This window comes from Mycobacterium sp. (genome assembly GCF_035274705.1).
Taxonomy (GTDB): Bacteria; Actinomycetota; Actinomycetes; order Mycobacteriales; family Mycobacteriaceae; genus Mycobacterium.
The window spans coordinates 1-57,671 of the sequence record NZ_DATENY010000006.1 but is presented as its reverse complement, the minus strand read 5'-3'; the positions used below and the strand labels follow the sequence as shown (position 1 = coordinate 57,671).

Genomic DNA, 57,671 nt, shown 5'->3' with positions numbered 1-57,671 from the left:
AGCGCCGGCACCAGGAAGCTGAATGCCAGCCCGCCCAGTGTGAACAGCACCGCGCCGAGGTATTGCGTGAAACCACCCGTGGGAAGGTTCGTCAGCGAGTTCGTGCTGGCGATGATCTTGCCCAGCGAATCGGACTGTCCCGCAGGCTTGTTGGCGATATCGTATCCGGCGAACAGGAAGCCGAGTGCGATCAGCAGACCACCGGCTGCCACGAACGGGATCATGTAGCTCACACCGGTCAGCAGGATCTGCCGGATGCGCGTGCCCCATCCGACCCCGCCTGCCGGAGCGGCGGCAGCTGCGGGTGCGCCCGAATCACCCTGGACCCGGGGCGCGGCGGGATTGGTGGCGGCGGCCAGCGCTTCGGCCACCATCTTGTCGGGTTCGTTGATAGCGCGTTTGACGCCGGAGGCCACCACCGGCTTACCTGCGAAGCGGCCCTTGTCCTTCACGCCGACGTCGGTGGCGAAGATGACGGCGTCCGCCTCCGCGATGGTGGACGCGGACAGCGGCGTGCTGCCGGACGACCCCTGCGTCTCCACATGCAGTGTGGCGCCTGCCTTCTTGGCCGCAGCGACCAGAGAGTCGGCGGCCATGTAGGTGTGGGCGATGCCGGTCGGGCAGGCGGTGATCGCGACCAATGTCCTGGGCGTGGCCTGCGCGGGCTCTGCAGCGGGCTTTTCGGCCGCCGGCACCGGGTTCACCACACTGTCCACCAGCTCGACCACCTCGGCGGGTGTCGACGCATCGCGCAGCGACTCGACGAAGTCCTTGCGCACCAACGCTCGTGCCAGGCTGGACAGCAGCTTCATGTGTTCGGCGCCGCCGGCCTCCGGGGCGGCGATCAGGAACGCCAGGTCGGCCGGACCGTCGGGTGCACCGAAGTCGACGGCCGGGTTCAGTCTCGCGAACCCGATCGAGGCGGTGTCGACATACGGCGATCGGCAATGCGGGATCGCGATGCCGCCGGGCAGACCGGTGGCCGACTGCTCCTCGCGCGCCATCGCGGCGGCGAGCAGGCCTTCGGCGTCGGTGGTGCGACCGGCGTCGGCGAGCCGGTTGACCAGCCGGCCGATGACCGCCCGCTTGTCGCCTCCGGCAGCCCCCTCCATATCGATGTCGAGCAGAACCAGATCGGTGTTGATGATCGGCTGTGAAGCGGCTGAGCGTGTCATGGCGATACTTTCGTGTGGTTGTTACGAGGTGGCCGGAGTCGGCGAAATCGTGGTGACCCGAACGGAATCGAGGTCGATCTGGGCGGGTGTGGGCAGAGCAGAGCCGGGCAGCGACGCCGCCGCGCTGCCGTACGCCACCGCCATCTGGAGGCGCTGCGGGGGAACGTTGCCGCCCACCTCGGCTCGGAGGTATCCCGCCAGGGAGGCGTCGCCGGCGCCGACTGTGCTGCACGGGACGATCGGTCCTGGTGTAGCCATCCAGCTGCCGGTCTCGTCGACGAGCACGGCGCCCGCGGCACCCAGTGTGGCGAGCACCGCCCGGGCGCCACGGTCCACCAGCTCACGTGCCGCCGACACAACGGGCTCTGGATCTCCTTGTCCGACGGCCGCTTCCAATGCCTGCGGCGAGTAGCCGAGCACGCCGGCCAGTTCCTCGGCATTCGGCTTGATCAGATCCGGCGCGGCTCGGCCGAACGACTCCACCAGCGCCGACAACGGGCCGTCCGAGGTGTCGACCGCGACGCGGCACGGGTACGGCGCGAGCCGTGCGACCACGTAGGCGTACCAGCCGTCCGGCATGCCGGGCGGAAGGGATCCGGACAGCACCACCCATGAGGCCCGCTCTGCGTTCGCGATCACCGCACGGGTGAGTGCGTCGACGACCGCAGGATCGAGAGTTGCACCCGGCTCGTTGAGTTTGGTTGTGGTGCCGTCATGTTCGGTGATCGCCAGATTGGTCCGCACCGCCTCGGTGGACGGCACGCACTGGAATGGTATGGCACTGGCGTGCAGCGCGGCGATCAGTGGATCGCTCTCAGGAGCGGGCAGCAATGCGACGCTGTCCACCCCGGCCAGCGTCAGCGTCCGCGTCACATTCACGCCCTTGCCGCCGGGCTCAGTGCTGACCGACGAAACCCGGTGCACCACACCGCGGGTGAGCGGCACCGTCAGCGTGACGGTGCGGTCGATGCTCGGGTTTGGTGTGACGGTGACGATCATGCGACCACGACCTCTACACCCTGCTGTATGAATTGCTCCCGATCCCCGTCGCCGATCTCAGAGTCCGTGATGAGCGTGTCGATGCTGGAGATCGGCGCGAAGCTGACGAAGTCCTCGCGACCGATCTTCGACGAGTCAGCTGCCACCACAACGTAATTGGCGGCACGCACCATGGCACGCTTAACAGCCGCCTCGTCGCTGTCCGGTGTGGACAGGCCGTGGCCGACGCTGATGGCGTTGGTGCCGATGAATGCGATGTCGACGCGCAACGTGTCGAGCACGCGCAGTGTCTGCTCGCCGACGGCCGCCTGGGTGAGACCACGCACGCGGCCACCGAGCAGTTGCAGGGATACCGACGGCATGGCCGCAAGCCGGGCTGCGATGGGCACCGAGTTCGTCACCACCACAAGCTCGCGGTCGGCGGGTAACTGCGCCGCTATCCGCGCGGTGGTCGTCCCGGCGTCGAGCAAGACGCTGGCTCCACTGAGCGGAAAGAACTCGGCGGCGGCGGCCGCGATGGCGTCCTTGTATTCGGCGCGGGTGGTTTCGCGCTCACCGACTCCGGTCTCGACGAGGTGCAATGCGCGGACGGGAACGGCGCCGCCGTGCACGCGCCGCAACACCCCTGCCCGGTCCAGGACTGCGAGGTCGCGCCTGACCGTCTCCGTCGTGACGTCGTAGGCCTGCGCCAACTCGGCCACCGAGGCACGGCCCTTGCTGATCACCAGCGAGGCGATCGCTTGTTGACGCTCTTCGGCGTACATGGCGCTCCGTTTATGTGGGTATCGGCCCGAATTGATTTGGTTATGTTTGGTTTTACTACCGTTCCTGTTGACTTGTCAAGATATTCTTGTAACCTGATTCACATGTCGACCTCGTCTCCGTCTACCTCACTCCCGTCGGACAGCGCGGTCGGCCAATTCCCGGCCGGCACCGTTCTTCGTGGTGTGCCGGTGGTCGCCGGCGTCCAATACGCGCCAGTCATCCGGCCCGGCCGGCTGCCGGTGGTCGACGAGTCTGCGTCGCCCGACGTCGACGAAACCGACCGTCCAGCCGAGGCGGCCCGCTTCGCCGCTGCCGCCACTGCGGTCGCCAACCGGCTGCGGGACCGCGCCGCGCACGCAACAGGAGCCGCGTCCGAGGTGCTGGCCGCCACCGCGACGCTCGCGCAGGATCGGGCGTGGCTCGGTGCCGCCGAGAAGCGAATCAAAGAAGGCACGCCCGCCGTGTGCGCTGTGGCTGCGGCGGTCGAGCAGTTCGTCGACATGTTCACGCAACTCGGCGGGCTGATGGCCGAACGGGTCACCGATCTGCAGGACATCCGCGACCGGGTGATCGCCGAACTGTCCGGCCTTCCCGAGCCCGGTGTGCCACTGCCCGCCACGCCGTCGATCCTGTGCGCCGAGGACCTCGCGCCTGCCGACACCGCCGGCCTGGACCCCAATCTTGTTGTCGCACTGGCCACCACGCTCGGCGGGCCGACCAGCCACACCGCGATCATCGCCCGTCAGCTCGGCATCCCCTGTGTTGTAGCCGTCGACGGACTGGATGCCGTCGCCGCGGGCACAATGGTGCTCGTCGACGGCACACTCGGCACGGTGACCGTGTCCCCTGACGAGGCCGCCGCAGCCCAGGCCGTGGCTCAGTCACGCCGCGAAGCCGAACTGGCCGCGCATTGGGCGGGCCCGGGCGCGACGGCCGATGGCCACGCGGTCGCGATCCTGGCCAATGTTCAGGACGGCGCGGCTGCGCGGGCGGCGCGGGATACCCCCGCCGAGGGCGTCGGCCTGTTCCGCACGGAGCTCTGCTTCCTCAACCGCGACACCGAACCCAGCGTCGAGGAGCAGACCGACATCTATGCCGAAGTGCTCGACGCGTTTTCCGGGCAGAAGGTGGTGGTCAGGACGCTTGACGCGGGCTCGGACAAGCCGCTGAAGTTCGTCGGCCACCCCGAGGAAGCCAACCCCGCGCTGGGCGTCCGGGGAATCCGCATCGCGGAGGGCAATCCGGGGCTGCTGGAGCGGCAGCTGCAAGCCGTCGCCGCTGCAGCGCAGCGCACGGGCAACGATGCGTGGGTGATGGCGCCGATGATCGCCACCGCTGCGGAAGCCAAACACTTTGCCGCGCAGGTGCGTTCGCACGGGCTGACAGCGGGCGTGATGATCGAGGTGCCTGCGGCTGCACTGTTGGCCGACCGCATACTGGAGCACGTCGACTTCCTGTCGATCGGCACCAACGACCTGGCCCAGTACACGATGGCCGCCGACCGGATGTCGGCCGACCTCGCCACGCTGACCGACCCGTGGCAGCCGGCCGTGCTCGCTTTGGTGGCGATGGCGGTCCGAGCCGGCGCGGCGGCCGGTAAGCCCGTCGGTGTGTGCGGGGAGGCAGCCGCCGACCCGCTGCTGGCCTGTGTGCTGACCGGCCTGGGTGTGACGTCGCTGTCTGCGGCCGCCGCCGCGATCCAAGGTGTCGGTGCGAAGCTGGCGCACGTCACGTTGCAGCAGTGCCGCGATGCCGCCGACGCCGTGCTGTCCACCGCTACGGCAACGGATGCGCGCGCGGCGGCGCTTGCCGTCCTGGGCTGATCAACCCCAGCCGAGCTCGTGGAGCCGGTCGTCGTCGATCCCAAAGTGGTGCGCGATCTCGTGGATCACTGTGATCGCCACCTCGTCGACCACTTCGGCTTCGTCCTCGCACACCTCGAGCAGCGCATCGCGGTAGATCGTGATGGTGTCCGGCAGCGAGCCGGCGTACCACGAATCCCGTTCTGTCAGCGCCACACCGTGATACAGGCCGAGCAGGTCCGGCTCGTCGGGATTGCGGTCCTCCACCAGGACGACGACGTTGTCGAAGGCCGCCGCGAGCTCTGTCGGGATCAGGTCAAGTGCATCGGAGACCAGTTCGTCGAACCGTTGCGGGCTCATCCGCACGGCCACGCGGTTACTGCCCCGGTAGTGGCGGTGGCACCGGTTGGACCGGTGCCGGCGGCGGTGCTACGTCGCCGGGAGGTGGCGCTGCCGGGCCAGGCGGGGCGCCGACGCCTTCAGGCGCGGGGGCTTCTTGTCCGGGCGGTGGTGGTGGGCCGTTGAGGAACGTGTTGGCCGGCGCAGGTGGCGCGGGCGTTGCAGATGTGGTCTGGGTGGTCGTCGTACCCGTCGACTGCTGCGGCATGTGCTGGGTCTGCTGACCCTGATCGGTGGTCTGGCTGTTGGTCACCTGGCTGGAAGTGTCCACTGGCTCGTCGGGAATCGGGATCGACGGCAGGTTCAGCCGCTCCTCCGGGATGTCGGGTGGCGCGATGGGCGGCTGTCCGTTGATCATCAGCGGGCCCTTGGCGCTGTTCAGCAGCGTCGACCAGCCGCCGTTGCCAAGCGTGGCGCCGATGCTGCACGACACCTGGTGGCTTCCGGCCGACCAGCTCGGCAGCGAGATGGTGCTGTAAATCAGCGTCAACGTGGTGCTACGCAGCTGGATCGGGGCGAGATAGGAGTCCGTCATCCTGGTGCAGGTGTCCTTGATGAAGGCGTCTTGGTCGGGTTCGGCCGGGAGCGCAGTCGGGAACTTCTCGGCCAGGTTGACGGCGCCCGTCACTTCCATCGCGTGCGGCGCTGCGCAGTCGACGGGGATGTCGGTGGGCTGGTTGGTGCTCGGGTCGATGCCGAGACACGTACCCGCGGGCCACACCTTTGACTGGTCGACGTCGGCGACCTTGCCCTTGAACGTCAGCTGCTGGTTGTTCGGACCCGGCAGCTGTAGACCACACAGCATGCGTCGCTCACCGTTTTGACGCCAGGCCTTGTCACCCGACCACAGCATCGAGGTTGTGAAGCGGCTGTTTGGATCGAAGCGGGCGCCCAGGTACCGCTTCACGGCGGCCGAGCACTGCTCCTGGCTGATCTGCTGGATACGCGCGGCCGACGGCGGCGCCGCGTCGGGGCCGTACTCGCTGCCCGGGAAAGTCCGCATATCCACCGACTCGGCGACCTCGAAACGGTGATCGTCGCGGCAGTCGACGAGCTGGGCGGCATCCGGGGTGCGTTCGGGCCAGTTCAGGCAGTCGCCGTTTTTGGCGTGGTTGAACGTGTCGTTGCCGCGGGGGCCGAGCGAAATCGCGTTGTTGTTCAGGCCCGGCACGGCGTTTTCACTCTGCGGCAGCGCTGTGATGACCCCCGCGATGAGCAGCCCGCCGAGTGCGGTCAACAGCAGCGCGCGGCGCGTCGACGCGGCCTGCAGACTCTGCCACCACGCCGCGCGCTCCGACGGCTGTTCGTCGTTCTCGGCGAGCACTTCCTCGCGCTCGGGTGCCTCCAACATCCGCTCCATTGTGACAGGCGTGTCGGGCGCTGTGACAAGTGATGCAGTTGTAATGTTATGAGGTTGTGCTCCAGCGCCAATTGACAGGTGCGTCGATACCGAGTACTCGCAGGGGCAGCCCGAGCACGACGCACCACGAAAAGTAGGGTTGCGCCCGTGATCGACCTCAAGATGCTGCGCGAAAACCCGGACGTGGTGCGCGCGTCGCAACGTGCCCGCGGAGAAGACCCGGGCCTCGTCGACGCGCTCGCCGAAGCCGACGCCGCACGGCGGGCCGCGGTCTCGGCCGCCGACAACATGCGGGCCGAGCAGAAGGCCGCGAGCAAGCAGGTGGGCAAGGCGTCGCCCGACGAGCGGCCGGCGCTGCTGGCACGGGCCAAGGATCTCGCCGAGGAGGTCAAGGCCGCAGAAGCCAAGCAGGCAGACGCCGAAAAGGCATTCACCACAGCGTATATGGCGATCTCCAATGTCATCATCGACGGCGTACCTGCAGGCGGTGAGGACGACTTCGTGGTTCTCGACACGGTCGGTGAACCCCGGGGTGTCGACAACCCCAAGGACCACGTCGAGCTCGGCGAGGCCCTCGGCCTGATCGACCTCGAACGCGGCGCCAAGGTGTCCGGGTCGCGCTTCTACTTCCTCACCGGTGCCGGTGCGCTTCTGCAGCTGGGTCTTTTGCAGCTCGCAGTGCGACTAGCCACCGAAAGCGGCTTCACACTCGTCATCCCGCCGGTGCTCGTGCGGCCGGAAGTGATGGCGGGCACTGGATTCCTCGGTGCCCACAGCGAAGAGGTGTATCGGATCGAAGCCGACGACCTCTATCTCGTCGGCACCTCCGAGGTTCCGCTTGCCGGATACCACGCCGACGAGATTCTCGACCTGTCCGGCGGGCCGCTCCGCTACGCCGGGTGGTCGTCGTGCTTCCGCCGCGAGGCAGGAAGCCATGGCAAGGACACCCGCGGAATCATTCGCGTGCACCAGTTCGACAAGGTCGAGGGTTTCGTCTATTGCAAGCCCGACGAGGCCGAGGCTGAGCACCAACGGCTGCTGGACTGGCAGCGCCGAATGCTGGCCCAGATCGAGGTGCCCTACCGCGTGATCGACATCGCCGCAGGCGATCTGGGTTCGTCTGCTGCACGCAAGTTCGACTGCGAGGCGTGGATTCCGACGCAACAGACCTACCGCGAACTCACGTCGACTTCGAACTGCACGTCGTTCCAGGCGCGCCGGCTCGCGGTGCGCTACCGCGACGAGAACGGCAAACCGCAGACAGCGGCGACGCTCAACGGGACGCTGGCGACGACCCGTTGGCTGGTGGCGATCCTGGAGAACCATCAGCAGCCCGACGGCAGCGTGCGCGTTCCAAAAGCATTGGTGCCGTTCGTCGGAACCGACGTGCTCGAGCCGAAAGGCTAAGGAGCCAGCAGCTCGTCGAGCCTGGCCAAAAACTCCTTGGGTCGCTGGGGCGTGAACGCGGGCCGTGGCCGAACACCCGGCACATCGAGCGTCACAAGCGTGGACTTGATCGGGCGCCATACGTCCAACGGCAGCCAGCGGCGCAGATCCGAGCTGCCCCAGATCCGCCATCGATGCGTGAACAGCCCCAGCGGTTCGGCCTTGTACCCGCGAATCGACCGCAGTGGGATCACCTTCGAGGTGCCCGACGGGAAGTGGTAGCGCCGCAACGTGATCGCCTCGCGGTCCAGCTGGATCAGGCCGTCGTCGTAATACTGTCGCGGGGCCGTCATATCCGCTCGGACCTCAGCTGGTGTCCCTTGGTGGTGAGGCAGCGGCCGTTCTCGAGGTTCCACTGCCAGCCATGCAGATTGCACGTCAGCGTGCTGCCCTCCACCACGCCGAACTTCGACAGGTCAGCCTTCAGGTGAGGACAGCGGCGCTGAATCTCCCAGCCGTCCAAGGCGATTGACGCGGTGTCGTCGTGTGCTTCGGCGAACCAGCCGTCGGCGTAGGCGATGCGTTCGTCGGTCAAGCATTTAAAGAACGTGTACAGGTATTCGTTGTAGCCGCCGACCCGCCACGCGCTGAAACGGGTGGACAAGAAGATGGTGTTGACCCAGTCCGGCTCGTTGTCCCGCAGCACGGTGCGCACAAGCTCGGGCGCGATCGCGAACCCGTAGCGGAACTTCTCGTCCGGAATCGGTTCGCGGACAGCGCGTTTCGGGAAGTCCAGCACTATGGTTTCCTGATGGCCTCGGCCCCGTAGCCGCAGTTCGACGGGATATCCGATGCCGTCGCAGATCTGGTCGCTTTGAATCATGATCGGCTCGAACGCCGCGCGCAGCGGCTCCAGCAGTGGTTCACCCGCCGACGGTGCCCAGCCTGCCTTCTCCGCGGCCAGCACCGGCGCCATCCGTTCGGCGTAGTCGGCGATGTAGGCGGCCTTGCCGGTGGTGAAGATCGCCCGCACCTCATCGTCGGGCAACGGATGCTCCAGCGAATTCAGCTGCGGCCCAGTGAAATCCGCTGCAGAGCCGGGGACCATCAGCAGCCCGCCGTCATGGCCATGCGCCCGCATCTGGTCCAGAAAAACCACCTGGTCGGGGAAGATGTTCGCGGGATCGCCGTGATCGTCGTTGAGGTCGCGCAACTCGGCGTCGAGGAAACACGGCGGCCCGGCCGACGGGATCACCCACGTCGCTCCGACCTGTGCGATGTATTGCCGGCAGCGATCCATCTGGCGCTGCCGCTTCTGGATTCCGAACGCCTCCTTGGCGCGGGCCGGCATGTCGTAGACCATCGGATACCAGATCGCACCCGAGTACTGCAGCATGTGCACGTCGACGTGGCCGAAATCCGCGTGCAGCATGTCCAGGTCGACCGGCCGCGCGTCGTTCATGTTGAAGCAGACCGTCTCGCCGTCGTCGACCACCAGACCCGAGTCGCCGATCGGGCCGTCGGCGGGCGCACGCAACGCGATGACCATCACGTCGAGGTCGCCCTTCGGCCCGCTGACGCGATGCTTCACCGAGTCCGTCGTCTCGAAGAACCGGTGGAAGCCCAGCTGTTCGAGTTCGCGCTGCAGGTCCGGCACGGGGAAATCGGGCAGCAGGACGACGGCGTCCTTGTTGACGTGCTCCCGCAGGTTCTTGGGATCGAAGTGGTCCTTATGAAGGTGCGAGACGTAGAGGTAGTCCACGTCGCCCAACGCGTTCCAGTCCAGCTGGCTGTTGTCCGGGAACGGGAACCACGATGCAAAGTACGCCGGGTTGACCCAGGGGTCGCACAGGATGCTTCCGGCCTTGGTGTCGATCCGGAAACCGGCGTGCCCGACGCTGGTGACCTGCACAAATGCCCTTTCGGCTGGATGGGGAGGACGGTTCGAGCTTAACGGGACGAGATGTCACCGGCGTTCCACAGGGCGAGGTAGTACGCGAGCCTCTCCTCGTCGGGCTCGATGCCGTACGCCTCGAAGAAGTCGGTGCGCCACTGGCCGCCGTAGTTGAAACCCAGCGACCACTCGGCAACCGCGAGGTCGGCCCACCGGTCCGCGATGCCAAGATCACCGAAGTCGACATGCCCGCACCACTGGCCGTCGTCATCGATCAACGTGTTCGGCGCACATGCGTCACCGTGACAGACCACCAGCTTGTCGACGGGCGGCGGCTCGGGGAGCCCTCGGCTTGCAGATTCCGACAGGCAGGACAGCCGACTGGGCACCGACCAGGTGTAGGGACAGGAGTCGACGGGCAGGCGGTCGTGCATCGCTCGTAGTCCGGTGGCGATCGCCCGCACGGCCGGGCGCGGGTGGGCCATCCAGTGCGGGTCCACCGCCGAGCGGCCGGATAGTCCGGACGTGTGTAGCCATGCCAGTGCACCGTCTCGTCCGACGCCGAGCACGTGGGGAACGGTCAGATATCGAGCCGCCCAGCGCAGCTTGGCGGCCTCGCAGTGCAGGTCGGCCTCCGGATGTGGCGGGGCCACCTTGACGAATTCGCGGCCGGCTCCGTCGCCGACCTGGAAGGTCAGGCCGCCGATCTCGTTGGCCCACGCAGGAGTGACGGAGCGTCCGGCGGCGATGTGCATGACGATGTCGGGGAGCGGTACGGCGTCGACAGGGATGCTCACGAGCGCCAGTCTGCCCGGCTACTGCGAAGGGCTGCGGCGCACTACGCTTGCGGCTGTGGAACCGGTGTACGGGACAGTCATTCAACTCGCCCGCCTGGCGTGGCGGCTGCAGGGGTTGAAGTTCACCGTTACCGGCGTTGAGAACCTGCCCCGTACGGGCGGGGCCGTGGTCGCAATCAACCACACCAGCTACTTCGACTTCACCTTCGCGGGGCTGCCCGCTTACAAGCAGCACCTTGGCCGCAAGGTTCGGTTCATGGCTAAGAAAGAGGTATTCGACCACAAGATCACCGGCCCAATCATGCGCAGCCTGCGACATATCGAAGTGGACCGCGACAGCGGCGCGGCATCCTTCGAACAGGCCTGCCTCGCTCTCAAGGCCGGCGAGCTCGTGGGCGTCTACCCGGAGGCGACGATCAGTCGCAGCTTCGAGATCAAGGAGTTCAAGTCAGGAGCGGCCCGCATGGCGATCGCCGCCGACGTGCCGATCGTGCCGCACATCGTGTGGGGCGCCCAACGCATCTGGACCAAGGGGCACCCGAAGAACCTGCGGCGCCCGAAGGTCCCGATCTCGGTGGCCGTCGGGGAGCCGATCGCTCCGACGCTGCCGGCCCAGGAGCTGACGGCGCTGTTGCATTCGCGGATGCAGCATCTGCTCGAGCAGGTACAGGACGCCTACGGCCCGTATCCGCCCGGCGAGTACTGGGTGCCGCACCGCTTAGGTGGCGGAGCGCCCTCGCTGGCCGAAGCCAACAGGATGGACGCCGAAGAGGCCATCCAGAAGGCACAAGCGAAAGCTGCGAGGCGGGCGCAACGGGCTGATCCGACCGGGGCGCCGGGGTAGCCGATGGAGCCGGTCTTCCGCACGCTGGAGATTGCCGTCAGCCTGGCGACAAAGGCCATCGGGACCAAAATCACCTACCAGGGTCTGGAAAACATCCCCGAACGCGGCGGCGCCGTGATCGGGATCAACCACACGAGTTATGTCGACTGGTGGCCCGCGGCGCTGGCGGCATATCACCGGCACCGTCGGATGCGGTTCATGATCAAGACCGAAATGCAGGATGTGAAGGTCGTCAACTTTCTGATCAAGCATTCCGGGACCATTCCGGTGGACCGCAGGGCGGGGGGAGGCGCGTACGCCGTGGCGGTGGAGCGACTCAAGGCCGGCGAGATTGTCGGTATGTATCCCGAAGCCACCATCAGCCGCAGCTTCGAGCTCAAGGAGTTCAAGAGCGGCGCGGCGCGAATGGCGCACGACGCCCATGTGCCGATCGTCCCGATGATCGTATGGGGTGCCCAGCGGCGCTGGACCAAGGATCATCCAAGGAATATGGGGCGCAACAAGATTCCGGTTGCCGTCGCGGTGGGAACTCCCCTCGATGCCGCAGACACCGTCGACGAGACGAGCGAGGCGATGCGTGAAACGATGAATGCGCTGCTGCATCGGGTCCAGGAGGAATACCCGCATCCCGAGGGTGCCTACTGGGTGCCTCGCCGGATGGGTGGCTCCGCGCCGACGATGGACGAGGCGAGAGTGCTCGAGGAGCGAGAGCTGGCCGAGCGGGCCCGCAGGCGGGCTGAACGAGAAGCAAAGAGCCGCCGGTGACGCAGGCTAGTAGCGAAGGCGGATTGCCGCGATGACATTGCCTGCTCTGATCGCCTCCGATGTGGACGGCACGCTGCTTGACGACGACGAAAAGGTCACCGCCCGAACACGTGCCGCTGTCAAGGCAGCCGTCGATGCGGGCGCGCATTTCGTATTGGCCACCGGCCGTCCACCACGCTGGGTGCATCCAGTGGTCGACGCGCTCGGGTTCGCCCCAATGGCTGTGTGCGCCAACGGCGCAGTGATCTACGACGCGTCTGCTGACCGGATCTTGTCCGCGCGCACGTTGTCCGCCGACGCGCTGTGTGAGCTCGCCGAGATTGCGACGCGCGTCATCCCTGGCGCGGGCCTGGCCGTCGAGCGGGTTGGCCGCAGCGCGCACGACGCGGCGACGCCACAGTTCGTAAGCTCGCCGGGCTACGAGCACGCCTGGCTCAATCCGGACAACACCGAGGTATCCCTCGAGGATCTACTGGCTGCACCCGCAGTCAAGCTGCTCATCCGCAAGGCCGGTGCTCGCAGTTCGGATATGGCCGCTGAGTTGGTCAAACACATTGGACTCGAAGGAGATATCACCTACTCGACGAACAATGGCCTCGTGGAGGTCGTGCCGTTGGGCGTCAGCAAGGCGACCGGCGTCGAGGAGCTGGCCCATCCGCTGGGCATCACGGCCGAGGACATCGTGGCCTTCGGCGACATGCCAAACGACGTGCCGATGCTGCGCTGGGCGGGTCTCGGGGTGGCGATGGGCAATGCGCATCCGGATGCGGTGGCCGCCGCTAATGAGGTCACGGCGTCCAACTCCGACGACGGCGTCGCCCGCGTCCTCGAACGCTGGTGGCTGTGACGCGCTAAGCCGGGCTGATCGGGTGGGTGAACCGCTCGAGTTGGATCGGCTCCGCATCGTCGGTCGGCTTGGGCAACTCCTCGGGGACACCGTCGATCACTCGGGTGACTGTGCCGTTTTCGCGGTCGAAGTTCAGCGTGCCGTGCTGGAAGTTCTGCACGATCCACTGCGGCTCCTGGATCTCGGCGCTGGTCGGCAGGCCTAGCGCGCCGCGCTCGAAGCCCAATGAGCCCCAGGCCTTGTAGATAGCGCCGGTGACGGGCTCCGCGCCGCTTTCCGGCGACCAGTACACCGCGCCCTTGTCAAAGGTGGCGTACCGCGTCGACGCCTCTCCGGCGGCCTCCGGCGACGTGGGCGCCCCGAGCATGCTGTTCATCCCGCCCAGTGATTCCCACCGCGCGAGGATGGCCCCGCCGCGCAGCCTGTCCACCAGGTCCGCGGGACCGGGCGGGTCGTTGAATCGAGCGGCGATGTCCCGCAGTTGATCCATGGCCGCATAGGCCGCGTTGCCCGGGCAGTCGGTGTTGCCGACGTCGCGGTGGGTGAAGATCGTCGGCAGCGTCGGCGTGGCGCCGAATGGGAACTTGGTGAACGAGCCGCCCGCCGACGGCAGCACGACCGTGGCGCGCGGGTCGATGTGGTCGATGCCGAGCCGCCAGCCGATCAGCCTGCCGGTAGTGCCCAACTGGATCGGTGTCGGCGGTACTGCGTCGAAGTTGCCCATCATCGCGACACCCCAGGTGTTGCGGTTGAAGCCACCGGTGTGCGAACCCTCGACAGGTTTGTCCATGCCTCCTGCGCGGCCTTCGAAGACCTGGCCGTACTTGTCGACGAGCGCGTTGTAGGCGATGTCACACCAGCCAAGAGTGCGGGTGTGGTACTCGTAGATCGACCGCACGATGCCGGCGGAGTCCTGTGGTGCGTAGTCGTTGCTGCCCGCGGTGTGGTGGACGACTGCGGCCCGAATCCCGTTGTCATACACCGTGTTTCCACACCGCATCGCCTCGTCGGCACCCCATTGGGCACGGCTGATGATGTTGGGCGGCTGACCGGGAACGGTTACCGCGGTCGGCAGCGGCAACGTGTCCACCGGCGCCTGCGGCGGGCTGATCAGCACCGCGTTGATGTTCTGGCCGAACGGCTGCTCGACGTTGGCGGGCACGTAGCCCAGGGCCGGCGTGCCGGTCGGTGTGGGCGCGACCGGCCCCGTCGTCGGTGCACCCGCGGGCCGGGTGACGGCGATCTGCACGGTGGTCGTGCGCCCGACGAACACCGGCTCGGTGCCGCGCGCTGCTGGCGAGTCGGGTCCCACGCCGTCCAACGTGTCGGCCTCATACCACTGGCCCCATGAGCCGTCGGCCTTCTCGGCCCGGATGCGGGCCGTCGTGCCCCGCAGGTCCTCGGCGGTCAGCGCGACCATGGAGAACGGGGTGTCCTGATGGACTTCGCGGATCGTCTCACCGCCGCCCAGGCCGGTCAGCGGCTGCTGTGCGAGCTGCGGCGCTGCGGCTGTCGGCTGTTTATCGCCGTCGCCGGGGAGCCCGTTGATGGCCCACGGGAGGATGACCGCCGTCGCCGCAATCGCGGTGAACAGGATCGACGGCGCGGGGCGACGACACTGCACGGCCCGATGTTACGTATGTGTCAGTTGTTACCAGTGTTCCGACACGGTAGTTGGACCGACCAAAAGTCCTGCAACGGCACCGCAGAGCCCGGATCGGCTTCTGCGGTGCCGTCTTGCAACAGGACTGGTTAGGGAATGACCGGCGACGGGCCCGCGTGAGCCATTGCCGCTGCAGGCAGCTGGGCGGCGGCCTGCGTGATCGGTGCGGCCGCTGCCGCAGCCTCCGGAGCGCCCGGCGGCTTCATGGCCGACATGATCGCCGGCATGACCATCCCCTTGAGCAGGTCGATCGCCTGCCCCGCCCCCAGCTGGTTGGCCATGCTGCTCAGGTCGCCGATGAGCCCGCCGCTACCGGTGCTCGCCGGCGCTGCGGCCAGTGACGGGTCGCCGAGGATCGGATACGTACCCGCTGCGGGGTCCAGCCCGATCGGCGCCGAGATCGGCACCTCGCCCGGCGACGGCAGGGCCGAGCCGGCGATGGGGCTGGTGAGAGCCGGATTGGCGCCAGCAGCCGGAGTCGTCAGTCCAGGAGTCGTCAGTCCAGGCGTGGTCAGACCCGGAGTGGTCAGCCCCGGAGTGGTGAGGCCGGGCGTGGTCAGCCCAGGAGTCGCGCCCGCCGGACTGGTCAGCGCGGGGTTCGTCAACGCCGGGTTGCTCAGCGCCGGATCGGTCAGCGCGGGTCCCGTTGCGCTGACAGGCGGCAGGCTAGCGCCCGGCGCGGTCAGGCCCGGGGTGGTGAGGCCCGGGGTGGTGAGACCCGGTGCGGTCAGCCCGGGTGCGGTCAGGCCCGGTGCGGTCAGGCCTGGGGTCGTCAGGCCGGGCATCGTCATCGTCGCGGGCGTCGACGAGCCCGATCCCGTGAGCAGGCCGGTGGGCATGGGCGGCAGGTTGATCCCGAACTGCGACAGCCCCTGCGACAGCGCCGACATCAGCTCATTAGGCAAATCGGTCACCATCGCGGCCTGGACGAACTCGCGATGCTGCGGCGCCGGTTTGGCGCTCGGGGACGATTCGGACACGGCGACTACTGCAACTGGACTTGCGACTGCCAGGGCGGCGACTGCGCTCATGGCTGTCGAGAGCCTGCGTCGACGTCGGTTCGGCACGGAAGTCTCCTCAATATATGGACTACGTGTGGTAGGTGCTCGTGGTTGGTTGTTCGGATATTCGTGCTAGCTGCTACGGGACCCGGTGGTGTGGAGCCCAACAGTGCCAACGTGATCGACGGTACTGCTGTGACTACTGAGACCAAAGTGGCGATACGGAATTGTGAGCCGATCGCAACCTTGGCCCGTCGTCGGATTCGGGCGAGACGAGAGCGGTCGGATACCCTTGCTGCCGATGACAGCTCGTTTTGACCTCTTTGTCGTCGGTTCCGGATTTTTCGGCCTGACGATTGCCGAGCGTGTGGCGACGCAGCTGAACAAGCGTGTTCTGGTTGTCGACCGGCGGCCGCACATCGGGGGCAACGCCTACTCCGAACTCGAGCCGCGGACCGGCATCGAAGTGCACAAGTACGGCGCTCACCTGTTTCACACCTCCAATGAGCGGGTGTGGGATTACGTGCGGCAATTCACCGACTTCACCGGCTACCAACACCGTGTGTTCGCCATGCACAACGGGCAGGCCTACCAGTTCCCGATGGGCCTTGGCCTGGTCGCACAGTTCTTCGGTAAGTACTTCACGCCCGACGAAGCCCGCCAGCTGATCTCCGAGCAGGCTGCCGAATTCGAAACTGCCGACGCGCAGAACCTCGAGGAGAAGGCCATCTCGCTGATCGGCCGTCCGCTCTACGAGGCGTTCGTCAAGGGCTACACCGCCAAGCAGTGGCAGACCGATCCGAAGGAACTGCCGGCAGCCAACATCACCCGGCTGCCGGTGCGCTACACCTTCGACAACCGCTACTTCAACGACACCTACGAGGGGCTGCCGGTCGACGGCTACACCGCTTGGCTGAAGAACATGGCGGCCGACGAGCGCATCGAGGTGAGGCTGGACACCGACTGGTTTGACGTGCGCGACAAGCTGCGCGCGGAAAACCCCGACGCTCCGGTGGTCTACACGGGACCGCTGGACCGCTACTTCGACTACGTCGAGGGCCGACTGGGTTGGCGCACACTGGACTTCGAGGTCGAGGTTTTGAGTGATTGCGGGGACTTTCAAGGCACACCCGTCATGAACTACAACGACCTCGACGTGCCCTACACCCGGATCCACGAGTTCCGTCACTTCCACCCCGAGCGGGCCTACCCGACCGACAAGACGGTGATCATGCGGGAGTTTTCGCGGTTCGCCGACGATGACGACGAGCCCTACTATCCGATCAACACCGAAGCCGATCGCACGCTGCTGGCGGCCTACCGGGCCAAAGCCAAGGCCGAAACCGCCTCGGAGAAGGTGTTGTTCGGGGGACGGCTCGGCACCTACCAGTATCTGGACATGCACATGGCGATCGCCAGTGCACTGAACATGTACGACAACACACTCGCGCCGCATCTCCGTGACGGCGCTCCACTAGACGAAAGCAGCAGAGCATGAGTGACATCCCGTCCGGCGCTCTGGACGCCGCCGGAGAATCCAGGGCCGTCAGTCTGCTGGCCCGCGTCATCCTGCCGCGGCCGGGCGAGCCGCTCGATGTCCGCAAGCTCTATATAGAGGAATCGGAAACCAACGCCCGGCGAGCGCATCCACCCACCCGCACCACGCTGGAGATCGGCGCGGAGTCCGAAGTGTCGTTCGCGACCTACTTCAACGCATTCCCTGCGAGCTACTGGCGGCGCTGGTCGACGCTCGAGTCGGTGGTGCTGCGGATCGAGCTGACCGGCAGCGCGCGTGTCGACGTCTACCGGTCCAAGGCCACCGGCGCGCGGATCACCGTCGGCGGGGCCCCCGTGTCGAGCGGGAACGCAGGACCCGCCGCTGAATCTGATGGCGACGCTCGCGCCGCAGTCGAGTTCGAGATCGGCCTCGACCCGTTCGAGGACGGCGGGTGGATCTGGTTCGACATCACCACCAACAGCAAGGCCACCTTGCACAGCGCCGGGTGGTATGCGCCGGTGCCCGCACCCGGCCGCGCCAACGTGGCCGTCGGCATCCCCACCTTCAACCGCCCGTCCGACTGCGTCAACGCACTGGCAGCCCTGAGCTCGGATCCCTTGGTAGACGAGGTAATTGGCGCAGTCATCGTGTCCGATCAGGGCACCGACAAGGCGGTCGACCATCCCGGCTTCGCGGCGGCTGCCGCCCCGCTGGCCAACCGGCTGTCGATCCACAACCAGCCCAACCTCGGCGGCTCCGGCGGCTACAGCCGGGTGATGTACGAGGCGCTGAAAAACACCGACTGCGAACAGATCCTGTTCATGGACGACGACATCCGTGTCGAGCCGGACTCGATTCTGCGTGCGCTGGCGATGAACCGGTTCGCGAAGAAGCCGACGCTGGTCGGCGGCCAGATGCTCAACCTGCAGGAGCCGTCGCACCTGCACGTGATGGGTGAGATGGTCGCCGCCGAGAACTTCATGTGGACCAACGCGCTCAACACCGAATACGACCACAACTTCGCCAAGTACAAGCTCAATGACGAAGAGGAGTACCGCAGCAGGCTCCTGCACCGGCGCATCGACGTCGACTACAACGGCTGGTGGATGTGCATGATCCCGCGGCAGGTCGCCGAGGAACTCGGCCAGCCGCTGCCGCTGTTCATCAAGTGGGACGATGCCGATTACGGGTTGCGCGCGGGTGAGCACGGCTATCCCACCGTCACGCTGCCCGGCGCAGCGATCTGGCACATGGCGTGGAGCGACAAGGACGATGCGATCGACTGGCAGGCGTACTTCCACCTGCGCAACCGGTTGGTCGTCGCGGCCCTGCATTGGGACGGCAACGTCACCGGCTTGATCGCCAGCCACTTCAAGGCGACGTGCAAACACCTTCTCTGTCTTGAATATTCGACCGTCGCGATCCAAAACAAGGCGATGGACGATTTCCTTGCCGGTCCGGAGCACATCTTCTCAATTCTGGAGTCCGCGCTGCCCGACGTGCGCAAGATGCGTCAGGAGTACCCCGACGCGGTGGTGCTGCCGAGCGCGACTGCCCTACCGACGCCGTCGGACAAGCGGTGGCGCAAGAAGGTCCGGATCCCCACCAGCCCACTGGCGATCTCGTTTCGGCTGACCCGCGGCATCATTCATCAGCTCAAAGCGCACGACCCCGCGCACCATGTGCGCCCGCAGATCAACGTCGCGACTCAGGACGCACGATGGTTCTCGCTGTCCAGGGTCGACGGCGTCACCGTCACCACCGCCGACGGCCGGGGTGTCGTGTACCGGCAGCGTGACCGCGCGAAAATGTTTGCGCTGCTTCGCGAATCGCTGCGGCGCCAGGTGCTTCTCGCCCGCAAGTTCAACAAGATGCGCAAGGTCTACCGCGAAGCGTTGCCCGTGCTGTCGAGCAAGCAGAAGTGGGAGACGGTGCTTCTGGAATCGTCCTCAGCGCATGACTGACGACCTTCGCGGCGAGGAAGCTGCGCTGGTGGCCGTGCAGTCGGCTCTGGCCGATCGACCCGGCGTACTTGCCGGCGCACGGGCGCTGTCACATTTCGGTGAGCACAGCATCGGGTGGGTAGTCGTCGCCGTGCTCGGCGCACTGTTGCAGCCTCGTCGCCGGCGCGCGTGGCTGGCGGCAGGTGCAGGTGCCTTCCTCGCACACGCGGCCGCCGTACTGATCAAACGGGTGGTGCGGCGAGAACGCCCACATCACCCAGCGGTCGTCGTGAATGTCGGCACGCCGAGCAGGCTGAGTTTTCCGTCGGCGCACGCTACCTCGACGACCGCCGCGTCGATGCTGTTGGCCCGCACCACCGGGCTGCCCTTGCCGCTCGTTTTGGTGCCGCCGATGGCGTTGTCGCGCTTGGTGCTTGGGGTGCATTACCCCAGCGACGTGCTGACCGGTGTGGTCGTCGGGGCAGTTGTCGCTAAGACGGTTGGAGCCGTCGCTGATCGGGTTGGAGGAGACCGATGAGCATCTCAAGTGAGAGCAGTGCAGAGAGCGCGCGGACGATGAGTGACGAACCGGCACCGGTCAAGGGCCCGCCCAAGAATGTGGTGACAGGTCTCATCAAGGCGATGCGTCCGCGGCAGTGGGTGAAGAACCTCCTGGTCCTCGCCGCACCAGTGGCTGCTCTGGGCGGTGCCGTCCACTACGACTACCGCGAGGTTGCGATCAAGGTGTTGATCGCCTTCGTCGCCGTCTCGATGGCCGCATCGTCGGTATACCTCGTTAACGACGCGCGTGACGTCGAGGCAGATCGCCAGCACCCGACAAAACGGTTTCGCCCGATCGCCGCGGGCGTGGTGCCCGAATGGCTCGCATATACGGCGGCCGCAGTGGTCGGCCTCGCGGCGCTGGGCGTTTCATGGTTGGCGACACCAAATCTGACGCTGGTGGTGGCGATTTATCTCGCGATCCAGCTCGCTTACTGTTTCGGTCTGAAACACCAAGCCGTGCTCGACATCTGCATCGTCTCTTCAGGCTTCCTGATCCGCGCGATCGCCGGCGGCGTCGCAGCGAGTATCCCACTCTCTCAATGGTTCCTGCTGGTGATGGCTTTCGGGTCGCTGTTCATGGCGGCGGGCAAACGTTATGCGGAGATGCAGCTCGCCGAGCGGACCGGGGCCAAGATCCGCAAGTCACTGGAGAACTACACATCCACGTACCTGCGCTTCGTTTGGACACTCTCCGCCACCGCCATGGTCGTCTGCTACAGCCTATGGGCCTTCGAGCGCGACGGTACGAACGCGTCTTGGTATGCCGTGACGATCGTCCCGATCACGATCGCGATGCTGCGGTACGCCGTCGATGTGGACGGCGGCCTGGCTGGCGAGCCGGAGGAGATCGCGCTGAAGGACCGGGTGCTGCAGCTGCTCTTCCTGGCATGGATCGGAACCATCGGTGCCGCCGTCTTCCTCAGCTGACCGGATGAGTGCGACGTTGGCCGGCCGGTTGGCCCGCTGGCCCGCATTCCGCTATGACGTGACGGTCCGGCTCAGCCTGTGGGCCAGTGTGCTGACCGTCGCGGTGCTGTTCGGTTGGGGCGCCTGGGAGCGGCGCTGGATCGCCGACGACGGGCTGATCGTCTTGCGGACCGTCCGAAATCTGTTGGCGGGCAACGGCCCGGTATTCAACGAGGGCGAGCGCGTCGAGGCGAACACCTCGACCATCTGGACCTACCTCGTCTACCTCGGCGGCTGGATCGGCGGCCCGGTGCGCCTGGAGTATGTGGCGTTGGTGTTCGCCCTCGCACTGAGCGTGCTCGGGGTGGTTTTCCTCATGCTGGGGGCGGGTCGGCTGTACGCGCCGAGCTTGCAAGGCCGCCGCGCACTGCTTGTTCCCGCCGGCGCGTTGGTCTACATCGCCGTGCCACCGGCCCGCGACTTCGCCACATCCGGTCTCGAAAACGGTTTGGTGCTCGCGTATCTGGGCTTGCTGTGGTGGATGATGGTCTGCTGGTCGCAGGCGTTGCGGGCCCAACCGGTGGCGCAACCATTACCGCCGAGGGGCGGTCCACCGACGATCCGCAGAGCGCCCGCCGCGGCGCTGCCGGCGGCGGCGCCGACGCAGAATGCAGTGAGCGGATTGTTCGATGGGGCACTGGCTTTCGTTGCTGGACTCAGCGTGCTCGTGCGCCCGGAGCTGGCGCTGATCGGCGGCGTCGCACTGGTCATGATGCTGGTTGCGGCGCGTGGCTGGCATCGTCGATTGCTGATCGTCGCCGCTGGCGGCCTTGTTCCCGTCGTCTACGAGATCTTCCGAATGGGCTACTACGGCTTGCTGTTTCCCGGCACCGCGCTGGCGAAGGACGCTTCGGGATCGAAGTGGGCACAGGGCTTCGTCTATCTGGCCAACTTCAACCATCCCTACCTGCTGTGGGCCCCGGCGATCCTGCTCGCAGGGCTGGCGGCGATGGCCCTGATCACTCACGGCCGGCCCTGGCGGATCCGCCGGGGCACTCAACGCGGATACGGCTGGGTGGCCCGCAGGGTGCAAAGCCCTTCCGCAGTAGTACTTTTCATGGTCGCAAGCGGGTTGCTTCAGGCGATCTACTGGATTCGTCAGGGCGGCGACTTCATGCACGGCCGCGTCTTGTTGACGCCGCTGTTCTGCCTTCTGGCGCCCGTCGCGGTCATTCCTGTCGTGCTGCCCGACGAGACGCGCATGCCACGCGGCGCCGGCTACTTGTTCACCGGCGCAACGGGTGTCCTGTGGCTGGCGGTGGCGGGTTGGGCACTGTGGGCGGCGAACTCGCCGGGGATGGGTTCGGACGCCACGCGTGTCACGTACTCCGGCATCGTCGACGAGCGGCGGTTCTACTCCCAGGCCACCGGCAATGCGCACCCGGTGACCGCCGCCGACTATCTCGACTATCCAAGAATGCGCGCGGTGCTTGTCGCGTTGAACAACACACCCGACGGCGCACTGCTGCTGCCATCTGGCAACTACGACCAATGGGATGTGGTTCCCGCGGTACCGCCGCCGCCCGACATGCCTCCAAATGAGCGCAAGGACTACAAAGGTCCTCACACAGTGTTTTTCACCAACCTCGGCATGCTCGGTATGAATGTCGGCTTGGACGTGCGGGTGATCGACCAGATCGGCCTGGCAAACCCGTTGGCGCAGCACACGGCTCGCCTGGTAGACGGTCGTATCGGCCATGACAAGAACCTGTTCCCCGACTGGGCGGTTGCTGAAGGGCCGTTCCTGAAGATCCCGCCGTTCATCCCGGCTTACCTCGATCAGGACTGGATCGCACAGGCCGAGGCGGCACTGAAGTGCCCTGCGACCGACGCGATGCTGACCTCCGTTCGCGGCCCGATGGGACCGCGGCGGTTCCTGTCAAACCTGCTGCATGCGTACCAATTCACGAAATATCGAATCGATCGGGTGCCGCTCTACGAGCTGGTTCGCTGCGGAATAGAGGTTCCCCCGCCGACGGCTGCGCCCTACACCGGCATGCCGGCAACGGGACCCTAACCCCCGCGATTTGTTCGCTGGGCGGGTTTCTTGAGAGTTTGGTAACGCCGCAGCCATGTTGGCGCGATAGCCATTCCAGAACTCGCCGTTCATACGGCGACGGACATATGAACGGACGGTAAGTGCAACAGATGCCCAGGCCATCGGTTGTCAACGCTGCGCAAATTTGGCTCCGCCGCACGCTTGTGGCGGCTGTCGCTGCGTTGACGCTGCCCGGCCTGGCGGCCGTCGCCGGCCAAGCGCCGAACGCCCATGCGTTCTCCCGCGAGGGTCTGCCCGTCGAGTACCTGGACGTGTACTCCAATGCGATGGGTCGCAACGTTCGCGTGCAGTTCCAGCCCGGAGGCGCGGCGGCGCCGACATCGAGCCCCGGAGGCGCAGCGGCGCCGACATCGAGCCCCGGAGGCGCGGCGGCGCCGACATCCAACTCAAGTGGATCAAAGGCTGTCTACTTACTCGACGGGATGCGCGCCCAGGACGACTACAGCGGCTGGGACATCAACACGCCCGCGTTCGAGTGGTTCTACCAATCCGGAATCTCGGTAGTGATGCCCGTCGGCGGCCAGTCCAGCTTCTACACCGACTGGTACTCGCCGTCGAGCTTCAACAAGCAGCCTTACACCTATAAGTGGGAAACCTTCCTCACGCAGGAACTTCCGGCATGGCTGGCCGCGAACAAGCAGATCTCGACGACCGGCAACGGCGTCGTCGGCCTGTCGATGTCGGGCGGCGCCGCTCTGATCCTCTCGGCCTACCACCCGGCACAGTTCAAATACGCGGCGTCGTTGTCGGGCTTCCTGAACCCGTCGGCGCTGTTCATGCAGCAGGCGATCCGCGTCGCGATGCTGGACGCCGGCAGCTACAACGTCGACAACATGTGGGGCCCGCCGTGGGACCAGGCATGGAAGCGCAACGACCCGATCAAGCAGGTCGGCAAGATCGTCGCCAACGGCACGCGGCTGTGGATCTACTGTGCGCCCGGCGGCGGCACGGAGCTCGACTCGGGTGCCGACCCCGATCAGGCGTTCAACGCCAACAGTCTCGAGGGCATGGCGATCAAGAGCAACAAGGATTTCCAAGAGGCCTACGCCAAGGCCGGCGGCACCAACGCCACCTTCGTATTTCCGCCGGCGGGTAACCACGCGTGGCCTTACTGGGGCCAGCAGTTGAACGCGCTGAAGCCAGACCTGATCGCGACTCTGAACGGATGAGGGACGACCTGGGAGGACACAGTATGAAGAGAGAGATGACGTGAAGATGTGGTTGACTACACGGGCACGCAGCAGGTCTGCAGTGCGGCATTCAACAGATGGGATAGGTAGAGGCATGACTTTCGTTGGGAAGATGCGCGGCGCCTGGGCGCGCCGGCTCACGGTCGCAGCCATAGTGGCCGCCGTGTTGCCCGCCCTGGTCGGCGTCGTCGGAGGCTCGGCGACTGCAGGGGCTTTCTCTCGTCCGGGCCTGCCGGTGGAGTACCTGATGGTGCCGTCCGCTGGCATGGGCAAAGACATCAAGGTCCAGTTTCAAAACGGTGGCGCCAACGCCCCGGGCGTCTACCTGCTTGACGGCCTTCGCGCCCAGGACGACTTCAACGGCTGGGACATCAACACCTCGGCGTTCGAGTGGTATCTCGACTCCGGCCTCGCGGTGATCATGCCCGTCGGCGGCCAGTCCAGCTTCTACAGCGACTGGTACAAGCCGGCTTGCGGCAAGGCAGGGTGCTCGACCTACAAGTGGGAGACGTTCATCAGCCAGGAGCTGCCGGCTTACCTGGCCGCCAACAAGGGCGTCGACCCCAACCGCAACGCGGCGGTCGGCCTGTCCATGGCCGGTTCAGCAGCGCTCATCATGGCGATCTACCACCCGAACCAGTTCCAATACGCGGCTTCGCTGTCGGGCTTCCTGAACCTTTCCGAGGGCTGGTGGCCGATGCTGGTGAACATATCGATGGGCGACGCCGGCGGCTACAAGGCTGACGACATGTGGGGCAAGACCGAAGACCCGAACAGCGCGTGGAAGCGCAACGACCCGATGGTCAACATGGCTCAGCTGGTGGCCAATGGCACCCGCATCTGGATCTACTGCGGTGACGGCAAGCCATCCGAGCTGGACACAGGCATGAGTTCAGGCAACCTGTTCAACGCAAAGTTCCTCGAAGGCTTCACGCTGCGGACGAACAAGACGTTCCAGGAGCAGTACATCGCCGCGGGCGGCAAGAACGGCGTGTTCAACTTCCCGGCCAACGGCACGCACCAGTGGAACTACTGGGGTAGCCAGTTGCAGCAGATGAAGCCTGACATCCAGCGGGTGCTCGGCGCTTCCGCGCAACCGTCCACACCGGTGGCGACTGCGGCCAGCACCACCGGCGGCTAAGCGGCATTCGATCAATGTTGACGGCGGCGATCCTCTCGGGGGTCGCCGCCGTCAGCCATTTCTGGAGCGGCCCGTCGCGCCAGTGTGGTTCACTACCTTCCGGCGGGGACTAGGCAAGCGACGTGAGGTGGGTAGATGCGTGGGTTCTTACGATCGATCTTGACCGTGGTGCTGGCCGCAGGATTGTGGTCGGCGGCGCCGATCACCGCCAGAGCCGCCGGCGTCGAGTATCTGATGGTGCCGTCGGCGGCGATGGGCCGGGATATTCCGGTCGCGTTTCAGGGCGGCGGCCCGCACGCCGTGGTTCTGCTCGACGCGTTCAACGCCGCACCTGACGTCAGTAATTGGGTGACGGCGGGCAACGCGATGAACACGCTCGCGGGCAAGGGCATCTCGGTGGCCGCGCCGGCGAGCGGCGCGTGGAGCCTCTACACCGACTGGGAGCAGGACGGCAGCAAGCAGTGGGAGACGTTCCTGTCCCAAGAGCTGCCGGACTGGCTGGCGGCCAACAAGGGCCTGGCGCCCGGCGGGCACGGCATCGTCGGGGCGGCCCAGGGCGGCACCGGCGCGCTGACGATGGCGACGTTTCATCCCGACCGCTACCGCTACGCCGGCTCGCTGTCCGGCTTCTTGACACCGTCCAACACGACGGTCAACGGCGCGATCACCGCCGGCCTGGCGCAGTTCGGCGGGGTGGATACTCGCAACATGTGGGGGCTGCCACAGCTGGGCCGCTGGAAGTGGCATGACCCCGACGTGCACGTGCAGTTGTTGGCCGACAACAACACCCGGTTGTGGGTGTTTTCCCCGGCGACCCTGGGGTGCAGCGATCCCGCCGCGATGATCGGCTACTGCGATCAGGCCCAGGGCAGCAACCGGGCGTTCTATCAGCACTACCGCGCCGTCGGCGGCCACAACGGCCACTTCGACTTCCCCGATGGCCCGCAACACGACTGGGGCAGCTGGTCAGGACAGCTGGCGGCAATGTCGGGTGACCTCGCCGCCGCCATTAAGTAGCCGCACCGCGGTATTCGCCAGCCGGGGGCAGGCTTTTTCAGCCGGTACCTTGGAGGGGTGCAGCACGCGGTACGGCGAACAGTCGGTCTGGCAAAGCGGCCGGCGACCTCGTTGTTGGTAGCTTCCGCCGCGGCTCTGCTGACTGGATGTTCGGTCGCGAACAACGTGATGGCCTCCGTCGGATTGCCCACATCGGAGACCGCGCCCGCACACGGGCAGGCAGGTGCGCATCCCCCTGGGCCGCCGCAGCCGGGCGGGGAGTCCAACGCCCTGATCGTGACCGGACAGCAGCGGGTTTACCTCGATGCGCTCAAGGCGGCCGGCATAAAACCGTCGAGCGACCTGCTGGCGCTGAGCATCGGCTCCTACGTGTGCCAGGCGCGGGCGGCCAAGCAGAGCGATCAGGCGGTGTGGGATTTCGTGGTGCCGCTGGTGCGCAACGACGTACGCGACGCGAAGATGAGCTCGAGCGCTCCGTCGACGGGTGAAGTCAACAGCACGACCGCCGACTACATTCGCATCGCAACTGAACGACTCTGCTAGCAGGAGACCATGCCTAAGACCAATCGGCGGAAACGCCACCGCATCCTCGCGCTCGTCGCAGCCGGGGCGATGGCCCTCGTCGTCGTGTTGATCGTGGCGATCGTGATCGTCGTGCTGCGACGGCCGGAGACCCCGCCGAGCGCCGTGCCGCCCACCGCGGCGCCCCCGACGGCTGTGCCGCCGACGGGTAAGAAGCCGCGCCCGGAGTTTCAGGACGCCAGTTGTCCGGACGTGCAGATGATCTCGATCCCCGGTACGTGGGAGTCCTCACCGACCGACGACCCCTACAACCCGACTCAGTTCCCGATCGCGCTGATGCTCAACGTCACCAACCCGATACGGGCCCAGTTCGGCAACGACCGGCTGGAGATCTACACCGTGCCGTACACCGCGCAGTTCCACAATCCGCTGTCGGCCGACACGCAGATGTCCTACAACGACAGCCGCGCCGAGGGCACCAGGGCCGCGGTAAAGGCGATGACGGATATGAACAACCGCTGTCCCCTGACCAGTTATGTATTGGCCGGCTTCTCGCAGGGGGCGGTCATTGCAGGTGACTTGGCCAGCGACATCGGCAACGGCCGCGGGCCGGTCGACGAGGATCTGGTGCTCGGTGTGACGTTGATCGCCGACGGCCGTCGCCAGGACAACGTCGGACGGGACATCGGACCCAATCCCGACGGCCAGGGTGCCGAGATCACGCTGCAGGAGGTGCCGACACTGTCGGCGCTTGGCCTGACGATGTCGGGGCCGCGGCCGGGTGGATTCGGCATGCTCAACGACCGCACCAATGAGATCTGTGCGGCGGGCGATCTGATCTGCGCGGCGCCTGAGTCCGCGTTCAACATCACGCAGTTGCCGCGGACGCTGGAAGTGCTCAGCGGCGGTGCCGGTCAACCGGTGCACGCCTTGTACAACACTCCGCAGTTCTGGAATCTGGATGGTCATACCTCGACGCAGTGGACACTGGGCTGGGCGCAGAATCTGATTGATAACGCTCCGCATCCAAAACATGGCTGACACGTGACCCGCACCGATTTGGCCTGCGACATGCGGTCGCCTAACATTAAGAAAAAACTAAGAGTGGTGGCTGAAGTCTGACCGAAACGCGCTGGTCAGAAGGCTTAACGGCGGTGAACGCCGACTCCCCGGTACGATCGCCGGGGTTTGGGTTCGCGCGTTTAGAGGCCGCGGCGTCCCGGCGGTTACCACTGCGAATCGGCTTCGAGCGACTGTGGCTTCGACAGGAGAGTGAGAATGGGCTTTCATAACCCGTTCCTGAAGGACGGACTGATCAAGTTCCCCGACAACGGAAGCGTGGTCAAGCACGTCGAGAAGTGGGCCAAGGTTCGTGGCGACAAGCTCGCCTACCGGTTCCTCGACTTCTCCGTTGAACGCGACGGCGTGGCGCGCGACCTGCACTGGGCCGACTTCGGCGCCCGCAACCGTGCGGTCGCCGCCCGGCTGCAGCAGGTCACCGAGCCCGGTGACCGGGTGGCCATCCTCAGCCCGCAGAACCTCAACTACCTTGTCGCGTTCTTCGGCACGCTGTACTCGGGTCGGATCGCCGTGCCCCTGTTCGACCCCTCGGAACCCGGACACGTCGGGCGCCTGCACGCCGTGCTCGACGACTGCCAGCCGTCGGCCATTCTGACCACCACCGAGGGCGCCGAGGGCGTGCGGAAGTTCTTCCGCAGCAGGCCCGCCAAGGAGCGGCCCCGCATCATCGCCGTCGACGCGGTACCCGACGAGGTCGGCGCGACGTGGGAGCAGATGGACGTCCAGCACGACACGATCGCCTACCTGCAGTACACCTCCGGGTCGACGCGCATCCCCACCGGCGTGCAGATCACCCACCTCAACCTCGCGACCAACGTCGTGCAGGTCATCGAGGCGCTCGACGGCGAGGAGGGCGACCGCGGGTGCTGCTGGCTGCCGTTCTTCCACGACATGGGCCTGATCACGGCGCTTCTGGCACCGATGATCGGCCACTACTTCACATTCATGACCCCGGCTGCCTTCGTCCGTAGGCCCAACCGGTGGCTGCGTGAGATGTCGGCCCGGCCCGACGACACCGGCGGCGTCATCTCCGTGGCGCCGAACTTCGCGTTCGACCATGCCGCCGCGCGCGGACTCCCCAAAGACGACGAGCCGCCACTGGACCTGAGCAAGGTGAAGTGCATCCTGAACGGCAGTGAGCCCATCTCGGCCGCCACCGTGCGCAGGTTCAACGAGGCCTTCAGCCCGTACGGGTTCAAGCCGCAGGCCATCAAGCCGTCCTACGGGTTGGCCGAGGCGACGCTGTTCGTGTCCACGACTCCCATGGGCGATCACCCCCGGATCGTGTCCGTCGATCGCGATGCCCTGAACTCCGGCACCTTCGTCGAGGTGCCCGATGACGCTCGCACGGCCGTCGCACAGGCAGGTGCAGGCAAGGTCGGCGTCGCCGAGTGGGCCGTCATCGTCGATGCGGAATCCGCATCGGAGCTGCCCGACGGGCAGATCGGCGAGGTCTGGATCAGCGGCCAGAACATGGGCACCGGTTACTGGGGCAAGCCCGACGAGACGGTCGAGACGTTCCAGAACATCCTGAAGTCGCGGGCCAACCCGTCGCACGCCGAGGGCGCCACCGACGATGCGACCTGGGTGCGCACCGGAGACCTGGGTGCCTACCACGACGGCGAGCTGTTCATCACCGGCCGCACCAAGGACTTGGTGATCATCGATGGTCGCAATCACTACCCTCAGGACATCGAGTACTCGGCGCAAGAGTCGACCAAGGCGTTGCGGGTCGGCTATGTCGCGGCCTTCTCGGTGCCGGCAAACCAGCTGCCCGAAGAGGTCTTTGAGAACGCGCACTCCGGTCTCAAGCGCGATCCCGACGACAGCTCCGAGCAGTTGGTGATCGTCGGCGAGCGCGCACCTGGTGCGCACAAACTCGACATGGGGCCGATCGCCGACGACATTCGCGCCGCGATTGCGGTGCGCCACGGTGTGACGGTGCGCGACGTGCTCCTCACGGCCGCCGGTGCCATCCCGCGCACCTCCAGCGGCAAGATCGGTCGCCGCGCCTGCCGCGCCGCCTACCTGGATGGCAGCCTGCGCAGCGGCAAGGTCGCGAACGATTTCCCCGACGAGACGGACTAACTGCTGACTGAACCGAGAAGACCAGCGGACGACGGGCGCGTGGTCCATCGAAGGTGGCGTGAAAATGACTGATAGACAAGACGATTCCCAACCCGCCGGTGAGTTCGAGCCGGACATCCAGCTCGCGCCGGGAGATATCGAACCAGCGCCCCAGCCAGATGTCGCCGCCAAAGCGGCTCCGGCTCGCACGGACATGACCGTCGCCGAGATGCGCGAATGGCTGCGCAACTGGATCGCCGACGCCACCGGCCAGCCCGCCGACGCGATCAACGAGTCCACGCCGATGGTCGAGTTGGGTCTCTCGTCACGTGACGCGGTCGCGATGGGCAGCGACATCGAGGACCTCACCGGTGTCACGCTGACCGCAACGGTCGTATTCCGTCATCCGACCATCGAGTCGCTGGCCACTGTCATCGTCGAGGGCGAGCCCGAGGTCGACATGTCCGACAGCGGCGAGGACTGGTCGCGCGAGGTTGATGAGGACATCGCGAACATAGCCATTGTGGGCATCGCGACCCGGTTCCCCGGTGACATGAACACCGCCGACGAGACGTGGCAGGCACTGCTCGAGGGCCGCAGCGGGATCTCCGATCTGCCCGAGGGCCGCTGGGAGGAGTTCCTCTGCGAGCCGCGCATAGCGGAGCGGGTCGCCAAGGCGCGTACCCGCGGTGGCTACCTTTCCGACATCAAGGGTTTCGACGCCGAGTTCTTCGCACTGTCGAAAATGGAAGCCGACAACATCGATCCGCAGCAGCGGATGGCGCTCGAATTGACGTGGGAAGCGCTCGAACACGCCCGCATCCCGGCGTCGAGCCTGCGTGGCGAGCGGGTCGGCGTCTACATCGGGTCGTCGAACAACGACTATCAGTTCCTGGCCGTGTCCGACCCGACGGTGGCCCACCCGTACGCAATCACCGGCACAACGAGTTCGATCATCGCCAACCGGGTGTCCTACTTCTATGACTTCCGCGGCCCGTCGATGGCCATCGACACCGCGTGCTCGAGCTCGCTGGTCGCCGCGCACCAGGGTGTGGCTGCGCTGCGGGCCGGCGAGGCCGACGTGGCGGTGGTCGGCGGCGTCAACGCGCTGATCACCCCCCTGGTGACCATCGGTTTCGACGAGGTCGGCGGCGTGCTCGCGCCGGACGGCCTGATCAAGTCGTTCTCCCAGGACGCCGACGGCTATGCGCGCTCCGAGGGCGGCGGCATGATCGTGCTGAAGCGGGTCGCCGACGCCCGGCGCGACGGCGACGAGATCCTCGCCGTCATCGCCGGCAGCGCGGTGAACCACGACGGCAGGTCCAACGGCATGTTGGCGCCCAATCCCGACGCGCAGGCCGAGGTGCTGCGCCAGGCGTACAAGAATGCCGGCATCAACCCACGCGACGTCGACTACATCGAGGCGCACGGCACCGGCACCATCCTCGGTGACCCGATCGAGGCCGACGCGCTCGGTCGGGTGGTCGGCAGGGGCCGCCCCGTCGACAAGCCGGCGCTACTCGGCGCAGTGAAATCCAATGTGGGACACCTGGAATCGGCTGCGGGCGCGGCGAGCCTGGCCAAAATTGCGTTGGCGCTTCGCAACGACAAGATCCCGGCGTCCATCAACTACGCCGGGCCCAACCCCTATATCGACTTCGAGGCGGTGCGACTGAAGGTCGCCGACACCGTCACCGATTGGCCCCGCTACAGCGGTCACGCCATCGCCGGTGTGTCCGGCTTCGGCTTCGGCGGCGCGAACGCACACATGGTGCTGCGTGAGGTGTTGCCGTCGGATCTCGCCCCGCCAGAACCGGAACCGGAAGTCGAAAAGGGCGGGCAGGCTGATCATTCAGCGGCCGACGCCGTTTACGTCGGCGGCGTGCGGATGGACGAGTACGGCGAGTTCATCGACGCGGAAGAAGACGAACCGGGACACGTCGCGGTGGAGGACGAGCCGGAACTGCCCGGCCTGACCGACGAGGCGCTACGGCTGCTCGAGATCGCTCGCGAAGAGCTCGAGGCGTCCGAACAGTCCACTCCGATTGTCCCGCTGGCTGTTTCGGGATTCTTGACGTCGCGTAAGAAGTCCACAGCCGCCGAGCTGGCCGACTGGATCGACAGCCCGGAAGGCCGCGCGTCGTCACTGGAGTCGATAGGCCGCTCACTGTCGCGCCGCAACCATGGCCGCTCGCGCGCTGTGGTGCTGGCCCACGACCACGACGAGGCGATCAAGGGCCTGCGGGCGCTGGCGGACGGCAAGCAGAACCCCAACGTGTTCACCGCCGACGGACCGGTCACCAACGGGCCCGTCTGGGTGCTGGCCGGTTTCGGCGCGCAGCATCGCAAGATGGCCAAGAGCCTGTATCTGCGCAACGAGGTCTTCGCCGAGTGGATCAACAAGGTCGACGCACTGGTGCAGGACGAGCGCGGCTACTCGATCGTCGAGCTGATCCTCGACGACTCGCAGGACTACGGCATCGAGACGACCCAGATCACGATCTTCGGAATCCAGATCGCACTCGGTGAACTGCTCAAGCACCACGGCGCGAAACCCGCTGCGGTGGTTGGCCAGTCGCTTGGTGAGGCCGCCGCGGCGTACTTCGCCGGCGGACTGTCGCTGGAAGACGCCACGCGCACTATCTGCTCACGCTCGCATCTGATGGGTGAGGGCGAAGCCATGCTGTTCGGGGAGTACATCAGGCTGATGGCTTTGGTGGAATACTCCGCCGACGAGATCGAGACGGTGTTCTCGGACTTCAAGGATCTCGAAGTCTGCGTGTACGCCGCGCCGACGCAGACGGTGATCGGCGGCCCGCCCGAGCAGGTCGACGCGATCATCGACCGCGCCGAATCGGAGGGGAAGTTCGCCCGTAAGTTCCAGACCAAGGGCGCAAGCCACACCTCGCAAATGGACCCGCTGCTCGGAGAGCTGGCGGCCGAGCTGCAGGGGATCGAGCCGCATCCGCTGACCATCGGGTACTTCTCGACGGTGCACGAGGGCGGCTACATCCGGCCGGGTGGTGAACCTATTCACGACGTGGACTACTGGAAGAAGGGTCTGCGGCACAGCGTCTACTTCACCCACGGCATCCGCAACGCCGTCGACAACGGTCACACCACTTTCCTTGAGCTGGCACCGAATCCGGTTGCGCTGATGCAGGTCGGCCTGACCACGGCGGCGGCCGGTCTGCACGATGCGCAGTTGATCGCCACACTGGCGCGCAAGCAGGACGAAGTCGATTCGATGACCACGGCGATGGCGCAGCTGTACGTCTACGGTCACGATCTGGACTTCCGCACACTGTTTGGTGCCGGCGAGTTCGCGAACATCCCGCCGACCCGCTTCCGCCGCAAGCCGCACTGGCTGGAGGCGCGGTTCACCGGCGACAGCTCGGTGATGATGCCGGGCAACCACGTCGCCACCCCGGACGGCAGGCACGTGTGGGAGTACGCCCCGAAGGGCCAGGCGGACCTCGGCGCACTGGTGAAAGCCGCTGCGGCACAGGTCCTTCCGGAAGCCAAGCTGACGGCATTCGAGCAGCGCGCCGTACCGGGCGAGGGTGCGCGGCTGATCACGACGCTGACGCGCCACCCGGGCGGTGCGACCGTTCAGGTGCATGCCCGCATCGACGAGTCCTTCACGTTGGTCTACGACGCGATCGTCAGCCGTGACGGTGCAGTCGCCGCACTGCCCACTGCTGTCGGCGCAGGGGTTGTGATCACCCAGGAACTGGTCGAAGACGACGCTTCGCCCGATGTCGCCGCCGAAGCGGCTCCAGGGATTCTGCAGGACAACCTGGCCCAGGGCGCCAATCTCGGTGCAGGCTTCGCCAAGTGGTCTCCGGATTCGGAGACGGTTCACGACCGGCTGGCCGCGATCGTCGGCGGTGCGATGGGCTACGAGCCCGAGGACCTTCCGTGGGAGGTGCCGCTGATCGAACTCGGCCTCGACTCGCTGATGGCGGTGCGGATCAAGAATCGCGTCGAATACGACTTCGACCTCCCGCCGATCCAGCTGACGGCCGTGCGTGACGCGAACCTGTATGCCGTCGAGAAGCTGATCGAGTACGCGATCGAGCATCGCGACGAGGTCAGCGAGCTCGCCGAGCACCAGCAGACGCTGACGCCCGAGGAGATTGCCGCCGAGCAGGCGGAGCTGATGGGCGGCGCGACGACGGTGGCCGAGCTCGAGGAAGCGCTAACCAGTGCGGGCATCGCTGCCGTTGCCGATGTCGCGGCCACCGCCGCTCCGGAAACCGACATCCCACCGCCCCCGACCGATCCGAGTGGGCCGAGCATCCCGCCGCCTCCGACGGATCCGTCCGGTCCGCCCAAGTCGGCCGCCGCTGCCGCAGCCGCGAAAGTGCTTACCCAAGAGGCTGTTACGGAGGCGCTGGGCGCCGACGTGCCGCCGCGTGAGGCGTCCGAGCGCGTGACGTTCGCGACGTGGGCGATCGTCACCGGCAGGTCGCCGGGCGGCATCTTCAACGAACTGCCGAAGATCGACGACGAGGCCGCCGAGAAGCTGGCGCAGCGGCTGTCGGAGCGTGCGGAAGGCACCATCACCGCCGACGACGTCAAGTCCGCGAAGACCATCGAGGAGCTCGCCACCACCGTGCGCGAGTACCTCGAGGCCGGCAAGCTCGACGGCTTCGTCCGGATCCTGCGCGCGCCGTCAAACGACCCAGCAGGGGCGTCGAAAATTCCGGTCTTCGTGTTCCACCCAGCAGGTGGGTCGACAGTGGTCTACGAACCGCTGATCAAACGGCTGCCTGCGGACACTCCGGTGTACGGGATCGAACGGGTCGAAGGCTCCGTCGAGGAGCGCGCCGCGGAGTACGTGCCGAAGCTGCTCGAAATGCAGGGCAACGGGCCGTTCATCCTGACCGGTTGGTCGCTTGGCGGCGCGCTGGCGTACGCCTGCGCGGTCGGGCTCAAGCAGGCCGGTGCCGATGTGCGGTTCGTCGGTCTGATCGATACCGTGCGCGCGGGCGAAGAAATCCCGCAGACCAAGGAGGAAACCCGCGCGCGCTGGGACCGCTACGCTCGCTTCGCCGAGCGCACGTTCAACGTCGAGATCCCCGCGATCCCGTACGAGCAGCTCGAGGAACTCGACGACGATGGCCAGGTCAAGTTCGTGCTCGACATCGTCAAGGAGAGCGGCGTGCAGATCCCCGGTGGGATCATCGAGCACCAGCGCACGTCCTACCTCGACAATCGGGCGCTGGAGACCGTCGAGATCAAGCCGTACGACGGCCCCGTCACGCTGTACATGGCCGACCGCTACCACGACGACGCGATCGTCTTCGAGCCGCGATACGCCATTCGTCAACCTGACGGTGGCTGGGGCGAGTTCGTGTCCGAGCTGGAGGTCATTCCGATCGGGGGCGAGCACATCCAAGCCATCGACGAGCCGTACATTGCGAAGGTCGGCGCACATATGAGCGAGGCCATCAACCGGATCGAGTCCGAGGAGAAGCAGGCCAAGTGACCACCAAGACCACCGCGGCACTGCTGGCCGAACTGCGCGAGAAACTTGAGCTGGCCAAGGAACCCGGTGGTGAGAAGGCCGCCGCCAAGCGCGACAAGAAGGGCATCCCGAGCCCCCGCGCCCGTATCCATGCGCTGCTCGACCCCGGCAGCTTCTTCGAGATCGGTGCGCTGGCCCGTACGCCCGGCGACCCGAACGCGCTGTACGGCGACGGCGTGGTGACCGGTCACGGCACCATCGACGGAAGGCCGGTGGGCGTATTCAGCCACGACCAAACCGTTTTCGGCGGGTCGGTCGGTGAGATGTTCGGCCGCAAGGTGTCTCGTTTGATGGAGTGGGTTGCGATGGTGGGCTGCCCCATCATCGGTATCAACGACTCGGGTGGTGCGCGCATCCAGGACCTGGCCACTTCGCTGGCGTGGTATGCCGAGCTGGGCCGCCGACACGAGCTGCTCTCCGGGCTCGTTCCGCAGATCTCCATCATTCTCGGTAAATGCGCTGGGGGAGCGGTGTATTCGCCGATCCAAACCGATCTGATCGTCGCGGTCCGCGACCAGGGCTACATGTTCGTCACCGGACCCGACGTGATCAAGGACGTCACCGGCGAGGAAGTCACGCTCGATGAGCTGGGCGGCGCTGACGCGCAAGCGAAGTACGGCAACATTCACCAGGTTGTCGATTCCGAGAAGGACGCCTTCCAGTACGTCCGCGACTACTTGGGCTTCCTGCCGTCGAACACCTTTGACGACACGCCCGTCGTCAACCCCGGCCTCGAGCCCGAGATCACCCCCCACGATCTCGAGTTGGATTCGATCGTGCCGGATTCCGACAACACGGCCTACGACATGCACGAGATCCTGCTGCGGATCTTCGACGACGGGGATTTCCTCGACGTCGCCGCCCAGGCCGGGCAGGCCATCATCACCGGCTATGCCCGCGTCGACGGTCGGCCGGTCGGGGTGGTCGCCAACCAGCCGATGCACATGTCGGGTGCGATCGACAACGAAGCCTCGGACAAGGCCGCGCGGTTCGTCCGGTTCTGCGACTCGTTCAACATCCCCTTGGTTTTCGTCGTCGACACCCCGGGTTTCCTGCCAGGCGTCGAGCAGGAGAAGAACGGCATCATCAAGCGCGGCGGTCGGTTCCTGTACTCCGTCGTCGAGGCCGACGTGCCGAAAGTGACGCTCACCGTGCGTAAGTCCTACGGTGGCGCATATGCCGTGATGGGCTCGAAGCAGCTGACCGCCGACTTCAACTTCCTGTGGCCGACTGCGCGCATCGCGGTGATCGGCGCCGAGGGCGCCGCGCAGCTGATCGTGAAACGCTTCCCCGACCCGAATGCACCTGAGGTGCAAGAGATTCGGCGTAACTTCATCGAGGGGTACAACCGCGATATGGCGACGCCCTACGTCGCCGCCGAGCGTGGATATGTCGACGCGGTGATCGAACCGCATCAGACCCGCCTGCACCTTCGCAAGGCGATGCGGCTGCTGCGCGACAAGCAGATTCAGCGCGTGGCACGCAAACACGGCCTGATTCCGATCTAAGCCGCGGAATTCGAGGATGCGCACATGCCGTTAGCGGACGGGCAGGTGATCGCTGGGTACACCATCCTGCGATCGCTCGGTGCTGGCGGGATGGGTGAGGTGTATCTGGCACAGCATCCGAGGTTGCCGCGACGCGATGCGCTCAAGGTGCTCTCGGCGACGGTGTGCGCCGACAGCGAGTACCGCGAGCGGTTCAAGCGTGAGGCCGATATCGCGGCCACACTGTGGCACCCACACATCGTCGAAGTCCATGACCGCGGTGAAGTCGACGGCCGGCTGTGGATCTCGATGGATTACGTCGAAGGAACCGACGCCGCCCGGCTGCTGGCCGAGCGCTATCCCGACGGGATGCCGCCCGACGAGGTGGTGCGGATCGTTACGGCCGTTGCCGAAGCCCTCGACTACGCACACTCAAGCAATCTGACGCATCGCGACGTCAAGCCCGCGAACATCCTGCTGGCAAACCCCGATACTGAGCATGAGCGAATCATGCTGGCCGACTTCGGGATTGCGCGAAGGGGCGATGACACGAGCAACCTGACCGGCACGAACATGACGGTCGGTACAGTCGCCTACGCAGCTCCGGAGCAGCTGCGAGGCGAGGGCATCGACGGGCGCGCCGACCAGTACGCGCTCGCGGCCACTGCATATCAGCTGCTGACAGGAACACCGCCCTTTCAGCACTCCAATCCCGCGGTGGTGATCAGTCAGCATCTAACGGCGCAGCCACCGCCGATCGGAGCACGTCGCCCCGAATTGTCCGGTCTTGGACCGGTTTTCGACAAGGCACTTGCCAAGTTGCCGCAGGACCGCTACGACCGCTGCATCGACTTCGGCCGGGCGCTGGCGCACCGCATCGGCACACCCGAACTACCCGACGCGGTCGACGCGACCATGCTGGCCCCCGCTGCGACCGGACCGCGGCATTCGAGGGGACAGCCGAAGTCGAGGCGGCGAATCGTCTTTCCGGCGGCAATCGCATTGGTGGTGATCGCCGTCGCCGCAGTCGCTTTCGTGGTTTTCGACCGGACCCGCGGCCATCGGGCGGAGGCGCTGCCACGCCCAACGTCAACCTCTGCGGCGGCGCCGCCGGGGGGCGTGACACTGCCGGTCGTGGCGGTCGGTGCGAACTGCGCGACGTTGGGCGCGGCGGGTATCACCGCAGCCGGCGCGCCCGCCTACTGTGCGCACCTTCCGACGACAAACGCGACGGTCTGGTCGTTATATCCCGGCGAAATCTCGAGTCCGACGGTCACTGCGGGCCCGAATGACGAGGTGTACCCGTCGGAGACCGAGTCACCCGTTCTGGTCTGCATGGAACAGACGGGCCAAAGTCGCCTCGACTGCCACGACGACATCCTCCAGGGCAACGCGACGGCTACCGCCACGCCGCCGTCTTAGCGCGAGCAGACGCAAAACTGCTCTATTTCACTCAAAAATAGGCAGTTTTGCGTCTGCTCGCGAAGGAACCTACGGCCCGATGCGGATCTTGCCCGGCTTGTACAACCCGCTGTGCGTGGCGGTGCCGAAGTCGAACTGCGCCGGTTGGGCGGAGACGACCGTGTCGAACCTGCGCAGCGACCCCCAGTCGCGGCCCCAGTCGTGCGACAGGTATGTCGCCATCACATGCGCGCGCAGCAGCAGATCAGTGATGCCCAAGAGCCCGCCGTTGAGGCCGTCCTCCCAGGTGTCGGTGTCCTTGCGCTTCGCGTTGTAATCCGGGGTGATGCGGAACTTCGGAATCTGTGTCACGCCGTTCGCGTGCAGCATCGGCTGCTGGCACGGGAACGCAAGGCCGACCGCCCAGTCCAGCAACACGGGCTGCTCAGAGCCGACATACTCCTGCACCGACCGCAACTCGGGCACACGCGGAGGCGTGACCGCGATCCAGTCGCCAGGCGTCAGCGACAGATCCTCGGCGACCACCCGGACGGCCACGGCATCGGCGGGAATCGACGCCCGCGGGAACCGCAGGTTACGCCATGAGGGAACCGGCCCGAGGTCGTATGGCACCAGCCTGCCCGCGGGAACGGGAGCGCCATCCGGCCCGGGCCGCGCATACTCCAATACGACTGTCTGGCCCTCGGTTCGGCCGTTGAACACGCTGTCGCCGGTGATGTTCCCGGCCGCCGTGACAACCACGAGCGGGTGCGCGTCGTCCGGCCGGGGCAATTGATACCACGCAGACGTCAGCCGGCTCTGCTGCTGCGGGCCCTCGACATACGTGCCCGCCAACGGAACCCGCGCGGGATCAAGGCCGTATGGCAGCGGAACCGTCGACCCGTTTACGCCGGGCGTCTTGAGCTTGGTGGGCTGGTCCCAGTCGTAGTCGGTGCCGGGCATTGGCAATGACATGCGGATCGTCTCGGCGACAATCTTTTCCGGCACTCCATTGGGCGTGAAGCCCACCGGCCCCACGCCGCCCAGGGGCCCCAGCGGACCGTAGCTGGCCGGCAGCGGTGTCAAGAAACCGTTGTTGGGATCGGGTTCGACGAGTACATCGTCGGCCAGTCCGCAGCCACCGGTGAAGGAGCGCAGGTTCGCCCACGCGTTGGAGTAGGTCGGATACTGACGCACGATGCCCGCGATCATCGAGCCGACCATGACCGCCACCATGAAGCCCGCGGCGACCGGGATCGGCGCGGCTGTCAACGCCCGCGCAATGCGTCCCTCGCCGTGGTCCCGTCCTACGAAGTGCAGCCACGCCGCGTAAATCGCGGCAACAGCGAACAGCGCGAAAAATACTGTGCTGACGGTGATCCCGCCGATCTTGGGCATCGCGTTGTTGAACGGCGCGCCGTAGCTCGACACATACCACCAGCCGTTGGTGGTGGCGAAGGTCAGCGCCAGCATGAAGAAGACCGCTGCCAGGACCGCCATCCGGTTGCGCGACCATCGCATCACCGCGGGCGAGACCAGCACCGTGGCCACCGCCGCCATCGCCGCGCCCACCGCGGCGAACAGACCGAAATGATGCACCCACTTCGTCGGGGTGAACCACAGGAAGAACATCGTGCCGAAGATGACGCCCATCAAGCGCCATACCGGTCCGCGCGCCACACCGGGAACACGCTTGCGCCGCAACATGATGAACATCGCCGCGAACAGCGACAGCGCCGTGACGAAGAATCCGAAGCGACGCGACAGCGATCCGTCGACGGTCGGCAGAATCAGGTAATAGTAGCGAAGGTTCTCGGTGTACCAGGGCTGGCTCGGGCCGATCGCGGTGCGAATCCTGGTGGCTTCCAACACCGTTGCCAGTGTCTGGTCCGCGAGCACCACGGTGAGTACCACCGTGCCCGCCGCCAGCAGCGGAGCCACCAGCGGCCAGGTGCCGACGATCCGGTGCCGGCGCACCAGGATTCGCAAGATGGGCCGGCCACCCGCAAGAAGCGCCGCCACGGCGATGAGTCCCGTCGGCTGGATACCGAGCGTGAACGCCGCGGAGATGAACGCCAGCGCGGCCGGCGTCATGCGGCCGGAGATGATCGCCCGCTCGATCAGCACGTAGGTGATCAGTGCACCGGTGGCGATTTGACCTTCCGGGCGCAGGCCGTTGTTGAACGGCATCCATGCGGCCAGTAGCACCAGGCCTGCCGCCCACAGCGCTGGCTTGCTCGCGGCGACGGCCGGTCCAAGCCGGGGTAGCACTTCGCGAGAGAGCAAGAGCCAGCAGACGATTCCGCACACCAGATCGGGCAGACGCATCCAGATCGATGCGTCGCTGACACTCGTCATCAGTGCCAGCAGGTTGTAGTACCACCCGAACGGGTCTTCGGGGCTGCCGAACCAGCGGAAGTAGTTCGACATGTATCCCGCGTGCCCCGCGACGCGGGCCATCTGCAGGATGTAGCCGTCGTCCGACGAGTTGGCGCCCATCACGTGCCACAGCAGGAACCCGCCCACGACGACGACGTCCGGCGCGGTGAACGTGCGCCAGCGTTGCGGAATCCACCGGTGCATGCGCCGGCCGTCGAGGCGGTCCAGCCGCCACAGCGCAACCAGCGCGACGACTGTCGAGATGATCGCCAGCACCATCGCGGCCAGTTTCAAAGGCGTTGGCTTGGTGGAGAAGCGGGTGTCGATGACCGCGGACGCGCTCAGCCCCGGAGGAGCAGGACCGGTGAGGTCGGTGAAGATGCCCACGATCGCCGGCCGCAGGTTCGGGTCGGGGAACCCAGTGCGCAACTCCTTGCCAGTGGCGGGGTCGGTCAGCCCGACGAACGTCGCAAAGGTGCCGGCTTCCGACGAGGTGATCTCGATGCGCTTACATTCGGGCGCCAGCACCCGTGCCCGCGGCACACTCGCAACCACAACGTTGCGGTCGGTGATATCGACGCGCTGCGCATTGACGTTCACGAACAGCGCGTTGAGCGCTGCTTGCTTGCCATCCTTCGGCGCGGTGCTCAGCACCGTGCCCCCGGCCGGCGGCATCGAGCGGATCACGTCGCACGGCACGGTCACCGCCATGGTCACCGGCACCTGCGAAATGAGCGGCGCAGTAACGTTATTCAGCTGGCCGTTCTGCGGCCAGTTCAGCGTCGCGGTGGTCTGCACGACCGGCAATAGCGGCGTCGCGACCGACAGCACGAAGCCGATCAGGCCTGCGATCGTCGCCACCCAGCGGGCGACCTTCACATCGCGGACCGCGTCACGGCTGATAGTCGCCGTCATGGCAGGGCCCTAATCGGTCCGTTGCGGCTCCAGCCGAACACCCGCACCGAACCTTGGTCGATGACGGCGTTCGGCGCGACCGACGCCGGCACTACACGGTCGTAGCGCTCGATCGCACCCCAGTCGCGGTACCAGTCGTCGCGCAGATACGTCGGAACGGCGGACGTGCGCAGCAGCGCCTGAATGAACAGGAACGGACCGCCACCCCGCGCGGCTTGCCACTGGTTCGACGACACCACCACCTGCTTGAGATTTGGAAGGATTCTGTACTCCGGCAGTTCGGCCACGCCGAGGTGTTCGGAGAACGGGCGCTGGCATGGGAAGTTCGCCGCCGTTGCGATGTCCATCAGCACGGGCGTCTGCGAACCGAGGAGTTGTTGCGCGGTTTCCAGCACCGGCACCCGCGGCGGGGTGAACGAGAACCATTGGTCGCTGGACAGGTTCGGATCGTCGGCAACGATCCGCGCAACGTTGGCTTCCGGCGGTGCCCAGGTCAGCGGGAATCGCAGGTTGCGCCAAGCCTTCTGCGGACCGGGGCCGATGTCGATCGGCTGCACCTGGCCGAGCGGCTGATAGCTGTCGTCGGGCCGATGCACGCCCCACTCCAGCTTCAGTGATTGCCCGTAGTTGAAGGAGCCGTCCTCCTCGTACCACCAGATCGCCCCGGCGGCGGCGACAGTGACCAGCGGACGGTCGGGGGTCCGCGGCGGCAGCTGGTACCACGCCGACGTGACCTTGGCCGCGACCGTGTTCTCGTTGTAGCTGCCCATCACCGGAGTGCGTTTGGGGTCGAGGCCGAACGGCAGGAAGACATTGGACCCGTTGACGCCGACAGGCCCGTATCCACCGCCGGTTCCCGCCGCGAAACCGATGCCGATGTTCGGCTCGTTCGGTGATCCGGGGGAGTTCACGGTGCCGGGGTTCGCGGTGACCGGCTCTGGCGGTTCCAGGGTGTCGCTGACGCCGTTGGGTGTGAAGCCGACGGGGTTCTCCCCGCCGAGCGGCCCGTATTGACCGAAGCGCTGACCCGGAATCGGTTGCAGCAGACCGGCGTTCGTGTCGGGCTCGACAAGCACGTCGTCGGCCATCGCGCAACTGGTCTTGCCCAGCCCGGACGACAGCGCCTCGACGTTGGCCTTGGCGGTGGTATAGACGGGATAGCGCTGCGCGGCGCCCTTGGCCATCGAACCCACTTCGAGCACGACCATGATGACGGCCACCACGAGCAGCGGCGTCGAAGCGAGTACTCGATTGCGGCGGGTATTGGCCACTTCGGTGTGGCCGGCGTAGTCCATCCGGAAGTGCAGCCAGCCGGCGAGCAGGCCCGTGGCGATCGCCAGCACCAAGAACATCGTCGTCACCGGAGAACCGGCGATCACCGGCTGCTTGTCGAACCACGGCACCCCGTAGTTGCCGACGTAGAACCAGCCGTTGATACCTGATGTGGCCCAAGCCAATACGAACAGCAGCGCCGTGACGTACAGCGCGAGATTCCGGCGGCTGTGCAAGCCGACCCGAGCGAACGCGAATGCCGTGGCGGCACCGAGCGCGCCGGCTAGGCCGGCGAACGCGCCGAACTGCACGGCCCACTTCGTTGGCGTGAACGTCAGCAGCAGAAGGCCGATCGCGGTCGCGCCGATCAGCCGCCACGCCGGGCCCCTCGCCATGCCGGGCACACCGCCCCGACGCAGCAGCACAGCGAGCATCCCGAACAGGCAGAGCAGCAACACGAGAACGGCGAAGCGGCGAGTCAGCGACGAGTCGGCGCTGTCTTCGACGGTCAGGAAGTAGTAGCGCAGGAAGTCCTGATACCACGCGATGGTCGGGCCGACGACGTACTTGATGCGCGCGGATTCGGCGACGGTGGCCAGCGTCTGGTCGCGGAACACGATCACGAAGATCAACGACATCGAGGAAGCCAGAGTGGCCAGAGCAGCGAGTACGCCATCCGTCGCACGCCTGCTGGCGATGACGCGCGCGATCGCCCGGGCACCGACGAGCAACGGGGCTACCGCGATCAGACCTTGCGGAGCGAGGGTGACGCTGAACATCGCGACGACGATCGCGACCGCGGCGGGCCACAGCCGGCGAGTGGCGATCGCGCTCTCCACCAGCATCCACGTCGCGAGCGCGCCGAAGGCGATCAACGGCTCCGGGCGCAGGCCGTTGTTGAACGGCAGCCATGCCGCCAGGAACACTGCGCCCGCCGTCCAGACCGCCACCCGATTGTTGGCCAGCCGTCTGCCGAGCCGGGGAATCACGCAGCGGCTGATGATCAGCCACGTGCCGATGGCCGCCGCGGTAGCAGGCAGCCGCATCCAGACGCTGGCCGTACTGATCGTCGCCATCTGCGCGAGCACGCTCTGATACCAGTCGAACGGCGCCTCGCTTGCGCCGTAGAAGCGGTAGTAGTTGGCCGCGTATCCCGCCGCGCCGGACACCCGCGCGATGGTCAGGTTGTAGCCGTCGTCGGACGAGATCGCGCCGATCACGTGCCACAGCAGCAGCGTGCCGACGACGCCGATATCGGCCAGCCACGTCGAGACGCCGACGCGCAAGAACCGCCGCCAGGCGTCGCGCACCCGCCTACCGGAGCGCCGGTCGAGGACGGCGAGCGCGATGATCGAGGCCACCACGCAGGCGACGCCGAGCACCATCATCGCGAGCTTGAGCCCGGTCGGCGATGTGATGAACCGGGTGTCGACGTCGATGCGCGCCGACAGGCCCTGCTGCGGGGCTACGCGAAGGTCGGTGAACACGCCCGCGACCTGCGGCCGTTTTTCGGCGGCCAGCGTGCCGGTGGCGCCCGGTATGCCGGCGAAGTCGGCGCCCACACCGCCTACGTTGGCCCAGATGTGCAGGGTGCTGCAGGCGCCGGCGCCCACTGCGGGCCGAGGCGCCACCGCGGCGACCGAATCACGGAAGGCGACGACGACGGCATCGGCGTTGGCGGTGACGAACAGCCCGTTGCGGCTGGCGTCGATGCCTCCTGGCGGGATGGTGGAAAAGACCAGGCCACCCGCCGCGGGAAGGCTCGCGATGGTCTTACAGGGGATGGAGACGTCGAGGCCGAGCGGTGCACCGGACACCAGCGGAGCGGTGATGTCGCTGACCAGGCCGTCCGACGCCGGAGCCTGCGGCCACAGGATGGTGGAGGTGGTCTGCTTGACGGGAAGCAGTGGCGCCAGAGCGCACAACACCACGCCCGCGATGCCCGCGATGACGGCGATCAGCCGGGCGATGCGGTGGGCGGGCACGAGGCTCGATGGTAGGCGACGGAGTTACGTCCGGTGACGATGCCAGGCCGGGATGGCCCGGAGGAGGATGCGGACAAAACTCAATGGCGCAGCGGCGCCGGGCTCCAGAGTCCGCTACGAGTTGCCGAACCGAGATCCAGCCGTGCCGGCTGCGCGTTCGGGTAGTACGGCGTGAGCTGCTGAAGCGCGCCCCAGTCGCGGAACCAGTCGTCCTTCAGATAGGTGGGCACGGTGGTGGGCCGCAGCAGAAGCTCGGTGATGCCGAGCGGACCGCCGCCGATGTTGTCCATCACCGGTGAGTTGGCCTCCGCGCCGAACCGGTCGGGCAGGATGCGCCACTTCGGCACCTCGACCACGCCGTTCTGATGCCCGAACGGGCGCTGGCACGGGAACGCCAGGCCGACCAGCCAGTCCAGCAGCACCGGCTGCTGCGATCCGACGACGTCCTGCAGCGTGCGTAGCGCGGGGATGCGCGGTGCGGTGATCGCGATCCAGTGCTGCGGGTTGAGGTCGTCGTCGGTGGCGACCAGCCGCACCTGCGTGGCCTCGCGCGGTATCGCGGCCAGCGGTGCCCGCAGATTGCGCCAGGCCGGGGCGGAGCCGACGTCGGCGAACCCGATGCCGCCGGCCGGCTCACCCTTGGCTGCCTGTTCATCGTTGGCCCACTGCACGACGACCTCACCCGGGTCGAAGCGCCCGGCCGCGGACACCACCAGCAGCGGGCCCGCCTGATCACGCGGCGGCAGCCGGTACCACGCCGAGCGCAGCACCGCCGGCTGCTGGGTCCCGCTGCGCCAGCTCCCCATCACCGGTGTGCGGGCGGGATCGAGGTTGTAGGGCAGTCGGGCCCGTGAGCCATTCACGCCCGCGGCAGCTGTGGTGCCGCCCTCAGTTCCGGCTTCGTTCGCGCTGACGGTGCCGGTCTCGGTGTCGGCGAAGTTGGTCGCGCCGGGGTTCTCCATGACCGGGTCGGCCGAGACGTCGCTGGGAATGCCGTTGGGGCCGAAGCCTTCTGCGGTGACGAAGCCGAGCGCGTCGGCGACCGGCACACCGACCGGAGGCAGGAATCCGGCGTTGGGGTCTTGTTCGACCATGACGTCGTTCGCGAGCCCGCACGTCTTACCTGCCACGGCGTCGAGGTTCGAACGGCCCACGCTCCACGCCGGGTACTGGTCGATCATCGCCAGCGTCAGGGACAGGACTTCGAAGAAGACCAGCGCCCACGCGGCAATTGCCAAGGGCGACTGGACGATTCGCTGCCATCTATGGCGGGTGGGCGGCGAATCGTCGCGGCCGGAGAAGTGGAACCACGCCGCCACCAGCAGGGCGACGATCGAGAGGCCCAGCAGGAATGTGGTGAAGCCGAAATGCCACTCAGGGAACTGATTCGACCACGGGACGCCGAAGTTCGAGACGTACCACCAGCCGTTGACGGTCGCGAACGCCAACGCCATCACGAAAAGCACCGCGGCGGCGAACACCGCCCTGTTGCGCCGAGACTTCATCGCGGCCGAGGTAACGGCGACCGCGGCCAACGCGCCGAGCGAACCGGCCAGCCCGGCAAACACACCGAAGTGGTGTGTCCACTTGGTCGGAGTGAACATCATCGCAAGGAAGGAGATGATGGTGATGCCGACGATGCGGCGGCTCGGCCCCAATGCGGTGCCGGGAATCCTGCCCTTGCGCAACGACATTGCCACCGATACCGCCAACGCGAGCAGCAGGGTCAGCACCGCGAACCGGCGCGCCACCGAGCCGTCCGGGCTGGTGGTGAACAACCGCTCGTAGCGGATGTGCTCGTCGAACCAGCTCAGGCTCGGGCCGACGGCCGATTTGAACGTAGAGGCCTGCAATTCGCCGATCAGCGTCTGGTCGCGGAAGATCAAGATGATCGTCACCGTGCAGGCGGCCAGAATCGGCGCCAGCAGTGCCAGATACCCGAACCGCGAGGTATGCGCGGCCACAATGGTTTTCAGCGGTCCGATGGCAACAAGCAGCGCGCCGACGGCCGCAACACCCGTCGGTCCTGAGAACAGCGTCAGCGCGCCGATGATGATCGCGATCGCGACGGGCAACAGCCGGCTGGTGGCCACGCCACGCTCAACCGAGCACCAGGTCAGCAGAATGCCAAGGGCGATAATCGGTTCCGGGCGCAGGCCGTTGTTCAGCGGCAGCCAGAACGCCAGGAACATGCCGGCCGCCGTCCATGCCGCCGCGCGACTGTGCTTCACGGAACGTCCGAGTCGCGGTATCACTTCGCGGCTGATCAGCCACCAACACGTCAGCGCCATCACCAGGGTTGGCAGCCGCACCCAGGCGCTGTTGGTGCTGACGTGTGCCCACAACGCGAGCAGGTCGTAGTACCAGCCGAACGGTGATTCCGGAGTGCCGAACCAGCGGTAGTAGTTGGCCATGTAGCCGGCGTGTTCCGAGACGCGGGCCATGGTGAGGATGTAGCCGTCGTCTGCGGTGTTGGCGCCGACGAAATGCCACCACACCAACACGGCGGTCACCAAGCCGTCCAGTGGAGTCATCGACCACCAGCGCGGCGGTAGGAAGCGGCGGTGCCGGATGCCGTCGGCGGCGTCGAGCACATGAAGGGCGCCGAGCGCGATGACCGTCATGGCCACTCCGACGATCATCGCGAGCATCTTCGCCCATGTCGGTGAACTGCTGTAGCGGGAATCGATGGTGGCCGAGAACTGAAGGCCGGGCGGGGCTGGGCCGGAGAGGTCGGTGAAGACGCCGACGATCTGCGGCCGGAAGTCGTATCCACTGCGCTCACCGCGCAACGGTTTACCCGGGGCGTCGGAATCACGGCCCTTGACCAGGCCGACGAATTCACCGGTGACCTTGTCGGCGTGCGCGGTGAATGTCAGCCGCTGGCATGCGGGGCTGAGCACCTGGTCCAGCGGTGCGCTGACCACCGGGGTGTTGCGGACGATGACGAGGAGGTCGTTGTTGACCCGTTCGATGAGAAGTCCGCGGTCGACGGCCTTCGGGGCCTGCTTCGGCACCGTCGACAGCAGCACGGTCTTGCCCGGCCCGGCCAGCCCCGCGGCTGCGCTGCACGGCACGGTGATCGTGAGATCGGTGGCGACATATCCGATCAGCGGCGCGTTGACGCTCTGCAGCACGCCGTTCTGCGGCCAGTTCAGCTGTGCGGTGGTCTGCGTGACGGGTAGTAGCGGCGTGGCGATGGCCAGCGCCGCCCCGAGCAGCCCGGCCACGATGGCGATGAGTCGCGCGGTGCGATGGTTGCCCGCAGCGGTCACGGGGCTTGATGGTAATTGGCCTGCTTGCGGCGGCGCTTCGGTGGCCATCAGGGCTTTCGGATCGCGAGCACGAATGGCCCGACGGTCGAGACGTCGAACCTCGGGTCGTCGAACAGCTTGGCGTCGAGCGGCACGTGGTAGCGCTTGACGTTGGGTTGGTTCGGATAGACGTCGGACGCCAGGCGCAGCGTGTAGTTGTCGTTGGCGCCGCGGCGCATCAGAAACGCGGTCGGCGGCTTCCAAGGCAGCTTGTCCAGCGCCGCGATGAACTGGTCGGCGGTCGTCAGTGTGGCCCAGCTTTCGATTGCGGCGGCTCTTTCGTCGAATTGCGCCAGTGGGTTGGCGTAGTGCGACGTCAGTCCCTGGAACCCGTAATAGGGGTAGTACGACAGGAAGCTGTAGTCGGCGGTGAGGACGACGGTCTGGTTGCGCGGCTGCCCGGTGACGTCACGGATCTTTGCGTCGATCTCGCGGTAATACTGCTCTGCGCCGGGTGGCCGACGGTCGGCGCGCTGGCCGTAGCCGTCGGTGTCGGTGTAGGCGACGACGATGTCGGAGCGCAGCACGTCGGGGATGTCTTGGCTGAAGGTGAGCGCGCCGATCGCGCCGAGGGTGGCGGCGGCCGCGACGACGCGACGGCCGGTTTCGGGTTGATAGCGGCGGGCGATCGCGAGGGTGGCTTCGATGAAGCCGAATGTGCCCGCCGCGGTCAGCAGAATGGTCAGCGTCGGCTGAAGCCGGAACGACAGCAGGGTGGTGCCGACCAGCGTCGTCAGCATGGAGAGCAGCGACCAGGCGTACACCGCGAGCACCGCGATGGTCAGTGCACCGGCGCGGGTGGAACTGCGGGCGCGCACCACGAGCCACAGCGCGCCGACCATGCACAGCGCGCCGAGCAATGTGAAGTGCAGCATCGGGAATTCGAGTTGTGCTCCGGCCGACGGTAGATAGTGAAACGCGGTTCCCGAGCCGGCAGGTGAACCGCGCAGAGCGGTGAGCAGCCACGGCAGCCAGGTGACGAGCGCGATGGCGACGGCGATCGCGGCGATCACCGCCAGTCTTAGCAGGGGCTCGAGGCGCTTGCGCGCAACGGCAAGCAGGACCGCCATGACCGTCACCGTGAACGCGGCATAGGCCAGCAGCAGCGTGTAGAACAGCGCGGCGACGCCGAGGAAGACACCGACGCCGGTGACCGCGGGCCAGCCGCCGTTTCGGGTCGCGCCTCGTAATCCTGACCACGCGAGCACGAACACCGGCGGGAGGAGCACAGCGATGATCGCCGCGTAAGGCTCGGTGGGTGAGTAGGCCAGCGTGGCCGCGGCGGTGGCGGTCGACACGATAAGCGCGTATTCGAACCGAACCATGCTGGCCCACAACACGAAAGCCAGCAGCACCGCGATCGTGATGGAAATGATCGCCCACGGCTTGAACATCTCCCAGGCGGGCATTCCGGTCAGATCCGCGAGCCGGCCGCCGATCCAGAACCAGCCCGACGGGTAGTACGGCGGCAGACCGTAGTACGTCATGTCGTGCAGCGCGGCGCTGTCGGCGAGCCGCGTCAGGTATTCGGTGCGGAACTGTTGGTCGACCGAAATGCCGAACAGGTAGAGCTTCGTCGCGCCCAACGGCATCGCGAGTGTCACGACGGAGAATGCGGACAGGAACAGCAGCGCGCCGCCCTTGGCGAGGGTGCGGCGTCCCCGCCGCCAGATCCAACCGGAGGCGAGCAGCCCTGCAAGGCAGCCGAATTGGCCGACGGTCGTCAATGCATGCAACTGATTTGACGAGTTGTAGGCAGGCCACTCCACCCGCGAGATCGCGACAAGGGCCACGACCGCGACCACCACCGCCACGACGACGACGACCGCCATCTGGCCGATCACGGCCAGCGCGCCACGCATCGCTAGATGGGGAGCTTGCGGAAGATGGGGCGCGGGATGTGCCGCAACACCATCATCACGTATCTGAACGCTCCCGGCGCCCATACCAGTTCCTTGCCTTTGGCCGAAGCCGTGACCGCCAGTTCGGCGACGTACTCCTTGTCGACGGTGAACGGCGCTTCCTTTGTGCCCGTGGACTTCCAATGCTCGAGGGTCGTGCGGGTGCGCACCTGGCCGGGCCGGATGACGAGCACTCGAACGCCGAACTCGCGCAAGGCTTCCCCGAGACCGAGGTAGAAGCCGTCGAGGCCGGCCTTGGTGGAGCCGTAGACGAAGTTGGAGCGTCGCACCCGTTCACCGGCGGCCGAGCTCATCGCGATGATCTGGCCGTAGCCCTGTGCTTTCATCTTCTCGCCGAGCAGCACGCCGACCGAAACCGCTGCGGTGTAATTGATCTCGGCGATCTGCACGGCCTTGCGCTGGTTCTGCCATAGCTCTTCGGCGTTCCCAAGTAGACCGAATGCCACGATGGCGACGTCGACGTCCCCGCCTGCGAAGGCGGCGTCGATCACCTTGGGATGGCTTTCGGTGTCGACGGCGTCGAAGTCGATCACCTCGACGGATTTGGCCCCGGCCGCCTTCATCTGCGCAACGGCGGCGTCACGCCCCGGATGGTCCGGGAGTTCAGCTAGCACGATGCGTGCCGAGGCATTGCGCAAATATCGCTCGCAGATCGCCAGCCCGATCTCGGACGTGCCGCCGAGCAGCAGGATGGTCTGGGGGTTACCGGTGGCGTCGAGAACCATTTACAGCAGCTCCAAGCGTCGGGCCATGTCGGATGCAAAGACACCGTTGGGATCGACCTTGCGGCGCACGGCAATCCACTCGTCGATTCGGGGATACATCTTGTGGAACCTCGCCGCACTGACTCGCGAGTCCTTCGCGGTGTAAACCCGTCCGCCGAACTCCATGACGCGGTCATCGAGTTCGTTGAGGAATTCGTTGACCCCAGGCTTGTTGGGGAAGTCCATGGCGACGTTCCACCCGGCCATGGGGAAGCTGAGCGGCGCGCGATTGCCCGGGCCGAACAGTTTGAAGACGTTCAGCGCCGAGTAGTGACCGCGGGTTTGGATCCACCGGATGATGGCCTTGAACTCCTCGAGCGCATCGGGCGGAACCAGGAACTGGTGTTGCGCGAAACCCGCTGGGCCATAAGCATTGTTCCATCCGCTGACCAGGTCCAGCATGTGGTAGAACTGCGACAAGTTCATGATTTTGCCGGTGTAGGTTCCACCGAGCCTGTAGTAGATTTCGCCGATCGCCATGAACGACAACTTGTTCATGGCGCTGACGGGGAAGATGTTCGGAACCGTCAGCAGTTGCGGCGCATCGAATTTCAGCGGATTCCTGGCCAGCTTCGGGGGAAGCTGATCCAATGTCGCGAGGCTGCCTCTGCTGACCGCGGCCCGGCCGAGCTTCGGCGGAGGGCTGATGAGGTCGAACCAGGCGCTGGAGTACGTGTATTTGTCCTCGCTGCCGTCGAGGTGCACGGCAACTGTCTCGTCGAGGTCCTTGGTGGCGACGCCGTCGGCGATGAAGTAGGCGGTTTCGGTGCGAGTCATCGCGATGCTGGCGCGCACCACGATGCCTGTGAGGCCGTTTCCTCCTACGGTGGCCCAGAACAATTCGCTCTCGGGCCCGTCCGGCGTGATCGTGCGAACTTCACCGTCGGCCATCAGCAGGTCCATCGACTGCACGTGATTGCCGAAGCTACCCGCGCTGTGGTGGTTCTTGCCGTGGATGTCGGAGGCGATGGCGCCGCCGATGGTGACCTGGCGAGTGCCAGGGAGCACGGGAACCCACAGGCCGAATGGAAGTGCGGCCTTCATCAGCTGATCCAGGCTGACGCCGGCGTCGACGTCGGCGATCGCTGAATCGGCGCTCACCGAGTGGATCTTGTTCAGCGCGGTCATGTCGACAACGAGGCCGCCACCGTTCTGCGCCTGGTCGCCGTACGAACGGCCAAGCCCTCGGGCCAGTATTCCGCGACGCAGGTACGACGGACTTGAGGCGTTGGCGTCGGCAGCTTGGCGGACGGCTTTGGCGATCAGTTGGACGTCGGGTGTGGTGAGAACTTGGGCGACGGATGGTGCGGTGCGCCCGAAGCCGGTCAGGGCACGCGAAGTCGTCGGAAGGCTCTCAAACATCGTGACGAGGGTACCGCCTGGCGCTGGGGGCTCAGCGCAGCCGGAATATGACCGTCCGCTGGACGATGAAGTTGATCACAGTGGCGGTGCCCTGGGCGATGACAAAGGCCACGGCCACGGCCCACGCCTTGTAGTCGAGCAGGTGCAGGCAGAAATGATTGAGTCCGACCTGCACAGCGAAGGTCACGGCGTAAAGCGCCATGACGGCGATGAACCGGGCGGTGCTGGGTTCTGCTTGGAACGTCCATCGTCGATTGATCAGGTACGCCGTGATGGTTCCGACGATGAAGCTGATCGCCTTGGCGAGGTCGACCTGCAGGCCCGCGCCCTTGTAGAGGAGCACGTAGAGGCCGAAGTCGACGATCGCCGAGAAGCCGCCGGTGACGATGAATCGCCACGCCTGCGTCTTGAGGCTCAGGTTCGGCGACATCGGGGGCTCGGCCACCCGGGCAGCTTAGCCACCCAGGCCGCTGGCCCTCAGTACCCCGCAGAGAGCCTCGACCGCTCGGGTGAACGCATGCTCGGGGGACGCGGCGAAGCCGACGATGATGCCGTCGGGCGCTGGCATCTCCGGTCCGGCGAGCGGATGGCGCATCAGCGACAGGCCCTGCAATGCGAGACCGGCCTCTCCTGCCCGCTGCAGCACCTCGCGTTCGCTTCTGTCGGGCAGGGCCAACAGCATGTTCAACCCGGCGGACAGACCGCTGATGCCGACGTCGAAACCCGCCAGCGCGTCGACGAGTGTGTCGCGGCGGCGACGGTAGCGCGCACGCATCCGGCGGATGTGGCGGTCGTACTGGCCGCTGGCGATGAACTCGGCCATGGTCAGCTGAGCGATCGCGTCGACGTGGAACTGTTGTCCGCCTGCCGCCTCGATGACCGGGTCTACAAGCTCCTCGGGCAGCACCATCCAGCCGAGCCGCAGCGTCTGCGTCAGGCTCTTACTGGTCGAGCCGAGGTATGCGACGCGGTCCGGGCACAGCGACTGAAGCGCGCCGACGGCCTGGCGGTCGAAACGGAATTCGCCGTCGTAGTCATCATCGAAAACGAACCCTCCGGTGCGCTGCGCCCATTCGACGACGGCGGTGCGCCGGGACGGATGCAGCGGCATCCCCAACGGGTTGTGATGGGCCGGGGTGAGCAGTACCGCCGACGCGTCGACCTGATCGAGGTCGGCCACCACCGCGCCGCGGTCGTCTACGCCGATTGGCACAGTCGGCGCACCGAGCGCTGCGAGAGCGTCGCGAAAGATGAACAGCCCGTAAGCCTCTACGGCGATTGGACGGTTGCAGCCGAGTGCGCGAGCAAGGAGCTCGACGGCGTGGCGAACGCCGGAACAGATCACTGTTGCATCAGGCGACGTTCGCACGCCGCGGGCTCGGGCGAGGTATTCGGTGAGCGCGTTGCGAAGTTCGGGCCGACCGCGCGGGTCACCCATCCGCAGCGCCTCGGTCGGCGCGTTGGTCAGAGCTCGACGGGCCGCGGCCAGCCACGCCGTGCGGGGAAACTCCGACACATCGGGCGTGCCGGGCATCAGGTCGTGGGTGGGAACCACTCGCACACCGCGGGGCGTTGCGGGGACTGAGTTCCCGCTGACGTTGACCACCCACGTGCCAGCACCTTGGCGCGACGCGAGCCAACCCTCCGCGACGAGCTCGGCATAGGCGTCGGCGACGGTGTTACGGGCCAATCCGAGGTCGGCGGCAAGAGTGCGAGACGGCGGAAGCATGGTTCCGGGGGCGAGCCGCCCCGAGCGTGCGGCGTCGCGCAGCGCGGTGAGCAGCAGGTCCCGGGCTCCCCGGACGCGCGGCGTGATGGTCCCAGGCAGATCAAGGTGGAGGTCACGGCTGCCCGGATTGGCCCACGAATCCACAGTCGAATTGAACCATGCTGATGGGACTTTGATGATTAGCGTTGTTGGCATGACGCAAACACTGGAGACACAGACCCGCCTCAAGCTCTACAAGACGACGCCAGAGCTTTACGACGCGATGATGGCGTTGGGCAATGCCGCGAACAAGGGGATTGATGCCGAACTGGCAGAGCTGATCAAGATCCGGGCATCGCAAATGAACCACTGCGCGTTCTGCCTCGACATGCATGTGCGTGACGCCCGCAAGCATGGCGTGAGCGAGCAGAAGCTCGACGTCCTGGCGGCGTGGGAAGAGGCGGGCGGCTTGTTCACCGAGCGTGAGCAGGCCGCGCTGGCGCTCACCGAGGCCGTCACCGACCTCGGCAACGGACACGTCTCAGACGATGTGTACGCCCGGGCCGCCGAGGTGTTCACTGATCAAGAGCTGGGTCAGGTCATCGCGATGGCGATCACCATCAACGCGTGGAACCGCATCAACGTGACTGTTCGCTCCCAACCGCCACGCCGCTGAATCCGCTTGCCGTAGAAAACTGAATCCGCTTGCCGTAGAAAAGGAGCCATGATGACCACCGCCGTCGACACGACTGGCCGCATCAAACTCGACCGTGTATCGCCGGAGCTCTATGAGGCGATGCTCGCGCTGAACAACGCGGCGGCCAAGGACCTCGACCCGGATCTGGCCGAGCTGATCAAGATTCGGGCGTCGCAGATGAACCACTGCGCGTTCTGTCTCGACATGCACAGCGCCGATGCGCGCAAGCGCGGGATCAGCGAGCAGAAGCTCGCTCTGCTGTCCGCGTGGGAGGAAGCCGGGGACATCTTCAGCGAGCAGGAGCAGGCTGCGCTTGCCCTCACCGAGGAGATGACAGACCTCACCCGCCGCCACGTGTCCGATGAGGTGTATGCGCGTGCGGCTGCGGCATTTTCGGAGCGTGAGCTCGGTCAAGTGATCGCAATGGCGTTGACCATCAACGCCTGGAACCGCATCGGCGTGACCACCCGCAAGCCGTTGCCCAATCGGTAAGACGGTGCAGACCCGTTCCGGTGCAGAGATCGTCGTCGACGGCGACGTGGTCTACAAGCTGCACCGGCCGGGCACCGACCCGCGGGCATTGGCACTCCGCCTGCGGGTCGCGGCCCAATCGCCGGCTTTCCTGGCGCCGCTCGACACCGTGCCTGAGGGGGTCGGCCTCAGGTGGCGCACCCGCTGGCCACGTGTGGAAACCGTTGTGCAGCAACCTGAATGCGTGCCGTGGGCAGAGGCGGGCCAACTGCTGGCCAGGCTGCATAGCGAGGCGATACCCATGCGGACTCAAAAGGGTGGTGGGTCGGCGGCGTGGCGGGCGCGGGTGAGGGCGCGTTCGTATTCCACTCGGTAGGCGCGGTCCTGGGCTCGGGTGCGTTTTCGTTTGGGCATCGCGCGTTCGCGATGCGGACTTGGCGGCGGGCTGTTCGCAAGCGTCAGCGTGCCGGTCGGTATGGCGAGTTGGGGGAAGAACTGCGCGCCGAGGGGTGTGGTCGTATACGTGCGCCCGCGCGGTGAGGTCCACACGATGGTGCCGTCGGGAAGCTGGATCTCGGTCCAGCCCGCGGGGCCGGCGTGAAACGTTTTGAACAGGTGATGGATTCGGCAGTACGGCTTGTTGTTCGACGGATGAGTCGGCCCGTGCGGGTAGGGCACGGTGTGGTCGATATCGCATGCCGTCGCGGGCGCATCGCAGCCGGGCCAACTGCAGGTCAGATCGCGGCAACCGATGAACCGGGCCAAACCTGCCGACGGCCGGTACTGCGGCTCGACGACCAGGTCCTTCGGGGCGGGCACCGGGCGCAGCCAGGAGCTTGTCAAGATTTCTGTGTAGGTGGCTGGTTTACAGGTAGGGGTTGATTCGTTCGGGGTAGGTCAGGGCCAGTGCGCCTAATGCTTGTTTCCAGCCGTTGGTGCGTGCTCCCTCGACGAGGCGCTTGTTGCGTGAGCGATCTCCGGTCTTGAGTGGGTCGTCGTAGAACTTCTGGCGTTCTCGAGCGCGTTTGTCCTCGATGTTGCAGATCGCCAGCCACAGCAGCTTGACCGCGGCCTGATCACTGGGAAAGTGTCCGCGGTTCTTGATGATCTTGCGCAACTGGTAGTTCAGCGATTCGATCGCGTTGGTGGTGTAGATGATCCGCCGCAGATCTGGCGGGAACGCCAGGAACGGAATGAACCGCTCCCAGGCGTTACGCCAGGCGATCACTGTCGTCGGATTCGACTGTCCCAGAGCCGAATTAGCGAACTCCTCGAACGCCTCGGCTGCGGCGTCGGCGGTTGGAGCGGTGTAGATGGTCTTCAGCGCAGCCGCGATCTCCTTGCGCTTTCCGTAGGAGACGAACCGCATGGAATTGCGGATCAGATGCACCACGCAGGTCTGCACGGTGGCCTGTGGCCACGTCGCCTCTACAGCCTCGGCGAACCCATTCAAACCGTCGGTGCACACGATCAGGATGTCCTTGACCCCGCGATTGGCCAGCTCGGCACAGACCCCGGCCCAGAACTTCGCGCCTTCGTTGGCCGTCACCCAGATCCCCAGCACGTGGCGGATGCCATCGAGATCGACACCGACGGCGATGTGCGCCGCACGGTTCTTGACCTGGTGACCGTCACGGATCTTGATGACCAGGGCGTCGAGATAGACGATCGGATAGAGCTCCTCCAGCGGCCGTTTCTGCCACTGAATGACCTCCTCGAGCACCGCGTCGGTGATCTTGGAGACCGTCTCGTGTGAGAGCTCGGTGCCGATCGTGGTGGCCAGATGATGCTGGATATCGCGCACGGTCATCCCGCCGGCGTAAAGCGAGATGATCATGTCGTCCAGACCGCCCAGGCGCCGTGAGCCCTTGGGGACCAGCGTCGGAGTGAAGCTGCCGTCGCGGTCGCGTGGAATCGCCAACCCCACCTGCCCGACCTCGCTGGCCACGGTCTTGGGCGTGAAACCGTTGCGAGCATTGGGTAGTTCACGCCCGATCGGATCGCCCTTCTCGTAGCCCAGGTGGTCGGTGAGCTCAGCGGCCAGCCCGCGCTCCAGAACGGCTTTGACCATCTCGGGCAGAAACCCGCCCTCGCCGGTCAACTGCAACTGACCGGCATCGATCTTGGCCAACACATCGTCGAACACACCCGCGGACTTCAACGCCTCCATAGCGTCAGCGCCCGACATCGGCTCGTCAGTGGTCACATCCATCGATACTGCTCCAATTCATCAGGAGCCACAGCTACACAAGACATCTGACACGCCCTCGGGCAAGTCCCCGTCCTGGTTGAGCAACAACGCCAACCGGTCAGCGGCCTGACCGAACTGCTCAGGCCCCAACCCCGATGCGGCCCGCGCCAGGTCGGCCTCGGCGGCCTCGCGGGTCGGGTAGTCGATGCGGTGGGGCAGCTCGTGAAAGAACTTCTCGATCCTCGCGAGGTGTTCGGCACCGATGTCCCCGCGTCGTTGTGCGGCCCCAACATTGGGCAGTTCTGGTGGCAGCGGTTCACCGGTGATCGCGGTGCGCGGCCCCAGTAGTTCGGCGTGTGTGATGCGGCCTTTGGCGTCCTTGGTTGAGATGCGCAGTGCGGTGGCCAACACATCGGCCAGGTTCTTGCCGCCCAACGCCTTCGGATCGGCCTCGGCGGCCAGCCGGCTGATGATCCGGTGTTCACCAGCAGCATGGCGGCGCGACACCACTTCGCGGCGATTCAAC

41 protein-coding genes and 1 pseudogene (1 of these 42 running past the window's edge) are annotated in these 57,671 nt (G+C 66.3%); 21 read left to right on the top strand and 21 right to left on the bottom strand.

Annotation, left to right across the window (positions count from 1 at the left end):
• The 3 genes in view from VJV41_RS01530 to VJV41_RS01520 are tightly spaced (at most 21 nt apart) and all read right to left on the bottom strand, a layout consistent with a single transcriptional unit that may run on beyond the window.
• Positions 1-1,175 carry the 5' portion of a fructose-specific PTS transporter subunit EIIC gene (locus VJV41_RS01530; protein ID WP_325330380.1) on the bottom strand. It extends 856 nt beyond the left edge of the window, so only the first 1,175 of its 2,031 coding nucleotides appear in the window; the start codon lies at positions 1,173-1,175; its stop codon lies off the left edge, out of view.
• Between the two features lie 21 nt (positions 1,176-1,196).
• On the bottom strand, positions 1,197-2,174 hold the full coding sequence (locus tag VJV41_RS01525; RefSeq protein WP_325330378.1) for a 1-phosphofructokinase: 978 nt from the start codon (positions 2,172-2,174) through the stop codon (positions 1,197-1,199).
• Entirely contained in the window at positions 2,171-2,938 is a 768-nt protein-coding gene (locus tag VJV41_RS01520; RefSeq protein ID WP_325330376.1) for a DeoR/GlpR family DNA-binding transcription regulator, read from the bottom strand. The genes VJV41_RS01525 and VJV41_RS01520 overlap by 4 nt, the downstream gene beginning before the upstream one ends.
• 42 nt (positions 2,939-2,980) lie before the next feature.
• Between VJV41_RS01520 and ptsP the strand changes: the two genes are divergently transcribed.
• Entirely contained in the window at positions 2,981-4,762 is a 1,782-nt protein-coding gene (gene ptsP, locus VJV41_RS01515) for a phosphoenolpyruvate--protein phosphotransferase (protein ID WP_325330374.1), read from the top strand.
• Here the strand turns inward: ptsP and VJV41_RS01510 are convergent, their stop codons facing one another.
• On the bottom strand, positions 4,763-5,113 hold the full coding sequence (locus tag VJV41_RS01510) for a metallopeptidase family protein (RefSeq protein WP_325330372.1): 351 nt from the start codon (positions 5,111-5,113) through the stop codon (positions 4,763-4,765).
• A gap of 4 nt (positions 5,114-5,117) precedes the next feature.
• Positions 5,118-6,500: a septum formation family protein gene (locus VJV41_RS01505; RefSeq protein ID WP_325330370.1), complete on the bottom strand. Its 1,383-nt coding sequence runs from the start codon at positions 6,498-6,500 to the stop codon at positions 5,118-5,120.
• Positions 6,501-6,647: 147 nt separating this feature from the next.
• Between VJV41_RS01505 and serS the strand changes: the two genes are divergently transcribed.
• Positions 6,648-7,907, top strand: coding sequence for a serine--tRNA ligase (gene serS / locus VJV41_RS01500; RefSeq protein WP_325330368.1), 1,260 nt, complete (start codon positions 6,648-6,650; stop codon positions 7,905-7,907).
• On the opposite strand, the gene VJV41_RS01495 is transcribed toward serS, so the two are convergent.
• The 3 genes from VJV41_RS01495 to VJV41_RS01485 are packed head-to-tail and all read right to left on the bottom strand — an operon-like array spanning position 7,904 to position 10,577.
• Positions 7,904-8,239, bottom strand: a complete 336-nt coding sequence (locus VJV41_RS01495; protein WP_325330366.1) for a hypothetical protein — start codon at positions 8,237-8,239, stop codon at positions 7,904-7,906. The two genes, serS and VJV41_RS01495, sit on opposite strands and share 4 nt — an antisense overlap.
• Positions 8,236-9,798, bottom strand: a complete 1,563-nt coding sequence (locus VJV41_RS01490; protein ID WP_325330364.1) for an MBL fold metallo-hydrolase — start codon at positions 9,796-9,798, stop codon at positions 8,236-8,238. The genes VJV41_RS01495 and VJV41_RS01490 overlap by 4 nt, the downstream gene beginning before the upstream one ends.
• 38 nt (positions 9,799-9,836) lie before the next feature.
• The gene (locus VJV41_RS01485; protein WP_325330362.1) at positions 9,837-10,577 is read right to left on the bottom strand and encodes an aminoglycoside 3'-phosphotransferase; all 741 of its coding nucleotides are present in this window, start codon (positions 10,575-10,577) and stop codon (positions 9,837-9,839) included.
• A gap of 55 nt (positions 10,578-10,632) precedes the next feature.
• Here VJV41_RS01485 and VJV41_RS01480 point away from each other — a divergent pair, with 55 nt between their 5' ends.
• The 3 genes from VJV41_RS01480 to VJV41_RS01470 are packed head-to-tail and all read left to right on the top strand — an operon-like array spanning position 10,633 to position 13,033.
• Complete coding sequence (locus VJV41_RS01480) at positions 10,633-11,421, top strand: 1-acyl-sn-glycerol-3-phosphate acyltransferase (RefSeq protein WP_325330360.1); 789 nt, start codon at positions 10,633-10,635, stop codon at positions 11,419-11,421.
• A 3-nt stretch (positions 11,422-11,424) separates the two neighbouring features.
• Entirely contained in the window at positions 11,425-12,186 is a 762-nt protein-coding gene (locus tag VJV41_RS01475) for a lysophospholipid acyltransferase family protein (protein WP_325330358.1), read from the top strand.
• A gap of 31 nt (positions 12,187-12,217) precedes the next feature.
• Positions 12,218-13,033, top strand: coding sequence for an HAD family hydrolase (locus VJV41_RS01470; protein WP_325330356.1), 816 nt, complete (start codon positions 12,218-12,220; stop codon positions 13,031-13,033).
• Positions 13,034-13,037: 4 nt separating this feature from the next.
• Here VJV41_RS01470 and VJV41_RS01465 read toward each other — a convergent pair whose 3' ends face one another.
• Positions 13,038-14,657: an N-acetylmuramoyl-L-alanine amidase gene (locus tag VJV41_RS01465; RefSeq protein ID WP_325330354.1), complete on the bottom strand. Its 1,620-nt coding sequence runs from the start codon at positions 14,655-14,657 to the stop codon at positions 13,038-13,040.
• 128 nt (positions 14,658-14,785) lie between these two features.
• Positions 14,786-15,763 carry a hypothetical protein gene (locus tag VJV41_RS01460; protein WP_325330352.1) on the bottom strand — a complete coding sequence of 326 codons (978 nt, stop codon included), beginning with the start codon at positions 15,761-15,763 and terminating at the stop codon, positions 14,786-14,788.
• 235 nt (positions 15,764-15,998) lie between these two features.
• Between VJV41_RS01460 and glf the strand changes: the two genes are divergently transcribed.
• From glf to VJV41_RS01390, 14 genes are all read left to right on the top strand, one after another.
• Positions 15,999-17,195 carry a UDP-galactopyranose mutase gene (gene glf, locus VJV41_RS01455; RefSeq protein WP_414684850.1) on the top strand — a complete coding sequence of 399 codons (1,197 nt, stop codon included), beginning with the start codon at positions 15,999-16,001 and terminating at the stop codon, positions 17,193-17,195.
• Positions 17,192-19,159: a glycosyltransferase gene (locus VJV41_RS01450; protein WP_325330350.1), complete on the top strand. Its 1,968-nt coding sequence runs from the start codon at positions 17,192-17,194 to the stop codon at positions 19,157-19,159. The genes glf and VJV41_RS01450 overlap by 4 nt, the downstream gene beginning before the upstream one ends.
• Complete coding sequence (locus VJV41_RS01445) at positions 19,152-19,676, top strand: phosphatase PAP2 family protein (protein WP_325330348.1); 525 nt, start codon at positions 19,152-19,154, stop codon at positions 19,674-19,676. Before VJV41_RS01450 ends, VJV41_RS01445 begins: the two co-directional genes overlap by 8 nt.
• A 38-nt stretch (positions 19,677-19,714) precedes the next feature.
• Positions 19,715-20,629, top strand: coding sequence for a decaprenyl-phosphate phosphoribosyltransferase (locus tag VJV41_RS01440; protein WP_325330346.1), 915 nt, complete (start codon positions 19,715-19,717; stop codon positions 20,627-20,629).
• Positions 20,630-20,633: 4 nt separating this feature from the next.
• Positions 20,634-22,685, top strand: coding sequence for a flagellar motor control protein ZomB (gene zomB / locus VJV41_RS01435; protein WP_325330344.1), 2,052 nt, complete (start codon positions 20,634-20,636; stop codon positions 22,683-22,685).
• Between the two features lie 131 nt (positions 22,686-22,816).
• Entirely contained in the window at positions 22,817-23,896 is a 1,080-nt protein-coding gene (locus VJV41_RS01430) for an alpha/beta hydrolase family protein (protein ID WP_325330342.1), read from the top strand.
• A 115-nt stretch (positions 23,897-24,011) separates the two neighbouring features.
• Positions 24,012-25,058 carry an alpha/beta hydrolase family protein gene (locus VJV41_RS01425; RefSeq protein WP_325330340.1) on the top strand — a complete coding sequence of 349 codons (1,047 nt, stop codon included), beginning with the start codon at positions 24,012-24,014 and terminating at the stop codon, positions 25,056-25,058.
• 135 nt (positions 25,059-25,193) lie between these two features.
• Entirely contained in the window at positions 25,194-26,075 is an 882-nt protein-coding gene (locus tag VJV41_RS01420; RefSeq protein WP_325330338.1) for an alpha/beta hydrolase family protein, read from the top strand.
• 168 nt (positions 26,076-26,243) lie between these two features.
• A complete protein-coding gene (locus VJV41_RS01415) occupies positions 26,244-26,618 on the top strand; it encodes a DUF732 domain-containing protein (RefSeq protein ID WP_414684849.1) in 375 nt (124 codons plus the stop codon).
• A 9-nt stretch (positions 26,619-26,627) separates the two neighbouring features.
• Positions 26,628-27,638: a cutinase family protein gene (locus VJV41_RS01410; protein WP_325330334.1), complete on the top strand. Its 1,011-nt coding sequence runs from the start codon at positions 26,628-26,630 to the stop codon at positions 27,636-27,638.
• A gap of 237 nt (positions 27,639-27,875) precedes the next feature.
• Positions 27,876-29,765, top strand: coding sequence for a long-chain-fatty-acid--AMP ligase FadD32 (fadD32, locus tag VJV41_RS01405; protein ID WP_325330332.1), 1,890 nt, complete (start codon positions 27,876-27,878; stop codon positions 29,763-29,765).
• Between the two features lie 193 nt (positions 29,766-29,958).
• The gene (pks13, locus tag VJV41_RS01400) at positions 29,959-35,238 is read left to right on the top strand and encodes a polyketide synthase Pks13 (RefSeq protein ID WP_325330410.1); all 5,280 of its coding nucleotides are present in this window, start codon (positions 29,959-29,961) and stop codon (positions 35,236-35,238) included.
• On the top strand, positions 35,235-36,785 hold the full coding sequence (locus VJV41_RS01395) for an acyl-CoA carboxylase subunit beta (protein ID WP_325330330.1): 1,551 nt from the start codon (positions 35,235-35,237) through the stop codon (positions 36,783-36,785). The genes pks13 and VJV41_RS01395 overlap by 4 nt, the downstream gene beginning before the upstream one ends.
• A gap of 24 nt (positions 36,786-36,809) precedes the next feature.
• Complete coding sequence (locus VJV41_RS01390) at positions 36,810-38,186, top strand: serine/threonine-protein kinase (protein WP_325330328.1); 1,377 nt, start codon at positions 36,810-36,812, stop codon at positions 38,184-38,186.
• Between the two features lie 69 nt (positions 38,187-38,255).
• On the opposite strand, the gene VJV41_RS01385 is transcribed toward VJV41_RS01390, so the two are convergent.
• The 8 genes from VJV41_RS01385 to VJV41_RS01350 all read right to left on the bottom strand — a co-directional run bounded on the left by VJV41_RS01385 (position 38,256) and on the right by VJV41_RS01350 (position 53,951).
• Positions 38,256-41,459 carry an arabinosyltransferase domain-containing protein gene (locus tag VJV41_RS01385; RefSeq protein ID WP_325330326.1) on the bottom strand — a complete coding sequence of 1,068 codons (3,204 nt, stop codon included), beginning with the start codon at positions 41,457-41,459 and terminating at the stop codon, positions 38,256-38,258.
• Complete coding sequence (locus tag VJV41_RS01380) at positions 41,456-44,716, bottom strand: arabinosyltransferase domain-containing protein (RefSeq protein ID WP_325330324.1); 3,261 nt, start codon at positions 44,714-44,716, stop codon at positions 41,456-41,458. Before VJV41_RS01380 ends, VJV41_RS01385 begins: the two co-directional genes overlap by 4 nt.
• 80 nt (positions 44,717-44,796) lie before the next feature.
• Positions 44,797-48,039, bottom strand: coding sequence for an arabinosyltransferase domain-containing protein (locus tag VJV41_RS01375; protein WP_325330322.1), 3,243 nt, complete (start codon positions 48,037-48,039; stop codon positions 44,797-44,799).
• On the bottom strand, positions 48,039-49,892 hold the full coding sequence (locus VJV41_RS01370; protein ID WP_325330320.1) for a galactan 5-O-arabinofuranosyltransferase: 1,854 nt from the start codon (positions 49,890-49,892) through the stop codon (positions 48,039-48,041). The genes VJV41_RS01375 and VJV41_RS01370 overlap by 1 nt, the downstream gene beginning before the upstream one ends.
• Before the next feature lie 2 nt (positions 49,893-49,894).
• Positions 49,895-50,677, bottom strand: a complete 783-nt coding sequence (locus VJV41_RS01365; RefSeq protein WP_325330319.1) for a decaprenylphospho-beta-D-erythro-pentofuranosid-2-ulose 2-reductase — start codon at positions 50,675-50,677, stop codon at positions 49,895-49,897.
• Entirely contained in the window at positions 50,678-52,078 is a 1,401-nt protein-coding gene (locus VJV41_RS01360) for an FAD-binding oxidoreductase (RefSeq protein WP_325330317.1), read from the bottom strand.
• Between the two features lie 31 nt (positions 52,079-52,109).
• A complete protein-coding gene (locus VJV41_RS01355; RefSeq protein ID WP_325330408.1) occupies positions 52,110-52,508 on the bottom strand; it encodes a GtrA family protein in 399 nt (132 codons plus the stop codon).
• 24 nt (positions 52,509-52,532) lie between these two features.
• Positions 52,533-53,951, bottom strand: coding sequence for a PLP-dependent aminotransferase family protein (locus VJV41_RS01350; protein WP_414684851.1), 1,419 nt, complete (start codon positions 53,949-53,951; stop codon positions 52,533-52,535).
• Between the two features lie 49 nt (positions 53,952-54,000).
• Here VJV41_RS01350 and VJV41_RS01345 point away from each other — a divergent pair, with 49 nt between their 5' ends.
• The gene (locus tag VJV41_RS01345; protein ID WP_325330313.1) at positions 54,001-54,462 is read left to right on the top strand and encodes a carboxymuconolactone decarboxylase family protein; all 462 of its coding nucleotides are present in this window, start codon (positions 54,001-54,003) and stop codon (positions 54,460-54,462) included.
• Positions 54,463-54,513: 51 nt separating this feature from the next.
• Positions 54,514-54,975, top strand: a complete 462-nt coding sequence (locus VJV41_RS01340; RefSeq protein WP_325330311.1) for a carboxymuconolactone decarboxylase family protein — start codon at positions 54,514-54,516, stop codon at positions 54,973-54,975.
• Positions 54,976-55,263: 288 nt separating this feature from the next.
• Here the strand turns inward: VJV41_RS01340 and VJV41_RS01335 are convergent, their stop codons facing one another.
• The 3 genes and pseudogenes from VJV41_RS01335 to VJV41_RS01325 all read right to left on the bottom strand — a co-directional run.
• Positions 55,264-55,797 (bottom strand): HNH endonuclease signature motif containing protein, encoded by a 534-nt coding sequence (locus tag VJV41_RS01335; protein WP_414684848.1) that lies wholly within the window; start codon positions 55,795-55,797, stop codon positions 55,264-55,266.
• A 22-nt stretch (positions 55,798-55,819) separates the two neighbouring features.
• A pseudogene (locus VJV41_RS01330) lies at positions 55,820-57,210 on the bottom strand (IS256 family transposase).
• A partial coding sequence (locus tag VJV41_RS01325) for a DUF222 domain-containing protein (RefSeq protein ID WP_325330309.1) occupies positions 57,185-57,671 on the bottom strand: 487 nt, incomplete at its 5' end. The pseudogene VJV41_RS01330 and the gene VJV41_RS01325, both read right to left, overlap by 26 nt.

Bases quoted from the DNA above. Each gene is read 5' to 3' on its own strand.
- VJV41_RS01505 (WP_325330370.1), bottom strand. From the start codon at position 6,500: ATGGAGCGGATGTTGGAGGCACCCGAGCGCGAGGAAGTGCTCGCCGAG.
- VJV41_RS01495 (WP_325330366.1), bottom strand. From the start codon at position 8,239: ATGACGGCCCCGCGACAGTATTACGACGACGGCCTGATCCAGCTGGAC.
- VJV41_RS01415 (WP_414684849.1), top strand. From the start codon at position 26,244: ATGGCCTCCGTCGGATTGCCCACATCGGAGACCGCGCCCGCACACGGG.
- VJV41_RS01430 (WP_325330342.1), top strand. From the start codon at position 22,817: ATGCCCAGGCCATCGGTTGTCAACGCTGCGCAAATTTGGCTCCGCCGC.
- VJV41_RS01420 (WP_325330338.1), top strand. From the start codon at position 25,194: ATGCGTGGGTTCTTACGATCGATCTTGACCGTGGTGCTGGCCGCAGGA.
- VJV41_RS01370 (WP_325330320.1), bottom strand. From the start codon at position 49,892: ATGCGTGGCGCGCTGGCCGTGATCGGCCAGATGGCGGTCGTCGTCGTC.
- VJV41_RS01425 (WP_325330340.1), top strand. From the start codon at position 24,012: ATGACTTTCGTTGGGAAGATGCGCGGCGCCTGGGCGCGCCGGCTCACG.
- VJV41_RS01450 (WP_325330350.1), top strand. From the start codon at position 17,192: ATGAGTGACATCCCGTCCGGCGCTCTGGACGCCGCCGGAGAATCCAGG.
- VJV41_RS01355 (WP_325330408.1), bottom strand. From the start codon at position 52,508: ATGTCGCCGAACCTGAGCCTCAAGACGCAGGCGTGGCGATTCATCGTC.
- VJV41_RS01345 (WP_325330313.1), top strand. From the start codon at position 54,001: ATGACGCAAACACTGGAGACACAGACCCGCCTCAAGCTCTACAAGACG.
- VJV41_RS01340 (WP_325330311.1), top strand. From the start codon at position 54,514: ATGACCACCGCCGTCGACACGACTGGCCGCATCAAACTCGACCGTGTA.
- VJV41_RS01365 (WP_325330319.1), bottom strand. From the start codon at position 50,677: ATGGTTCTCGACGCCACCGGTAACCCCCAGACCATCCTGCTGCTCGGC.
- zomB (WP_325330344.1), top strand. From the start codon at position 20,634: ATGAGTGCGACGTTGGCCGGCCGGTTGGCCCGCTGGCCCGCATTCCGC.
- VJV41_RS01440 (WP_325330346.1), top strand. From the start codon at position 19,715: ATGAGTGACGAACCGGCACCGGTCAAGGGCCCGCCCAAGAATGTGGTG.
- VJV41_RS01525 (WP_325330378.1), bottom strand. From the start codon at position 2,174: ATGATCGTCACCGTCACACCAAACCCGAGCATCGACCGCACCGTCACG.
- fadD32 (WP_325330332.1), top strand. From the start codon at position 27,876: ATGGGCTTTCATAACCCGTTCCTGAAGGACGGACTGATCAAGTTCCCC.
- VJV41_RS01375 (WP_325330322.1), bottom strand. From the start codon at position 48,039: ATGGCCACCGAAGCGCCGCCGCAAGCAGGCCAATTACCATCAAGCCCC.
- VJV41_RS01445 (WP_325330348.1), top strand. From the start codon at position 19,152: ATGACTGACGACCTTCGCGGCGAGGAAGCTGCGCTGGTGGCCGTGCAG.
- VJV41_RS01410 (WP_325330334.1), top strand. From the start codon at position 26,628: ATGCCTAAGACCAATCGGCGGAAACGCCACCGCATCCTCGCGCTCGTC.
- VJV41_RS01385 (WP_325330326.1), bottom strand. From the start codon at position 41,459: ATGACGGCGACTATCAGCCGTGACGCGGTCCGCGATGTGAAGGTCGCC.
- VJV41_RS01360 (WP_325330317.1), bottom strand. From the start codon at position 52,078: ATGTTTGAGAGCCTTCCGACGACTTCGCGTGCCCTGACCGGCTTCGGG.
- ptsP (WP_325330374.1), top strand. From the start codon at position 2,981: ATGTTTGGTTTTACTACCGTTCCTGTTGACTTGTCAAGATATTCTTGT.
- VJV41_RS01475 (WP_325330358.1), top strand. From the start codon at position 11,425: ATGGAGCCGGTCTTCCGCACGCTGGAGATTGCCGTCAGCCTGGCGACA.
- VJV41_RS01390 (WP_325330328.1), top strand. From the start codon at position 36,810: ATGCCGTTAGCGGACGGGCAGGTGATCGCTGGGTACACCATCCTGCGA.
- glf (WP_414684850.1), top strand. From the start codon at position 15,999: ATGACAGCTCGTTTTGACCTCTTTGTCGTCGGTTCCGGATTTTTCGGC.
- VJV41_RS01470 (WP_325330356.1), top strand. From the start codon at position 12,218: ATGACATTGCCTGCTCTGATCGCCTCCGATGTGGACGGCACGCTGCTT.
- VJV41_RS01520 (WP_325330376.1), bottom strand. From the start codon at position 2,938: ATGTACGCCGAAGAGCGTCAACAAGCGATCGCCTCGCTGGTGATCAGC.
- pks13 (WP_325330410.1), top strand. From the start codon at position 29,959: ATGACCGTCGCCGAGATGCGCGAATGGCTGCGCAACTGGATCGCCGAC.